Raw genomic sequence first — 57,671 nt, 5'->3', positions numbered from 1 at the left:
ATGCACTACCACCAAGAACAACAAATGCAATAATTGTAACTACCTTAATACTAGAGAACCAAAACTCTAATTCAGCATAACTTTTCGCTGAGATAGCGTTTGAAGCATATAAAATAACCCCGAATACGAGACACCATACCCAAACATCAACATTTGGAAACCATCTTTTCATCATTAAACCGATCGACGTTAATTCTAATCCTACTGTTACTGCCCATCCAAGCCAGTATAGCCAGCCGATCATAAATCCAGTTCCAGGTCCGATAAACTTCGTCGCATACTTTTGGAAAGAACCTGAAACTGGCATCGCTACCGTTAGCTCTCCAAGACAAAGCATTGTTAAATACATAATAAATCCGCCCACTAAATAAGAAAGAATTGCTCCCCCTGGTCCAGCTTGATTAATAGTGTATCCTGAACCCAGGAAAAACCCTGTCCCGATTACACCACCTAGTGCTATCATAAATAAATGTCTACTCTTCATCGTACGATGTAATTTATCATTCGTTGTTTGCTGCATTGTAATCCTCCCCTATAAACCCTCTATCTCTTTTTAAAATTTTCTGATAATAAAAATATACACGAAAGCGGTTACAATTTCTATATAAAATTAAAACTTTTCTGATAAAATATTATAAAAATTTAATTATTAAGAGATTCGGATTCTATTTTAAGGTAATTAAGGATTTATAAGGAAAAACTCTTACGTATTATTGTAAGAGTTAACGAAGTTCTAATCTTCTCGATAAAATTGATAAACTGTAATTTACGATGAAATACATACAAGCTGCTAATATAAATGTTGGAATCATATAATTTACGTTCTGTCCGCTAATAATTTGAGCATTATGCATAAGCTCCGGCAATGATATAACAACTGCCAGTGACGTATCCTTTAATAATGAAATAAATTGGCTGACAAGCGGCGGTACCATTCTTCTCAACGCTTGGGGTAAAATAATGTTCCAAATCGTTTGGACATATGTTAATCCTGACGAGCGCGCCGCTTCCATTTGTCCTTTTTCGATAGATAATAGACCACTTCGAACAATTTCAGATATCATCGCTGCTTCAAATATCGTTAAAGCAACAATTGCGGCTGTTATAATTTCTAATTTCAAACCTGCCTCTGGAAGTGCAAAATACGTAAAAAATATAATTAGAAGAAGGGGTAAATTTCGAATGACTTCAACGATAAAGCCTAGTATTTGTGAGACGACGGGTATTTTTGTATAGCGCAAAGTTCCTATTACACTACCGATAATAAAACTAAGTACAATCGCTACAAGAGCGACTTCTAGCGTTATAAGCAATCCTTTTAATAAAAAGAGTATATGATCTCCCGTAATAGCACCTTGAAAATCCATTTACACCGCCTCCTTTGCCAAGCGTCTTTCCAAATAACGCACTAGCATACTTAGCGGAATTGTTAATACTAAATAAAACATCCCGACAAATATATATACATCAAACGTAACGAACGTCTTCGTTGAAATTAAATCTCCTTGATACATTAAATCCGCCCCAGCAATAATTCCGAGTATAGAAGAGTTCTTCACTAAATTGAGAAATTGATTTCCTAAAGGAGGGATTACGATTTTCATCGCTTGAGGTAAAACAATATAATACATCGCTTGTACGTATGTTAGCCCTGAAGAGCGCGCCGCTTCCATTTGTCCTTTCGCGACTGATAAAATACCCGCACGAATTACTTCCGCAATAAAAGCAGCTGTATAAACTGTAAGCGCAACTGTCCCTGCTACAAAACCATTAAAAGTAATTCCTATTACAGGCAAAGCAAAATAGAAAATGAATGCAATTAATACGAGTGGAATATTTCTAACAAATTCTACATAGGCAGATCCGATCCAATTCAAAATACGGATAGGTGCAATACGCATCACCGCCATAATAACCCCTAAAACAAAACTCCCTATTAGCGCAATTACACTAGACATTACCGTATATTTAAATCCTTCTAAATACATATCAATGTTAGTTGTCAAAATAGAAAAATCAGGCAAGTACAATCACCTCTTTCTTTATAAGAAGAGGATGAGCATCCCTCATCCTCTCATTCTTACTATTTATCCCGATTGGTGTAGGCTAATAATTAGTAGGAGTAAACCCCTCCCCCACTGATTAAAGTTTCACTTTATTTTTCTTGTTTTTGACCGATCCATTTTTCATACAATTTATCGTATTCCCCATTAGCCTTCATATCTTTTAGTAAACTATTAATCTCTTTCGTTAAATCGTCCGCACCTTTTTGAACTGCAATTCCGTACGGTTCATCCGTAAAGATTTTCCCAACAACTTCATAATTTGCATCTTGCTTTGCCATTCCGTACAATATCGCATTATCTGTCGTTAAAACATCTCCTTTGCCTGCTTTTAACGCTGTAAATGCCTCACTATAATTTTCAAACTCCAATACAGTCGCTTCCGGTGCCTTTTGACGAATGTTATTTGTAGACGTCGAGCCTTTCACAGCCAATACTTTTACATCTTTTTTCACATCATCAATACTTTTAATATTGCTTCCTTTTTTCACAAGTAACGATTGCCCCGCTTTAAAATATACATCTGAAAAATCAACTTCTTTTTTACGTTCTTCCGTAATCGTCATTGTTGCGATAATCACGTCAATATCACCATTTTTCAGCATAGGAATACGTGTTTTAGAAGTTACTTCTTTCAGCTCTAATTTATTTTCATCTCCAAGAATCTTTTTCGCAAGCGCCTTTGCTACATCAATGTCAAATCCTTCTACCTTCCCGGTTGAAGGATTTTTCAATCCAAATAAATTCGTATCATTTTTCACCCCGACTACTAATTTCCCGCGCTTCTTAATTTGCTCAACAACTCCACCTTGCTTCGTATTTGTTTCTTTCGCCTCATCTTTTTTATTTCCACATCCAGCGACAACGAGCACGAATAGGCATGAAAATACAATTAAAGTAAACAACTTTTTCATTTTAAGCATGAAATTCCTCCTTTAATGATTTAACACCCGACTTAAAAACAAACGAGCTCTTTCTTGTTCAGGATTTGCAAAAAATTGTGCTGGTGTTGTATCTTCAATAATTTGGCCGTCATCCATAAATAAAATCCTATCTGCTACCTCACGTGCAAATCCCATCTCATGTGTGACAACTACCATCGTCATCCCTTCTTTAGCCAGCGCTTTCATAACATCAAGCACTTCACCAATCATCTCTGGATCAAGAGCAGACGTTGGCTCATCAAACAACATAATTTTCGGCTGCATCGCAAGCCCTCTTGCAATTGCTACCCTTTGCTGTTGTCCTCCCGATAGTTGATGTGGATATACACCGGCCTTCTCCGGGATTCCTACCTTTTCTAAATAAAACATCGCTGTTTTCTCAGCTTCCTCTTTTGATGCTTTATTTACTTTAATTGGCGCCAGTGTAATATTTTGAAGTACTGTTTTATGTGGATATAAATAAAAGTGTTGAAAGACCATCCCAATATTTCGGCGCAATTCATTCATATTTGTTTTCGCATTGTGTACTTCCGTATTTTGTACAATCAATTCTCCATCAGTAATTGACTCCAATTGATTTATACACCGAAGTAACGTACTTTTCCCTGACCCCGAAGGCCCAATAACTACTACCACTTCACCCTTTTGCACTTGCACATTAATATTTTTCAAAACTTGAAAGTTACCATAATATTTATTTACATTACGAAACTCAATCAACAAACTCCCCCCTTCCCCTAACAAAGCATGTACATTCTTTTTATATTCAAAAATAGGCAAAAAAATAACTTTCAGCCTCATTTTGCACATAAAAAAGAGCAAAGGGCTTCCCCTTTGCTCCTCTATTCCTATTCTATTAAGATACTTCTTCTTTTTTATCTTTCCCGTATTCATGCTCCCAGAAATCTGCATTTTTGATTCCTAAAGGCTGCGGATCGAATACTGGATCTTTTCCTTCTTTTTTCTGCTTTTCATAATCCTTTAATGCGATCAATGCTGGTTTTTGTAATAATAGAATCGCAATAATATTAACCCATGCCATAATTCCTACACCGATATCACCTAAAGCCCATGCTGTTTCGGCTGTTTTTACACAACCGTAGAATACAACTCCTAAGAATACAAACTTTAGTACGATAGACATCCAAGGACGGTCTTTATCCCGGTTTAAGTAAGCAATATTCGTTTCTGCAATGTAGTAATAAGCCATAATAGTTGTAAATGCGAAGAATAATAGAGAAATCGCTACGAAAGCGCTTCCGAATCCAGGGAAAACAGATTCTACTGCTGCCTGTGTATAACCAGGACCTGGCTGTGCACCATTTAATTTATTGACGATAAAGTTTTTTCCGCTTGCATCAAATACGTTATACATGCCTGTAATAATCATCATAAATGCTGTTGCTGAACAAACAAATAATGTATCAATGTAAACGGAAAATGCTTGCACTAATCCTTGTTTAGCTGGATGTGATACTTCAGCAGCTGCTGCGGCATGCGGTCCAGTTCCTTGCCCTGCTTCATTTGAATAAATACCACGTTTTACCCCCCAGGAAATCGCTAAACCAATAATCCCACCAAAAGCAGCTTCTAATGCAAATGCACTTTTTAAAATTAACATGAAAGCGTCTGGTAGTTTTTCAATATTCATAGCTACAATTACACAGGCTACTAAAATATAGCCAAGCGCCATAAACGGCACTACAACCTGCGCTACGTTAACAATTCGCTTAACTCCACCAAAAATAATAAGTGCTAATGCCGCTACTAATACCGCTCCGGATACAGAAGTATTAATGCCAAAAGCTGTTTCCAAACTTATAGCAATACTATTCGCCTGAACACCCGGTAACAGCATCCCCGTCGCAAGAATCGTTGCTGCGACGAACACTAATGCGTACCATTTAACCCCTAGTCCCTTTTCAATGTAATAAGCCGGACCACCGCGGAATTGTCCTTGATGCTTCGTCTTATATATTTGTGCAAGTGTCGATTCTACATAGGCAGAACCTGCTCCTAGAAAAGCTACCGCCCACATCCAAAAGACAGCTCCTGGACCACCAAATGCAACAGCCGTTGCAACACCCGCAATATTTCCTGTTCCAACGCGTCCTGATAATGAAAGTGCTAACGCTTGGAACGAAGAAACACCCGCATCCGATTTTTCCCCTTGAAATGTAAGCTTCACCATTTCTCCTACATGTCTTACTTGTAAAAACCTCGTTCGAATGGAAAAATATAGACCTACTCCTAAACATAAATAGACAAGTGCGGGACTCCAAACAATATTATTTATCCAACTTACGATAGCTTCCAATATTCCCCCTCCTCTTTATAAAGAATTTTCAGAATATATAAAAATTATAAATGTATACTGAATCTATGACAATATTATTTTAATAAAACAAACATATTTTTGTATAAAAAAACAAAGTATATATTTATTTTACATACTTTGTTTTGATATGAATGTATTATATATTCACAATCGCTTCTTTCTTTATAATTCTTTCATAAAGTTGTTCCGATAATTCTCTGAAATTATCAGACATATCTTTCCCTTTAAACTTCTTTTGAAGCGTACCGTATAGGCCTATATCACGTAAACGTAAAAATAACGGTAACGATTCATACCAACTATCCGCTAGCCTGTGCTCATATTCATAACCTTTTCGTAACACTTCTAACTGTTTACGAGCAAATTCTGTCTTCTCTTCTACAGTCCACGGTGTAAAAAGTACAGAGTAATAAAGAACCATTGCTAAATCATGTATAAAGTAATTATAAGCCGCATCATCAAAATCAAAGATTGTTAACTCTTTGCCATCATAATGAAAGTTGCCCGGATGAATATCACCATGCATAAGACCGAACGTCTCCTTTTCAATTGGAAGAGCTTTTATCTCATTCATTAATACAGTTGCAATCTCTTTCACTTTCTTATCTTCTAATTCGTTAACAATTGCACTCTCATCCTCTTCCCACGTATCACGGTCATCTGTTTTAGGATAATTCATTGTCAGACGATGCAGTTGTCCAATTGCTTTTCCCCATGCTTCAAAGAAAGTATCTCCCCAATAAGGCGATTCGTCTCCTTTCACTTGCTCACCTTTCGCATATACAAATAACGAAGCATAAAAAGAAGTACCATCCTCCGCTCCGATTTCTTCTACAAGGTTTTGAAATATTGAGTAGTAAGGACCAGCCGCTTTCGCTCCATGCTCTGCAACATACCGTAAAAAATCTAGTTCGGCCTCTACCTCTTTTTTAGAACGATGGGAAGAATGTGTTAAGCGTAATACGTAATCTTCATCATTTCTATCCTTCGCTTTAAAAATATAATTCTCGAAATCACCAAGTGGTTTTTTTTCCACTGTCACATGAAATGACTTTGCTGCTCTTGCTAAAATCTCTTTTGTAAAAACTCGTTCTACAGCTATTTCCATATGTATCCCTCCTATATATCTTCTTAATTCGACATAAATGTGAGAAGTACTGCTATGAAATTAAATAGTGCGTGGGCAACCATAGCTGATAAAATAGAATTTGTTTTCTCATATAACCATGCGAATGCTACTCCGCTTAAAAAATTCACCGGTAATGTGTTGTATGTTGGGATATGAACAACAGTAAATATTATTGAACTTAAAAGCATACCGCCCCATATGCCATATCTATCACGAAAAAACGTATAAAAAACACCTCGATATAAAATCTCTTCATAGATTGGTGATATAACCGCCGCTCCAATTACCGCGATGCAGAACGAATATATTGATTTATCATTTTGGACCGTCTCCGTTTTACTATTTTCAAAAGAAATCCCCAGTTTCTCCATTATCATTAATACACCAATACTAACTACAATCAAAGAAATAACCGCTACAAATGTCCACAATAAATCTTTCCATGAAAGCTTCCGAATTCCAATATCTTTCCACGACAGTTTATATCTTTTTATGCAAAAAAGATAAACTACAAAAATAAATATCACTGCCATTATAAGTCCCATTAATACTCCAGCATATAATGAGTTCCCTATTATTTTTAAAGCATAATCATAAAAAAGAGATTCAACTGTTACTGGAACAATCAGAAATACGAAAACAAATAAATATAAAATTTCTTTCCATCCCCACATATGCTTCAAGGTCATCTATACCATCCCCTATATTCTATTTTCTTTAGTATAAAAGATGACGTAACGTAACTTTCAAGCTACTTTTTTCAAATACTCCAAGCATAAATTTCTCACAAAAAGCAAAAATTAACAGAAGTAATTTTATTCTAAAAGAGGTGGAAATTATGACACAACAAGAAGAACAGCAAAAGAGCAAGAATCAAAAGCATATGTTTCCATCACTTTCGGAAAACATTAATTACATCGAAAACAAACTCTGCCATTCTGATGATATAAAAAAATTAGATGTTCCCTTTCAAAATGGAAAAGGAACAATCTTATATATCGAATCTTTAGCAGATCCAAATTTAATTCACCAATTAGCTCTTGAGCCACTATTAACTCGATCTGAGCTGTCACTAGATAAAGCTTTTTCTACATTGAATATGAAAAAAGAAACGAATCTAAATTATGGTGCGCAACTTTTATTACAAGGTAAATCTTTATATTTCCATGAGCATGTCGAAAACTTTTGTATTTTTGAAACAGCTTTATCTTTAAAGAGAGATATAACAGAGCCTGATAATGAAGGGATTGTGCGCGGTCCACATACTGGTTTTGTAGAAGATTTAGCAACTAATTTAGCCTCTATTCGTAAACTCATTAAGAGTCCGAATTTAGTTGTTAAGTATTTTACAATCGGTGAAGAGATGCACACGAAAGTGGCAATAACTTATATTCAAAATTTAGCTAATGATGACCTCGTCACAGAAGTGAAAAGAAGATTAGAAATGATTAAGACCGATGCACTAATGCCTCCAGGATACATACAAGAATTTATAGAGGATACGTCTTTCTCACCATTTCCGCAACAATTAAATACAGAGCGTCCAGATAGAACTGCTGCTAATTTAATGGAGGGACGAGTTGCTATTTTATCAGATGGAGATCCAACAGCACTTATCGTTCCGATTACATTATTTGCTTTTTATCAATCACCTGATGACTATAATAATCGCTGGATTGTCGGCTCTTTCGTACGAATGATTCGCTTAGTAAGTTTCTTAATCGCTTTTCTCTTACCAGCTATATATATCGCAACTGTCGCCTTTCATCCTGATGTATTACCACTCGAACTCGTTTATACAATTAAAGCTTCATTAGAAAAAGTACCACTCCCTCCGATTTTTGAGGCACTCTTAATGGAATTGATTTTCGAATTATTACGAGAAGCTGGTATTCGTCTGCCGAGCCGGGTTGGACAAACAATCGGTATTGTAGGAGGTTTAGTAATTGGTGATGCGATCGTAAAAGCTGGACTCGTTTCTTACACAATGATTATCGTTGTAGCTTTAACTGCAATCGCTTCTTTTCTCGTGCCATCAAACGATATGAGTTCAGCGGTTCGGATTCTTCGTTTTCCATTAATGATCCTTGCTGCCCTATTCGGATATGTAGGGATTTCATTTGGCCTAATTATAACTTTCGTTCACTTATGTCAGCTTCATTCTTTTCATACACCATATCTTTCTCCTCTTGCACCAATGCGTATAAAAGATATGAAAGATTCTTTTGTAAGACTTCCAATTTGGTCATTTTGGGAACGACCACATGATCCAAAACCGAAAAAAATGCAACGACAACATGTAACGAGAGAGGATGAGGATGGTGACAAACACGCAAAGTAAAATTGCGCTTGTTCAATTTACCTTTTTCGTTATTCAATGCCAAATCGGGGTAGGTATACTCTCTCTCTACCAAATCGGCTTCACCCTATCGCTAAAGGTGGCGGATGGATTTCTACACTTATAGCTGGGCTGGCAATTCAACTTATCATTTTACTTATGTGGTTTTTATTAAGAAGATTTCCTAATGCAGATATATATGAAATTGCTTCTATGATGTTTGGTAATAAATTGGGGAAACTATTAGGATTTTCTTATGTTTTTTATTTTACCCTTATCGGTATGACCGTTATGCTAAAAGCTTGTAACGTCATTAAAGTATGGGTTTTGCAAGCAACTCCTTGGTCTGCAATTCTCATATTATGTACAATAGCTTGTTGTTATGTCGCTTATAACACGTTTAAAGTCATCGTACGATTTTATGTCATGGCCTCTATTCTCATTATTCCAATGGCCCTTTTAATTGCCCTAGGACTCACGCGAGCTGATTTTTCTTATATTTTTCCAATTACAGAGGCTGGATGGTGGAATATTATTCAAGCATCCAAAGAAACAATTACAGCAATGTATGGGTTTGAAATTATTCTTATCGCTTACCCAAAAGTAAATGGAAATCCTGCAGCAAGACTAAAAGCCATTTCTATTGCTAATGGTTTTGTTACAATCTTTTATGCTTTTACCGTTTGGATCTGTTTTATCGTATTTAGCTCAAAGCAAGTTGAGATTATTCCAGAGCCTGTCGCTTACTTACTACGCTCCTTACACATCGGGATTATAGACCGGACTGATTTGATTTTCATTCCAATTTGGATGATAACTGTTGTAGCTTCTATTGCTAGTTATTACTACGCTGCTTCTATAGGTATTAGACATATATTCAATCTCGCTAATCATAAAAAGGCTGTTCCCATTGTTGCGCTCATTTCATTTAGTATTTCCTTATTTATTGATACACCTGAAGAATTAAAAGGACTTGCACAATTTACTGATAAATTCACCTATATTTTTATAGTAATCTTACCTTTTTTATTTCTTCTTTATTCCTTACTCAGAAATAAGAAAGAGGCACAATATGCACAAAAAAATAATTAAATTAAGTGCAATCTTATGTGTTAGTTCACTCCTTTCTGGCTGTTGAGATCAAGAACCATTAAGAGAGGCAAGATTAGCTTTATTTAATAAAGACAAACTAACTGGACATTTACCTCTGAAACAAGCTGTTTTATTCGTGTTATTAACCGGAAAAATGGGAACAAGGATTATGCAAAAGTGAAGTTTAAACCCGAAGTAGAAGTGAATATTTTGTATAGTGGTGTCTTAAAGTAAAAGGTTGTATGCCGCGCGGGCATACAACCTTTTATTTCGTATATCGATATACAATTGACTCATACGGTCTCAGCACGAGATTTTTTATCTCCTTGCTTGAGTCTCCATAATTGGATAATAATACTTCTTGTTTCATTCCATCCAATTGAACATTCACTGGTGCAGAATATGTTATTTCTTCTCCATAGAAGTTATTTATAACAAGTAATAATTCATTATTCACAGTGCGTGTATATGCCCAAATCTTAGGGTGATTCTTATCTAAAACATCATATTTCCCTTCTGTAATTACATCATATGTTTTTCGAAGTTCAATTAACTTTTTATAATGATAAAATACAGATTCTTTATCATTTAATGCGTTTTCCACATTAATTTCTTTATAATTTTCAGCTACGGAAATCCACGGTGTATTCGTTGTGAAACCGCTATTCACCTCTTCATTCCACTGCATCGGAGTACGTGAGTTATCACGAGATTTTTGTTTTAAAATCTCTATAATCTCTTCTTTTAATAAGCCTTCTTCCTGTTTTATATCATATATATTTAACGATTCTACATCACGATATTGCTCAATAGAACGGAAGTTAGGGTTCGTCATACCAATTTCTTCCCCTTGATAAATATAAGGCGTTCCTTGCAACATATGCATAGCTGTCGCTAACATTTTAGCAGATTCATTTCGGTACTTCCCATCATCCCCAAAGCGTGACACAATGCGCGGCTGGTCATGATTACACCAGAATAACGCATTCCATCCTCCGCCCTTTTGCATTTCAATTTGCCAATTAGACATAATTTCTTTTAATTTAATAAAATCAAAATCAGCTTTCGTCCACTTATCACCATTCGGATAATCTACTTTTAAATGGTGGAAACTAAACGTCATGCTTAGTTCATTACGACCAGGGTTTGAATATTTAATGCAATTATCAATTGTCGTAGATGACATTTCCCCAACTGTAATAACATCTTTTCCTTCAAACACATTTCGGTTCATCTCTTGTAAATATTCATGAACGCGTGGGCCATCCGTATAATATTTACGCCCATCACTTGTAGCCGTACTTCCTTCATCACTTAAAAACCTTTGATCCTTTGAAATTAAATTAATAACATCAAGGCGGAATCCTTTTACACCTTTATCTAGCCAAAAGCGCATCATATCGTACACTTCTTCACGAAGCCTTTCATTTTCCCAATTTAAATCCGCTTGCGTTTCATCAAATAGATGTAAAAAGTATTGCTCTGTCTTTTCATCATATTTCCAAGCAGATCCGCCAAATTTAGACTGCCAATTATTCTTTTCATCACGCCAAATATAATAATTACGATACGGACTATTTTTATCTTCCTTCGCTTCTTTAAACCACTTATGCTCTGTCGAACTATGGTTTACAACAATATCGAGCATAATCTCCATATTACGTGCTTTCGCTTCTTCTAAAAGCGCTTCAAACTCTTCCATCGTTCCGTAAGACGGGTCTATACGATAATAATCACTGACATCATAACCATTATCGTTTTGTGGCGACTGGTATATCGGTGTTAACCAAATATAATCTACTCCGAGTTCTTTCAAATAATCTAGTTTCTCTGTAACTCCTTTTATATCGCCCGTTCCTTTATTGTAGTAACTATTAAAGCTCTTCGGATAAATTTGATAGACTACACTTTTATGCCAATCCTTCATGCTTAACTTCCTCCTACTTCTGTTTTACTCGTTTCGCAAATAGCCATGTTAGCGTAAATGGAATTACCACTGCTATAATCATTCCTAAAATAAACATTGGAATCGATTTCGGAATGATAGAAATAAATGCTGGCAATCCGCCAATTCCGATAGCCGGTGCTAATACGCCATTTAATGTAATGAATATCGCCGCTATAGCAGAACCAATAATCGCTGCATAGAACGGGAATTTATTTCGTAAATTCACACCGAACATCGCTGGCTCTGTAATACCGAAGTACGCTGAAATTGCTGATGTCGATGCCATGCTTTTATCATTTTGATTTTTAGAAATCCAGAACATTGCCAGTGCCGCACTACCTTGTGCAATGTTAGAAAGAGCAATCATCGGCCAAATAAACGTACCGCCATGCTGCGCAATTAATTGTAAATCAATTGCAATAAACATATGATGCATACCTGTAATTACTAACGGTGCATATAATGCTCCAAATAATACTGCTCCAACTACTGGCACTGTTTCATATACCCCTACTAATCCAGCTGTTAATAAATCTCCAATATGACGTGTAACTGGACCAATAATTCCTAATGCTAATACACCTGTTACAACGATTGTTGTAATTGGTACAACTAATAATTGAATTGCGTTTGGTACATGTTTCTTTAAAAAGATTTCTACTTTACTTAATACGAATGCCGCTACTAAAATCGGTAAAATTTGACCTTGATATCCTACTTTCTCAATTTGGAATAACCCCAAAATATTGAAGTACTCAATTTTTTGACCATCTAATCCTGCTGCTGCTTTTCCATAATTCCAAGCATTTAATAAATCCGGATGCACAAGCATTAATCCCATAACAATTCCTAATATCGGACTACCACCAAAACGCTTCGTCGCTGACCAACCGACAAGTGCTGGTAAGAATACGAATGCAGTATTGGCCATCATATTAATTAAATCCCAAAGTCCACTTAAGTTCGGATAAACATCTAATAAATTTTTCCCATCAAAGAATAAGTCCTTCGCTCCTAACAGGTTATTAATCCCCATTAGTAAACCTGCCGTAATAATCGCTGGTAAAATTGGCATAAATACATCTGAAAATACTTTTACAAACTTTTGAACTGGATTTAATTTTTTATCCCCTGAATCTTTTACATCAGCTACTGTCGATTCTTTCATACCTGCAAGCGTTATCAATTCAGCGTAAATACGATCTACGTCTCCTGGGCCAATTACAATTTGAAATACCCCAGCGTTATGAAACGCTCCCTTCACTAATGAAACAGACTGCAATTTATCATTATCTATTTTACTTTCATCCTTTAAAGCTATACGGAGCCTCGTTACACAGTGCGCAGCTTGTTCAATATTGTCTTTCCCTCCAATATACTGCAGCACTTCTTCTGCTGTTTTACGATAGTCTTTCCCCATATTCCCGTCCCTCTTTTCTTTTTTTGATACCGTTTACAATTACATATTAACTCGTATATATAAGTTAGTCAACACTCGTATATACGAGTTGGTTATTTTTTTATAAAAAAAGAGATGAAACGTTATTCGTTCCATCTCTTTATTTTCTTCGCGCCACATCCGAAAAGTGAAAGATATCTAAACGGTGACGTGATTCCGTATATTCGAATTGACTCCCATCGTACAAATGCGTAAAGTTTTTTACAACGACAACATAGTCTGTTCCATTTAAATCTAAATACTTTCGGTCATTATCTGTACATGGCTGTACTTCAATTACCCTCTGTGAATAACTAATATGTAGTCCTAATTCTTTCTCAATGTATTTATAAATCGATTCCGTTGCAATTTCTCTCGTTAATCCTGGAATATATTCAGATACAAAATGGTTTATATCTAAAATTACTTTTTCTCCGTCAATATTTCGCACGCGTTTAATATGATCTATTTCTGTGTTTTCTTTCACGTTTAATAACTTTGCTACATCTTTCTTCGCTTTCATTTTCTCTATTTCCACGACATCTGTAATACAATGACGGCCTAAACGCTCGTTTTCTTCTTGAAAACTTATAATGCCTCCAAAGTTAAATTCAATATTTTTTCGCTTTAAAACAAAAACACCTTTTCCATGTATTTTTTGAACATATCCACGCTCTTGCAATAAATCTACAGCTTTTCTTACAGTACCTCGACTTGCCTCATACTGCTTCATTAATTCTGTTTCTGATGGAATTTTGCATCCTTCTTTTAATTGTTTATTATCAATAGACTTGCTGATTTCTGTATAAATTTGTTCATACTTACTCATCATCTACAATAACCCCTTGTCACCTTCTAATTCTATATGTATTATACCATGCTACACTCTTCTGCCAATCTCTCACTTATTTTCCAGTACAAGAAAAATATAGATAAATATTTAGTCTCTAAAACGTATTTTTATAATTTTTTTTATATTTTTCTTTTCATTCAAAAAAACATGTAGTATACTAACTTCAAAATCAGAGGAGAAAGGGAGCAAAGAACTATGCTTACTTATACAACTGTAGTTACATTTGCACAAAAACATCATCATCATACTTAACCCTTGAAACCTAGCGGAAAAATTACGCGTAGGTACAAGGGTTATTCCCATTGTACCTACGCTTTGGCAAAGAGCCATGTAGGTATTTTTTATCTACATGGCTCTTTTTTTATTGCATAAAAAGCTAGTAAAAAATGATGTTTAAGCAAAACTTACTACAAAGGAGTTAACAAAAATGGAAACGAAAAAATGGGGATTATGGATTTTAACAGCTTTTGTTATCGGGAATATGGTTGGCGGTGGCGTATTTATGCTTCCAGCAAACTTAGCACAAGTATCAGGTCCAATGGGCTCTACACTTGCTTGGTGTATTACAGGACTTGGTGTATTTATGATTGCACTCGTATTCGGAAATTTAGCAATTCGCAAGCCAGAATTAAAAGCCGGGCCACAAAGTTATGCTCAAGCAATGTTTCCTTCTCAAAAGGCAGGTAAAGTTGCAGGATATAGTATGGCTTGGGGATACTGGGCTGCTAACTGGGCTGCTACAGCATCTGTAATTATTTCCTTCGCAGGATATTTATCAACATTCTTTCCCGTTTTACAAAGTAAGCAAATTCTCTTTTCAATAAATGGATTTTCACTAGAACTAGGAAAAGGGTTAACTTTCCTAGTATGTAGCCTTATGTTATGGGGAATTCAATATATTCTTTCTCAAAATATTGATCGAGCTGGAAATATGAACCTTCTTGCTACCATTGCAAAAATTATCGGATTTACAATGTTTATTGTGATCACATTATTCATTTTTAATGCCTCTAATTTCGGAGACGGTCAAACATTTATGAATGAAGCAGGGCAATCCATTTCGTTAGGTGGACAAATCAATTCAGCTGCTATTGCAACACTTTGGGCCTTTATCGGCATTGAGTCAGCCGTTATGCTTTCTAACCGAGCAAAATCTCAGCGCGATGTTAAGAAAGCTACGATTTTCGGATTAATTATCGCTCTTCTTATTTACATGGCAATTACTTTACTGACAATGGGTGCTCTTCCACAAGATGCTTTAAAAGAGTCTCAAAAGCCATTAGTAGATGCATTAAATTTAGCGATTGGTACTAAAGGTGCTTATATAATGGCACTACTTGCGCTCGTATCTTTATTTGGATCTACTGTAGGCTGGATCGTTGTTAGCTCAGAAGTGCCTTACCAAGCAGCAAAAAACGGACTTTTCCCTAAGGTTTTCGGAAAAACGAATAAAAAAGGAAGTCCTTCAAAATCATTATTTATTACAAATGTGATGACACAAATTTTCTTGTTTTCAACAATTTCTGGTACTGTTTCAGAAGCATATAATTTCGCTATTGTTGTAGCGACATTAGCATATTTAATTCCGTACCTTGTTTCTACCTTGTACCAATTAAAATTAGTTATTACGGGAGAAACGTATGACATAATGCCTGGATCTCGAGTAAAAGATGGAATCATTACTGCATTAGCATTTTTATATTCCATTTGGGTGATTAAAACAGGCACTGCTGATTTAAAAACATTCTTCTTAGGAATTGGTTTGTTTGTAGTAGGTCTTATTCTTTATCCAGTTTTAATGAAAAATCCACAAAAAAACTAATAAAAAAGAGAAGCTTTCCGCTTCTCTTTTTTTATTAAAAATCGTTTATTAACTTTTCTTTTAGCTCTCCTACCGTTAAAGGTTTTGCATAATAAAACCCCTGTACATAATCACAACCCATTGATTTCAATAAACTTTCTTGTTCTACCGTTTCTACCCCTTCAGCAACTACTGCTAAATTTAAACTATGAGCAATTTCAGTAACGGATTTCACAATCGTTCTCTCTGGTTGTGCGTGATCATAATGAAACTCCCGAATAAAATTACGATCGATTTTTACAATATCAAGTGGGAGTTGTTTTAAATAATATAATGAAGAATAGCCTGTTCCGAAATCGTCTAAGGCGATTAAAACTCCCATACTTCTTAATTCTTGTAATGTAGCGATAATATAATCAAAATGGCGTACAGCTATACTTTCTGTTATTTCTAATATTAAACGATTCGGTGGAAATCCAGTTCGCTTTAATATACTACGAACAGATAAAATAAAACGCTTTTGCATCAATTGCTGTATTGATAAATTAACGGATAATCTCAGCCCTTCTTGATACTCTGGTAATGTTTTAAACAATCGACATGACTTTTCTAATACCCAGTCTCCTAGTTTTATAATAAGCCCACACTCTTCAGCTACAGGGATAAATTCACTTGGTGAAATAGGACCTTCTTCTGTCGTACAACGTACTAAAGCCTCAACACCAGTACATTTCTTTGTTTTCAAATCAATAATTGGCTGTAATACCACTTTTAATTCTTCGTCACGAATTGCTTTTTGCAAAGCAAACTCTATTTTCATTCTACGATTTATTTTCGCACGTAATTCATCTGTAAAGAAGCACGCTGCATTTCTTCCTTGCTCCTTTGCACTATACATGGCTAAATCCGAATTTTTCAATAAAGCTTCAACATCTTTTCCATCTTGTGGATATGAGCATAGTCCTAAGCTAGCAGAAATATATACTTCATGACCTTCAAGCATAAATGGTGCTTGGAAGCACGACAATACGGATGTCGCTAATTGCCTCATCTCATCTTGTGTATGATTTTTTGTTAGTAGAACAAATTCGTCTCCACCAAGCCTAGCTAGAACATCTTTCTCTCCTAGCACATAATGTAACCGTGAGGCCACCTCACTTAAAAGTAAATCTCCTATCATATGACCTAACGTATCATTTACTAATTTAAAACGATCTAAATCAAAGTAAATCATGCCAAACTCTTGCTTCTCTGCAATCATCTCATTTACAGTCGTTATTAACTGCAAACGATTTGGTAAACTCGTTAAAGCATCATGATAAGCAAGTTCCCTATAACGGCTTTCACTTAATCTTAAACGTTGTTCCGTCGCTTTCCTACTACTAATATCATTTCGAATTGCAATAAATTGATAAGGTTCTCCTGTTTCATTTAAAAATGGAACAATTGTTGTTTTAACCCAATAATATGTACCATCTTTTGCTTGATTTCGAATTTCACCTGTCCAGACTTTTCCACTCAAAATACGTTTCCATAAATTTTTAAAAAATGCTTTCGGATGGTATCCCGAATTCAAAATGCGATGATCTTTTCCGATTAACTCTTCTCTTTTATATTTTGAGATTTTACAAAATTTATCATTTACATATGTAATAAGACCATTTCGATCTGTAATAGCAACAATTGAAGACTCATCTAATGCTAATTTTAAATCTCGCAATGAAGAGTCATATAATGCATGACCTCTTTGTTCTAGCATGCGCACCTCTCCTTGCTTCCTATCTGGCTAAAACACAACTTGTTTCTCTTCATAGAAATAGAGATATTTCATTTTCTAACTAATATGCCTTTGCATTAATCACAATTTTTTTAAAATAGGCCGATTAAAATAACATAATATTATTTATAAGAAAAAGCAATATAGTGCTATTTTAATTATATTAGAGAGTTCTTTCCTCTCTGATTATCAGACCTTATTATACAATATTCTTCTTACATTCTATTCATTTATAAAGTAAAAATTTAACCCCTACCACTTTCCGTTCCCTACTACTTATTAGCTGCCTATCACCTAACCCTATGCTTTCATGAATCATTGAGGTATAAATCTAACTACCTACAAATAGCAGAATTAATATTAAAACATAAAAATATATTCATTTATAAATATTATGTGTGTGGATTTATATCGGTATTTATTTTTTAATTACAATAATAAAATATTAACATATTTCCAGCTTATTTTTGGAAGTTTTTTTAAATAAATACATTATTAAACTAAAAAAGAGGATATCCTCTTTTTTAGTCTAATAATGCGGGTACGATGTTTGCTGATAAGCTGGATATGGTGTTGGGTACGGTGCAGGATAAGTTACCGGATATGGCGCTGGATAATATCCACCACTAGCTGTACTTGTTAATGCTCCAGCCGTAAGCCCTCCTAATACTCCACCTGCAAAACTTCCTGGAAAAAATCCTCCTCCTCCCCACGAGCCGCCACCCCAGCCCCATCCACCACCGTGATGATGGTGGTGATCATAATGGTTGTGTCCTCCGTGATAATTATGTCCGCCATGATGAGGATGATGCCCTCCACCCCCATGGTGATTACGATAATATCCGCCATCATTTCCTATATAGTTCATTTTGCTTCCTCTCCTTTTCAATTTCCCTACTTTAATATGTGCTGTATGAATAGTAAGGATACTGTTGATAATCCGTATAATATGGAGTATCTGAATAATATGGATGGCCATATCTGCCATGTCCGAAGCCTCCAACTGGACGGCTGTAAACTTTATTCATCCCCTTTTCTATATAAAAACGTAACAATATACTGTATGTAGGACAAATGCGGAAAGCATGGGGAAAATGTCTATATTTTGTAAAAAAAACAAAACACTTTATAATAAGAATGTCGGATTACACCTTTTATATAAGAAGTCTATATTTCAGAAAGATTAGAGGAATTTTATAGAAATGAAGAAACCTATCGTTCAATTATTATTAATATTTACAGTCGTATCTATCGTTCTTTTCTTGATAAATACATCGTATATTTCGGTATATACATTTGTCGGTGCTCTGTGGTCCATCACAATCATAGGAATTTCATTCGTTATTTTTATCGAAAACAGGTCTCCTCAAAGCACCTTAGCATGGTTTTTAGTATTAGTACTTCTCCCTTTTGTAGGTGTGCTTTTATACTCCGTTTTCGGGCGTAGCCGTTGGAGAAGAAAAAAACATCTCCATCGTTCAGAAGAACAAAGAAAATTATTCCGTGAAATTTTAGAAGGAAGACGACTAGAATTATCACTCACAGTTCCATTAAGTGAGCGTTCTACACATTTAACAGAAGTCGTACAAAAATTCGGAGGCGGTCCTGCCGCAGATAGAACGACTACAAAACTTTTAACAAACGGAGATCAAACATTTTCAGAAATTCTACAAGCCATCGAGCATGCAAAACATCATATACATATTCAATACTATATTTATAAATCCGATGAAATCGGCACAAAAGTTCGAGATGCTTTAATAAAAAAAGCAAAATCTGGGGTTATTGTACGCTTCCTTTATGATGGACTCGGAAGTAACACGTTAAGAAGACGATTTTTACAGCCTATGAAAGAAGCTGGAATTGAAATTGTAGAATTTGACCCTATTTTTTCAGCTTGGTTACTTGAAACGGTCAATTATCGTAACCATCGTAAAATTGTTATTGTAGATGGAGAAATTGGGTTTACTGGAGGACTCAACGTCGGTGACGAATATCTCGGCCGTTCAAAAAAATTTCCCGTTTGGCGTGATAGTCATTTAAAAATAGAAGGAAAAGCATTATATAAATTACAAGCAATCTTTCTAGAAGATTGGCTTTATGCCTCTAGTGGTTTGAATACGTATTCTTGGGATCAATTTATGAATAGACAATACTTCCCTGGTAAAGAAATTTCGAATGCAGAAGGTGCTGTTCAAATTGTAGCAAGTGGACCAAGCTCCGATGATAAAAGTATTCGTAATACATTACTAGCTGTTATGGGCTCTGCCAAAAAATCTATTTGGATCGCTACACCATACTTTATTCCAGATCAAGAAACTTTAACATTATTACGCTTAAGTGCAATATCCGGCATAGATGTACGCATTTTATATCCAGGTAAAAGTGATAGCATTATTAGTGATCAAGCATCTCAATCCTATTTCACTCCACTTTTAAAAGCTGGTGCTTCCATTTACAGTTATAAAGATGGTTTTATGCATGCGAAAATTGTACTCGTTGATGATAAGATCGCAACAATTGGAACAGCAAATATGGATGTACGTAGCTTTGAATTAAATTATGAAATTATTAGTGTACTTTATGAATCAGAAACCGTTCATGATATTAAGCACGATTTTGAAGAAGACTTTAAGCATTCCACTGAAATTAAATGGAACTCGTTCCAAAAAAGAAGTATCAAAAAACGAATATTAGAGTCTTTCATGCGACTCATTTCTCCTTTACTATAAGCAATCAATATAATATTGATTGCTTTTTCTTTTACATTTCCCCTCTCTCCTTTTCTTTGCATACCATATTAAAACAAGTTATCATAAGGTGTATTACTTTATGAAAATAATGTTAGGTGGGAAATACATGTTAGAACAATTTCATATACATGCTGATTTAAAACAACAGCTTTCAGCAATTCACGAAAAGAACAAACAAGAAGCTGGCGAAAATGCACATTTAATTGGAAGTAAAATATATAAAGCATCTGATAACAGCATCATTGAAGATGCAATTACAGCACTTCTTCTTGGTAAAAATATTCTATTAAAAGGACCAACTGGTAGTGGTAAAACAGTACTAGCGGAAACTCTTTCTTCTTTATTCCAAAAACCAATGCATAGCATTAACTGTTCTGTTGACTTAGATGTAGAAGGTATTTTAGGATACAACACATTACAAACAAAAGACGGCGCATCTGAAGTTACATTCGTTAACGGCCCTCTTATGAAAGCTATGAAGAACGGTCATTTCCTATATATTGATGAAATCAATATGGCAAAACCTGAAACATTGCCACTTCTTCACGGTGCGTTAGATTACCGTAAAATGATTACAAATCCATTTACACAAGAAGTTGTATACGGTGATGACGAGTATCGTGTAATCGCTGCGATTAATGAAGGTTACGTTGGGACAAGTGAGCTAAACGAAGCATTAAAAAACCGTTTCGTTATTATTGAAGTTCCTTACATTCAAGGTGAGACATTAAAAGAACTATTATTAGCAGAATCAAAATTAAAAGATACTGCAACAATTGAAAAGTTCGTTGCATTTGCAAGCGACCTTATGCCTTTAGCTCGTGATGGACGTGTAAGTGAAGAAGCAGCGAGTATTCGTGGTATTATCGACGCATGTGATCTAGGTGTATATATTCCTATTATGCGTGCAATTGAACGTAGCATTATCGCAAAATTAAATGATGAAACAGAACAAATGACTGTCCGTGAATTAGCAGAAAGTTATTTCTTTGAGGGATAATTCATGAGACAAATTTTTAGTGACAAAAAAATTGATGCGTCGCTGTTTTTGCAAATGGAAAACTTAATGTATGCCCTTCTAAAAGAAGACGATGCCTATCTTGAGTATGGCTACAAAGCATACTACGACGAAATTGAAAAAAAGGTTGTCATTAGTCACTTTTGGGATGATCGAAAAGAAGAGGATACAGTAATCGGATTAAAAAGCGAAGTGTTTTTAAAAGCACTTGGCAATAAACATTACTCGGACATGACTTTAATTCGCTCTTACGCAATCGAATTACAAGAATCTCCTCTAAAAAAGTTTTTAACACAATTATTTGTTCTATTAGAAGATTTACGTGTCGAGGAAATCGTCAAAAGTTTACGTCCTGGCACAAAGCATATTTTTAAGCGCCGAAAAGAAATGTACCGCAATTACTTTGGCTCACAAAATGAAATAAATCGCGTTCGTAACTATCACGGTGATCGTCTATTTTGTCTATGCTATCTTTCATTAACGAGCGATAAATATGAAATGTTTAATAATGAATATTTTGAGCAAATTGAAACGATTTTACATGAAACATTCCAAACTCGTAATACGGAAGATATTATGTATATTGTTGAAAAAATTCGTTATCGCCTAGAAAGTCTTCTTGAAACTGATATGATTAACAACTATTTCGGACATGCTCCGCTTTATTTATCTGTTATTGCAGATGAAAAGAACTGCCGCGTCGAAGAATTAGCAAATGATGATACGCAGCTCATAGATGATGACGATAATAAAAACAAAATGGATGAAAGCTTCTCCACATGGCATCGTGAAAATAAAAATAACGAAAACGAGAACTTTTTACGCTTCGAATTAGAAAGCGGCACAAAAACAAACATGATGGGTGATACGGCTCGCGAATCAGAAGATGGTGATCAAGCACTTGGTTCTGTACAAGGTACTTCTCAAAAAAGTACGCAATCTAACTTCGATGGTGCTGATACAGAAGAAGCAAGAGCATCTCACGCTTCTAGTCAGAACGAAGGCGTATACGGCAAATATAATGTGGGAGCTTCTCATACATTTAAAGAAGCACGTAAACCAAACCCTGACGAGAAAAAAGATTATCAAGCCATCAAATCAGTTGTTAATAAAGATGTAAAAGAATTAAAGAAAATTATCGAAAAAACAATTGAAAATAAAACGAATGCAAATAGTGATAAATATTACGGAAGACTTCGTAAAAAATTCCTTCGTATTTATACAGAAAAACAACCACGCATGTTTTATAAAAAGGGACAAGAATCTCAAGAACTTGACGTTGCATTCCAACTATTAGTTGACTGCTCTGGCTCTATGTATAACAAAATGGAAGAAACGAAAAAGAGTGTTGTACTATTCCATGAAGCTTTAAAATCTTTAAAAATCCCGCACGCTATTAGCGGATTTTGGGAAGATGCTTCTAGTGCTAAACCTGAAGATAAACCGAACGTTATCCATGAGGTTGTGACGTATAAAAACTCAACGTTACCAAACGTCGGTCCAGAAATTATGCAGCTTCGTGAAGAAGAAGATAACCGTGACGGGTATATTATTCGTATCGTTTCTGAAAAGCTTGCGAAGAGACCAGAAAAGCATAAATTCTTACTTGTCTTTACAGATGGTGAACCTTCTGCACTAGACTATCAACAAGACGGAATTTTAGATACACATGAAGCTGTCAAACTCGCTCGTAAAAGTGGAATGGAAGTAATCGGCATATTCATCGAAGAAGGCGAAGCGAAAGAAGCAACGTATCAATTGATGAAAAACATTTATAACCATCACTTCTTAGTTGCAAATCATGCTGAAGATTTACGCCTGAAGATTAAACCATTATTGAAAAAGCTATTACTGAAGACGATTGAATAGAAAACAGGAGCCTGGTGGCTCCTGTTTTTTCGTTCACTTACTTTGTTTCTGGTTGAAACTTGTATGGAATGGCTACTTCTACTAATGATTCGAATCCTCCATCATAGTATGGGAATCGCTCATTCGCGATTTTTCTATCCACCCACTCAATTGCTGAAATTTCTCCTTCATCTTCTGCACCAAGTTCACCTGTTATCACTTTCGCTCTGAATGTAAAAAATAGTGCATGATTCCCCGATTCTTCAAAGAACTTCTCATTGATCGCAACAAGTCCTCCTGGCTCAACTGTTAATCCTGTCTCTTCTTTCACTTCTCTTACTAGTGCTTGCTCTAACGTTTCACCTTTTTCAACAGCACCACCTGGTAGTGACCAAACATTTTGTTCTACATTATGTACCATTAATATTTTATCTCTTTTTTCGTCATGTATTAGTGCATATACGACATCAACTCTTTGCATGTTGCTCTTTTCTCTCCTCTCAAAAAGAACGAAGAGCCAATTCCTAAGAATCGGCTCTTCCTATTAATTCATCACTAACTCAGCTGTGAGCTTTTTTTTTAACTTCGCCAACATATCAGTTGTCATTTTGTCTAAATCGTATTCTGCTTTAAAGCCCCACTCTTTCATTGCTGCTGTTGCATCAATAGAATTTGGCCAGCTATCAGCGATTGTTTGACGAGCTGGATCTACAGCGTAGTCCATTGTAAAGCTCGGAATGTGTTTACGAATTGATGCCGCGATTTGCTCTGGCTCAAAGCTCATTGCTGTAATGTTGAACGCATTTCTATGCACTAGTTTACTTGGATCAGCTTCCATTAATGAAATGATCGCTTGCAAAGCATCCGGCATATACATCATATCCATGTACGTTCCTTCAGCAATGTATGAGGTGTATGCACCTTTTTTAATCGCCTCATAATAAATTTCAACTGCATAATCAGTCGTTCCGCCACCTGGAGGAGCTACATAAGAAATTAAACCTGGGAAACGTACGCCGCGCGTATCAACGCCAAACTTTTGATGATAATAATCACATAGTAATTCTCCTGCTACTTTGTTTACCCCATACATCGTAGTAGGACGCTGAATTGTATCTTGTGGTGTATTATCTTTTGGCGTTGATGGACCGAATGCACCGATAGAACTTGGCGTGAAAAACTTACAGTTTAATTCACGTGCTGCTTCTAATGCATTTACAAGTCCGCCCATATTTAAATTCCAAGCAAATAACGGATTTTTTTCTGCTGTTGCTGAAAGTAAAGCCGCTAAATGAATAACTGTATCCACTTCATTACGCTTTGCAATATCATGTAATTTTTGTCCATCTGTTACATCTAACGTTTCAAATGGACCTGACTTTACTACATCGCTATCTGTTTCACGAATATCTGTTGCAATAACATTTGATGCACCGTATACATCACGAAGTTTCATTACAAGTTCAGAACCAATTTGCCCTAAAGAACCGGTTACTAGAATTTTTTTCATTTTCCCCACTCCTCATTTGCAAGCTATTCAAAAGATGCCGTTACTTAAATGATTCCCATTTCTTTCCCTACTTTTTCATACTTACGAATTGCTTCATCTAACATTTCTTTCGTATGGGCTGCTGTAGGCATATTACGAACGCGTCCTGTTCCTTTTGCTACAGTTGGGAACACGATAGATTTTGCGTATACGCCTTCTTCATTTAGACGTTTACTAAATTCTTGTGTTAATACTTCGTCACCAATAATACAAGGTGTAATTGGTGTTTCGCTTTCTCCAATGTTAAAGCCAAGTTCTTTTAACCCTTGTTTTAAATAGCGACCATTTTCCCATAAACGATCGTGCAACTCTGTGCTTTCCATTAAGATTTCAATTGATCTCATACAAGCAGCTGCATCAGCTGGTGTTAAAGCTGTCGAGAATAAGAATGGACGTGAACGTACTTTTAACCAGTCAATTAAGTTTTGTTTCCCTGCTACATATCCACCAATTACCCCAATTGCTTTTGATAATGTACCAATTTGGAAATCAACTTTATCAGAAAGGCCGAAATGTTTTACAGTGCCTGCACCTTTACCAAGTACACCTGAACCGTGTGCATCATCTACATATGTCATTAAATCCAGCTCTTCTGCAATTTCAACAATTTCTGGTAATTTCGCAATATCTCCATCCATTGAGAAGACACCATCTGTAATAACCATTAATTTATTGTAAAGACCTGATTCTTTTGCCTCGATTGCTTTTTTACGTAAATCTTCCATATCAGAATGCTTATAAACGATGATTTTCGCTCTTGATAGACGACTACCATCAATAATAGATGCGTGGTTTAATTCATCTGAAAGAATCGCATCATTTTTATCCATAACAGCTGAAATCGCTGCCATATTACAATTAAATCCTGATTGATAAGCAATCGCTGCTTCTGTATGTTTAAACTTTGCAATTGTTTCTTCCAATTTAATATGCAAATCTAAAGTACCGTTAATTGTACGAACAGCTCCTGCTCCAACGCCATACTTATGAATTGCACCAATTGCTGCTTCTTGTAAACGATTATCAGTCGCTAATCCAAGATAGTTGTTTGAAGATAAGTTAATATATTCTTTTCCGCCAATTGTAATGATTGGTCCATTTGGACTTTCAAGCGGATCAATTACGTTATAAAGCCCCTTTGATTTCAAATCCTCTAAATTTTCTTCTAAAAATTTTGCAAGTGTTTTACTAGACATCGTGAAGCCTCCCATCGTTCATGTAAGCGAATTATTGTCTTAATAGTTCTAATAATCCCTCTACTAGCTTAACACGTTTTCAGAATTTATTATAGAAAAATAGTTTAAAGAAACCGCTTACAATTTTAGATTATATATGATTCGTTACAAGAAATCTATCATTTACTTTTCATATTTGATAGAATAAAAAAAATATTTAGGAGGGTTTCAAACATGGCATTTACAGAATCTGATGTATATAATAACGAAGCATTTTTTGAGCAATATATGAAACGAAGATACCGAGAAAATAGCCCCAATGAATCTATTGAAAAACCAGTATTCTTTCAGCTCATTGGTAATGTACAAGGAAAACAAACTCTCGATTTAGGCTGTGGTGACGCTAAATTCGGTGTCGAGTTATTAGAGAATGGCTGCCAATCTTACACCGGTATTGAAGGCTCTCAACTTATGTATGAAAAGGCTAGAAAACAACTAGAAAATAAAAATGGCACCGTTCATTTTTTAAACCTCAAAGACTACACATACCCTCCTTCTACTTTTGATTTAGTAACATCTAGACTCGCTTTCCATTACATTGAACATCTTGATATTATTTTTCAAAATGTATACCAAACTTTAAAACCAAATGGAACTTTTACCTTTAGCGTTCAACACCCTGTTATTACATCTTCATTTGAAAGTTTGCGAACGAGTGGTAAAAGAACTAGCTGGCTCGTCGATGACTATTTTAAAACAGGGAAACGAGTTGAGCCGTGGATTGATCAAGAAGTTATTAAATATCATCGTACAACTGAACAATATTTCACGTTATTACAAAAAGCAGGATTTACAATTACAAACTTAAAAGAAGCTTCACCAAATCGAAACTGTTTTCAGAGTAAAGAAGAATACGAACGCCGCTTACGTATTCCCCTCTTTCTATTATTTTCTTGTAAAAAATAAAAAAACGATGAGTCATTCATCGTTTTTTCGTTATCTCATCGCCTGAACAGCTTCTTTAACTATACGTCTTCCTCTTCCATGCGGGATACAGAGTGGTGTCCCAAATAACGGATCAGTGCTTATTTGACACTCCATACGGAATACATCACGAACCAACTTCTGATCAACAACTTCTTCTGGTTTACCTTGCGCATATATTTGTTTATCTTGAATGGCTACAATGTTATCTGCATAACGACATGCCAAATTCAAATCGTGCAATACCATAACAATCGTTCTTTGCTCTGTTTCGTTTAATTCAAATAATAAATCCAACACTTCAATTTGGTGAGTCATATCTAAATATGTAGTCGGCTCATCCAATAAAATAATATCGGTATCTTGTGCCAGAGTCATTGCAATCCAAGCGCGTTGACGTTGCCCACCTGAAAGAGCATGAACATCACGCTCAGCAAATTCTGTCATACCTGTTGCTGCAAGTGCCTTCTGTACCATTTCCTCATCTTTTTCTGACCATTGCTTTAACCAAGTTTGATATGGATATCGCCCTTGCTTTACAAGTTGCAATACTGTAAGTCCTTCGGGCGCTTGTGGCCCTTGCGGTAAGATTGCCATTTGACGAGCAATTTGCTTCGTTTGCATACTTTGAATCGCTTGATTATCTAACAAAATGTCACCGGTTGTTGGCTTTAATAATCTAGCTAGTGAACGTAATAAAGTTGATTTTCCACAACCGTTAGAACCGATAAAGATTGTAATTTCCCCTTTTGGAATTTCTAAATTCAACTCATCAATAATAATTGTTTCGCCATAAGACAGTGTCAAGCGTTTCGTCTCCAATGCTTTTTGCATATTCATCTCCCTTTATGAATTCCCATTTTTATAAAGTAAATAAAATACTGCGCACCAATCGCTGATGTAAATACACCTGCTGGAATTTGTAGTAACGTAAAGAATGTATGTCCAATTAAATCCACGACAAGTACTCAATCTATAGCCACACTTAAACGCCTTGGCAGACGCACATTTTGAATAATAATCTGTTCATTAGCACCATTAAAATAATACTTACAAAAATACAAATACAAACTGCAATGATTCAAAAAAATAAACCAATCCATTTTGCTTCACTTTTTATAATATGCAGTGCTTTTCCTTCAATATAATGATACGTTTTTAGTGTATTTCAACTTAATTCTCGTTGTCAATGATAATGAGAATTACTTTCATTTCCTTCTATTAATAATTAATCGCTGCGAACTTACTACTCGGTTACATTAAAAAACGCTTTATTAAATAACATTCTCTAACTAGCCCCCTCTTCTTGGGGCTAGTTGTTTTTCTTTCACTGAAATGTCACATTATTTCATTTTGTATTTTTATTCCCAATATGTTATATTATAAAAGTAAATAAAATGTATTTTCTTTATATCAGAATAGATGTTTTAATCTAAATTTTCTGATTAATCACTATTTTATTTTCTTTTAGAATTCAAATACTACATTTGAAAACGCTTATTATATAGTTTTCAGGGAAAAATACAATAACGGTTGAAGAAAAAATGAATTATTTCAGAAATTTTCTTTCTATTTCCATATAATTCTATTGACTTCTAAATATTTTGTAAATTAAAATGATTACATAAATATCCGTTATACAGGATTAGGGGGAAACAAAAATGGATGCAGCTTTAAAATTAGACAAAGCTGGAGAGCAACAATCACCAAAAAAACATCCACCAGGATTATATTTGTTGTTCTTTACAGAGGCATGGGAAAGATTTAGTTATTACGGAATGCGTGGCTTATTAGTTCTTTATTTAACAACGAGCTTAGTAAGCGGCGGTTTAGGCTTTGATAAAGCAGCTGCTGTACAGATTTACGGTCTTTTCACAATGTTTGTATACTTCACACCGATTATCGGTGGTTGGTTAACTGACCATTTCATTACGAAACGACATGCCATTACTATTGGCGGTATCATTATGGCACTTGGTAACTTTGTACTATTTTCAATGAACACTAAAACTGGACTATTCTTAGGATTAGGATTATTAGTTATTGGTAACGGATTCTTCAAACCAAACATTTCGACTTTATTAGGTCAATTATATAGCGACAACGATTCTCGTCGTGATAGTGCTTTCACTATCTTCTACATGGGAATTAACTTAGGAGCTTTTGTTGCTCCATTCATTTGCGGTTATTTCGCAGATTATAAATATGGATTCTTAACAGCTTGTATCGGTATGATCATTGGTCAGATTGCATTTAATTTATTAGCACCTCGTTACTTAGGATCTATCGGAACAACTGTTGTCGGAAAACAATCTAAAGAAAAAAATGCAAAAGTAATTGAGAAAAAGCCTTTAACAACACAAGAGAAAAAACGTACAGTTGCAATTTTAATTTTAACTTGTTTCGTTGTATTCTTCTGGGCAGGATTTGAACAAGCAGGTAGTTCTTTAACACTTTATACAGATAAATTCGTAGATCGTACAATTGGTGGATTTACAATTCCAACACCTTGGTTCCAATCTGTAAACCCATTATTCATTATCTTATTAGCATTACCTGTTTCTGCATTATGGATTAAGCTTTCAAAAACAAAAAATGGTGATTTAAAAATCCCAACAAAAATGGCATTAGGTATGATTTTACTAGGGGTTGGATATTTAGTTCTAACTTTAGCTGTTTTAAAAACTGGTAGCGATGAAAGTCATATTACAATGAAAGCAAACTTACTGTTCATTGTTTTCACTTACATGTTCCATACAATTGGTGAATTATTCTTATCACCGATTGGATTATCTATGGTAAGTGCAATCGCTCCTGTTAAATTAGCTTCTTTATTAATGGGTGTATGGTTAGCTGGTACTGGATGTGCAAACTTATTAGCAGGACAATTAGCTGCTTTCACTCAATCTTTAGGATATTTAGAAGTATTCGCAAGTATCGGTATTATCGTAATCGTGCTAGGATTAGTACTTCTTATGTTCTCTAAGAAAATTGCACATATGATGGAATAACAAAAAGACGCTTCTAAAATTAGAAGCGTCTTTTCTATTACTTCTCTTCTAAAGCCGTCACATCCACGTGAACACTTTCTTCAGGATTAGATACATCATACACTTGAGCAATTCCCCTCTGCTCGTCACAGCTCTCAATCCATACTGGTACTCCCTCATATGTAACATCAATTCTACTTGAAGAAGATAATATCTGTTTCACACGTTTTACATCCATACTGTTATTCCTCCTTTTACTTATTGCACTCCTTTCTATCTTTTCATTTCCCTTTGGAATATATTCCGTAAAGTAACACTTTGATCGGTAGCCTTTTCCCCCACGTACTAATATTTACTCTCTCAAGCGTTACCATTATTATTTACTTCAAATAAAAAAAGACGTATATTTCACACGTCTTTCTTCCATAATATTCAAAAATTAAGAAAATAATGTTTTTACTACTTCACTTACTTTATCGTTATGAATTTGATAATACACTTCTAACCCGCGTCTCTCAAAGCGCACTACTTTATTTTGCTTTAATTTCGTTAAATGCTGTGAAACAGTTGATTGTGGGATTTCTAATACTTCTTGTAATTGTGTTACATTACATGTTCCACGTTGCATTAGTTCCATTACTAGACGTAGACGAAGTGGATGAGCTAATGCTCTTAACATCTGTACGTCTTCTTCTGAAATACGACAGTCAAATTGATTTTGGTTCATAAAGTTCCCCTCATTTTCGTTTTTATTTTCTTATTATTTATTTATATATCTGTTCTTATATTTCCTGTTACGACATAACTTTATCAACCTATAATGCTGAAAAATTTTTCCTCCTTTTATCAGCACACAGTTCTGGAAAAAATCCCTGCTGATTTTGAATATTATACTATATGATATAAAGAAAAAGCAAAACAAAGGGATAGTAGTACTTTGCTTGCAAATGTTGATTTATCAGCCTTTTTGTTATATTTTCACCTTACTGAAATGTACAGTAATGATATTGTAAAATACCGTCCATAATTGATAACCTATCGTAAAGTAATTTGACCATATTTAACCTCTTTGTTACGATAAAAAGGAAATTTAAGTAAGGAGGAGGATGTAATATTAAAAAGTGGTTTATTGTTATTTTCATTAGTATTGCAATTGGCTGGACTATTATCCATAACTTCCTATTAGACAAAAAAGAAGATATAAATTCAGAATCAAACATTCCCATTGGAACTGAAATTGGTAATATCGCCCCTAATTTCCTCCTAGAAACAACAAATGGTCAAGAAGTTCATCTTACAGACTATAGAGGAAAAAAAGTAATATTGAACTTTTGGGCAAGTTGGTGTGGTCCATGCAAAATAGAAATGCCTGATATGGAAAAGTTTTATCATGATACAAAGGATAAAGGGATTGAAATTGTCGCTGTAAATGCCACAGCTACTGAAAAAGATCCGAGTAATGTAAAACAATTTCTTAAAGAAAACAAATACACTTTCCCCGTCCTATTAGATCAGAAAGGACAAGCAGGTGCCGCATATCAAATCATCAGCATTCCAACATCTTTTATTATTGATACAAAAGGTGTCATTCAATATAAGCATGTAGGACCAATGACATATGAAAAAATGAAAGAATATGCAAATAATTTATAAAAGCGTACTCAAATCGATTTGAGTACGCTTTTTGTCTACTTTATGAACAAATTTTACTTTTAACACTATTATGGAATAATTATACTTTTTTACGTTGACAATAGTGTTGAAGGAGAATATACTAAGCATGTAAGTTGATTGTGAATAGTTTCACAAATAATGTGAATTTCTTCACATATAATAGATAGGAGTTGTCATTATTATGAGTACTTGGACACAAATTTATGACCCATTAAACAATATTTGGTTATCTGCACTAATCGCAGCACTTCCAATTTTCTGCTTCATCATTTGTTTAGTGGGATTCAAAATGAAAGGTTACATCGCTGGTCTTTACAGTGTAATTATTGCTATTATCCTTGCAATATTTGTTTATAAAATGCCTGCAACTGCAGCAGTAGCATCTGCCGGATTCGGGGTTTTATCTGGATTTTATCCAATTTGTACTATCGTTATCGCAGCTATCTTCCTTTACAAATTAACTGTTAAAACAGAACAATTCAATGTCATTCGTGATAGCATTTCAAGTATTACAAATGATCAACGTTTACAAGTATTATTAATCGCTTATTCTTTCGGTGCTTTCTTAGAAGGCGCAGCTGGTTTCGGTGTTCCAGTTGCTATTACAGCTGCATTACTTGTAGGTATGGGCTTTAATCCATTAAAAGCAGCAGGTATTTGCTTAGTAGCTAATATCGCTGGTGGTGCTATGGGTGCTATGGGTATTCCAGTTACAGTACCTGCACAATTAACTGGGCTAGATGCATTAACTGTCGGTCGTCAAGCAGTTTACATTTTGCCATTCATTAGCGTTATTTTACCGTTCTTACTTGTTTCAATGGTCGATGGAATTAAAGGTATTAAAGAAACTTGGCAAGGTATTCTTGTAAGTGGTGTTTCTTTCGCAATTACTCAGTTCCTTGTAACTTACTTCTTAGGCGCTGAACTTACTAATATTTTCGCAGCAGTCGTAAGTATGGTCGCTCTTGCATTATTCTTACGTGTTTGGCAACCAAAATCTTCTGCTAAAGAAGAAAAACAAGAAGAAAAAGAATCTCATACATTCAATCAAATTTTATATGCTTGGTCTCCATTCGTATTCTTAACTGCATTTGTAACAATCTTTAATTTAAAACCAATTAAAGCTTTATTTGCTCCGAATGGTCCATTGGCAAACTTAGTATTTAACATTCAATTCCCTGGTCTTCATAATCAAGTTATAAAAACTGCACCAATCACAAAAGCTGATACACCTTTCGCAGCTATTTTCAAACTAGATGTATTCTCTTCTACAACTACTGCGATTGTATTAGCAATTATCGTTTCACTTATCGTCTACCGTGTAAACGGCAAAATGATCAAAGAATTAATGATTGAAACAATAAAAGAATTAAAAGTTCCAGTATATACAATTTGTAGCGTTATCGCTTTAGCTTATGTAGAGAACTACTCTGGTATGTCATCTACACTTGGACTTGCATTCTCTTCTACTGGAAATGCATTCCCTATTCTTTCTCCAATCTTAGGATGGATTGGCGTATTCATTACAGGTTCAGTAGTATCTAGTGGTTCACTATTCGCACCACTTCAAGCAGTAACTGCAGACCAATTAAACATCGTTCCATCTACTCTCGTTTCATTAAACGTAGTTGGTGGTACAATAGCAAAAATGGTTTCACCACAATCCGTAGCAGTTGCTTGTGCGGCAGTTGGACTAGTTGGTAAAGAATCTGCTCTATTTAAAATAGTGATGAAATATAGTTTAATCTTCTTAGCTATTATTAGCTTACTTCAATTAAATTCTGTATTTAATATCTTTTAAAAATAAAACACCGATCCAAACGGATCGGTGTTTTTTACATTACATTTTTTTATTCTTTAATAAAGAAGCTCCAGCAATTTCAGGATGCGTCATTTCATATGGATCCAAAATAATATCCAATTCTTCAGCTGTCAGTACACCATGTTCTAAACATAACTCCCTAACAGATTTTCCTGTTTCAATTGCTTCACGTGCAATACGAGATGCTGCTTCATAGCCAATATGAGGATTAACCGCTGTAATAATCCCAACACTTTTCTCAACATATTGCTTCAGCAACTCTTCATTCGCTGTAATTCCTTTAATACAATATTCACGGAATACACGGAATCCGTTATTCATAATACTGATAGATTGAATTAAATTAAATACAAGTACAGGCTCCATTACGTTTAACTCTAATTGTCCTGCTTCTGACGCTAAGCAAATTGTATGATCGTTTCCGATTACTTGGAAAGCGACTTGGTTAATTACTTCTGCCATAACTGGATTTACTTTACCTGGCATAATAGATGAACCCGGCTGACGAGCTGGTAATTGAATCTCAGCCAATCCAACACGTGGACCAGATGCCATAATGCGAAGATCGTTTGCAATTTTAGACATATTCATCATACATACTTTTAGCGCTGCAGATACTTCTGTGTATGCATCTGTATTTTGCGTTGCATCAACTAAGTGCTCTGCACCAACAAGTGGGAATCCACTAAATGTTCGTAAATGTTTTACCACTTGTTCAATGTAAGTAGGATTTGCATTTAATCCTGTGCCAACAGCTGTCGCTCCCATATTCACTTCATATAAATGTTGACGAGACTGTTTAATTCTTTTTATATCACGCTCAAGCACTCGGCTATACGCTTCAAATTCTTGTCCCAGACGAATTGGAACTGCATCTTGCAAATGTGTACGTCCCATTTTAATTACGTGATCAAACTCTTTTGCCTTATCACGAAAAGCAGAATGAAGTTCTTCCATTGTAACAAGTAGTTCTTTTAGCATCATAAGAGTTGCAATATGAATCCCCGTTGGGAACGCATCATTTGTCGATTGTGCCATGTTCACATGAGTATTTGGGCTAATTTTCGTATACTCACCTTTTTCATATCCCATGCGCTCTAGCGCTCTGTTAGCAATGACTTCATTTGTATTCATATTAATTGAAGTCCCTGCCCCGCCCTGAATCGGATCTACGATAAACTGATCATGGAACTTTCCATCAACAATCTCTTGTGCAGCTTCTGCAATTTCTTGTCCGACATCTTTAGCTAAATATCCTGTGTCCATATTTGCGAGTGCCGCCGCTTTTTTCACAATTGCCATCGCTGTAATGAGTGACGGATGAATGCGATACCCTGTAATCGGAAAGTTCTCTACAGCACGTAACGTTTGTACGCCGTAATAAGCTACATTCGGTACTTCCTTTTCACCTAAAAAATCTTTTTCGATACGTATATCCTTCGTTGCTATCATTTTTCATCACCTATACTTTTCATTCTAAATCCTTATTTGAAAATTCCCCCTATAAAAATACTAGTATTATAAGAAGAATTCTTCATCATCCACCTTCACTATATAGCACCTTTTTTGAAAGCGCAAACATTTAATTTTCTATATATCCCTTTTATTAAAGGCTACATGATAGAAAGCCCATTCATTCCTCTATCTTCTTTATTTCCACTCGCTTAATTTGATGCATATCCTTTTCAAGAACTTTGAACTGAATGCCATGTTTCTCAATAATGTCCCCCTCAGCAACGATTTGCTTTTGCATCATAATCCAACCACCAATTGTATCAACATCATCCGCGACTAGATGTATACCAAATAAATCATTTACTTCGCTAATAAGTACTTTCCCCTCTACGATTTTACATACTTCACTTATATGTTCTATAGGTGGAGCCTCATCTTCATCGTATTCATCTCGGATTTCTCCAACAATTTCCTCTAAGATATCTTCTAGTGTGACAATCCCTGCTGTACCACCATATTCATCATATAATACAGCTAGTGGTATTCGCCTTCTTTGCATTTGTAATAATAAATCATGAATCGGGATATTTTCTAACACTTCAATAACCGGCCGTGTATACGGTGTAATTGAGCACTCTTCATCTCGATTCCCATCCATATAACGAATAAATAAGTCCTTTACATTAACCATCCCAATAATTTCATCTTTATCTTCACCAAGTACAGGATATCTCGTGTACTTTTCTTGTGCGATTACTTTAATATGTGTCTCAAATGGCTCATCCTCATATAGACCAACAACTTCAGTACGAGGTACCATAATTTCCTTTGCTACTCTATTATCGAATTCAAAGATGTTATTTACATATTTAAATTCTGTTTGATTAATCTCACCACTCTCATAACTTTCAGATAAGATTAATCTTAGTTCCTCTTCTGAATGCGCTACTTCATGTTCAGAAGCAGGATGTAAGCCAAATAAGCCTGTCACAAGTCGGGCAGAGCCATTTAAAGTCCATATAAATGGATACATAACCCGGTAAAAATAAATAAGCGGTTGTGCTAATAATAAACTAACTTGCTCTGCTTTTTGGATAGCGAACGTCTTTGGAGCAAGTTCACCAATGACAACATGTAAAAATGTAATAACTGCAAATGCAATAATAAATGAAATCGTACTTGCAATTGCGGAAGATAGATGCATTTTAAAAAACAGTGGTTCGAGTAAATGTTTAATCGTCGGCTCTCCTAACCACCCAAGCCCTAAAGCAGTAATCGTAATACCTAGCTGACATGCCGATAAATATTCATCTAAATTTGAAGTTACTTTTTTAGCTGCTAATGCTCCTCGTCTTTTTTCAATAACAAGTTGATCGATACGACTGCTACGTACCTTTATAATTGCAAATTCTATAGCAACAAAGAAACCTGTTAATGCTATAAGAATAGCTACCATCAATAATTTTAAAATATCCACGTATGTCCTTTAGCTTTCTTAGCTAAAGTTACACCTCCTTTAAAAAAGAAGTTTCACTTTAGTTTCTTCATTTACTTGAAAGCAACCCCATATAAAATTCACCAATTTTCAGCTTTCATACAGTTCTAATGGTAAACTGTCGGGGTCTTGGAAAAAGACGAATTTTTTTCCCGTTATTTCATCAACACGTATCAATTCTGTCTCAACCCCGCATTGATTTAAATGTGTAACAGCTTCTTCTATATCAGTAACAGCAAAGGCTAAATGTCTAAGTCCAGCGGCCTCTGGAAAGCTTTGACGCTTCGGTGGACTTTGGAATGAAAATAATTCAATTTGATACTCTTCTCCTACACATAAATCTAACTTATAAGAATTTCGTTCCTTTCTGTATACTTCATTTATCGCTTTAAAACCTAATATTCTCGTATAAAAATCCTTTGACACTTCATAATTCGAACAAATAATTGCAACGTGATGTACTCTACATATGTTCATGATTCTTTTATTCCTCTCTTTACTAAACATGCATATTCTCCCTTTAATTGAAAAACATATATATCAGAATATCTCTTTTAGGGGGCTTATTATGAAATTTATCACTTTTTTCGTCGGACTTATCGTTATTTTTTTCCTTGCCTATATTGCTAGTAACAATAAAAAACATATTAAATTCAAACCAATTTTCATCATGCTTATTATACAGTTAATTTTAACCTATTTATTATTAAATACAGAAATCGGCCTCGTACTTATTACGATAATTTCTAATTTATTTACAAAGTTACTCGACTACGCTGCATCCGGTATAAACTTTGTATTTGGCGGTCTTGCAAACAAAGGAGAAATGCCATTTTTCCTTAACGTGTTATTACCGATTGTCTTTATTTCCGTCTTAATTGGTATATTACAACATTTCAAAATACTGCCATTCTTTATTCATTGGATTGGTTTCTTTCTCAGTAAAATAAATGGTCTTGGGAAATTAGAATCTTACAATGCCATCGCTTCTGCTATTGTCGGTCAATCAGAAGTTTTTATTACGGTAAAAAAACAATTAGCTCAAATCCCAAAACATCGACTTTATACACTTTGCGCCTCTGCTATGTCCACAGTATCTATGTCCATTGTCGGTGCCTATATGACGATGATTGAACCAAAATATGTAGTAACCGCACTCGTTCTCAATTTATTTAGCGGTTTTATTATCGTACTCATTATTAACCCCTATGACGTTAACGATGATGAAGATATTTTGGAAATAAAAGGTGAAAAGCAAAGCTTTTTTGAAATGCTTGGAGAATACATCCTCGATGGTTTTCGCGTAGCAATTGTCGTCGGCGCTATGCTTATTGGATTCGTCGCATTAATGAGTTGCATTAATGACCTATTCCTCGTTATATTCGGCATTACTTTCCAACAACTAATAGGTTATGTATTCGCTCCAATCGCATTCCTTATCGGCGTACCAAGTTCTGAAATTGTCACAGCTGGTAGCATTATGGCAACAAAGCTTGTAACAAATGAATTCGTAGCAATGATGGATCTTAGCAAAATTTCCAGTACTCTCTCTATCCGTACAGTTGGTATTATTTCTGTCTTCCTCGTTTCTTTTGCCAACTTCTCTTCTATTGGAATTATCTCAGGTGCGGTAAAAGGGTTAAACGAAGAACAAGGAAATGTCGTTGCCCGATTTGGTCTAAAATTATTATACGGAGCTACTCTTGTTAGTATTTTATCTGCGATTATTGTAAGTATTATGCTGTAATTAGGTAAAATTTTATCATTTTCTTATTCTTATCTTTTGTATACAATAACGAATAGGTGTCTTATAAATAATCAAGACATCTATTTTTTATACATGTACAATCCCTTTTATTTAGCGTACAATATTTTTTTATGTGTTTTAATACGCTTCTAGATGTATACACTTTGATTGTTTTAAAGGAGAAAAAATGATGAAATCCGACATGAACAAAGAAACTCGAGCCACAAAAGGGCGTTCAAAGAAAAAACGCCTACTTTGGTTCATTCTTATTCCATTACTTATTGTAGCAATGGGAGCAGGAGGTTACTCCTTCCACATATATAGTAAAGCAAAATCCGTCTTAAGCAACGCCTATTCTGAATTGGGCCGAGGAGATAAATCCAGCAAACGTGAAAAAGCTGTTAAACCTATGACTGACAATATTTCTGTTCTTATCATGGGTGTAGATGAAAGTGATATCAGGGAAAAAGATTACGGAAAAGCAACTCGTACGGACGCTTTATTACTTGCAACAATTAATAAAAATGATAAATCCGTTAAGCTTGTCAGCATTCCACGTGACTCACGTGTTTACATTAAATCACGTGATAAATATGATAAAATTACACATGCACACGTATTTGGTGGTGTAGACAGTACAATTGATACAGTGGAAAATTTTTTAGATGTCCCAGTGGATTACTATGTAAAATTTAATTTCAAATCCTTTATCAATATTGTTGATTCCCTTGGAGGTATTACTGTCGACGTTCCAGTTGAGTTCACAGAACAAAATAGTAGCGACGAAGCAAATGCTATTCACCTCAAAAAAGGACGCCAACATTTAAATGGAGAAGAAGCACTTGCACTAGCTAGAACTCGTCATATTGATAGTGATTATATGCGTGGTCAACGACAACAACTTGTTTTGGAAGCTATTGCCGAAAAAGCACTATCGCTCAATTCCATTAATAAAATCGGAAGCTTATTAGATGCTGTCGATAACGACTTAAAAACAAATTTAGCTTTTGATGATATGATGGCTATTGCCAAAAATTCAATGGATTCAAAATTAAAAATGGATAAGCTACAAGTAGAAGGTACTGATAAATATATAGGTGGTATTTATTATTACGTTCCGAACGAAAAAAGCGTTCAGGATATATCGACAACACTACAAGAACATCTTGGTGTTACGAATAAAAATGAGCATAATAAATTATAATAAAAAGGCTGCTAGATTTTTCTAAGCAGCCTTTTTATTATAACTTTCAACATATTTCGCATGCATATTGTGACAAAAAGAGACAATTATTACAACAGTGTAACGTTTTTTATGAAAACATTACACACACAGTAAAAATAATAGTATACTAGTACATACATAATGTTATTTTCATCATTTTTATACAAAAAATGTAATACATATATTTATACATAAATTTCTGGGGGGAAATAAATGAAGCTAAGCAAAATACTAATCGGCTCCGCTATTGCTGGTGGCATATTACTTTGTGTAGGTGGCGTTGGTGGATATCAATATGTATCCAAACTAAATAATCAATTAGATACAACTGCACTACCAAACACTACATTTGAAGGTATTTCTCTTGATGGAAAAAATAAAGCAGATATACAAGAAATTGTTAATCAAAAGGTGAATGAATTAAATCAAAAATCTCTTAACTACACATTCCAAAACGATAAACAAACTTACACATGGAAAGATTTAGGAATCGATTATAAAGAGAAAGATATTGTCGACAAAATCTTTAAAGAACAAGAAGGAACCGTAATGAATCGTTACAAAATGCGCAAGCAAGCTGAAAATGGGGAAATAAAACGCGACTATAAATTAACACCACAATTAAATACAACAGCTTATGAAGCCTTTATAAAAGATAAATATAATGAAACATTAAAAAATCCTGTTAATGCAGAATTAAGTGTGGAAGGTTCAACAGTAAATATTAGTCAAAGTCAAAATGGGGAAAAAATTGATAAAGGAAAATTAACTGATTTAACGAAGCAAGCTATTACTACTGGTAAATCAGATGTTTTATTACCGGTTACACTAATAAAACCAGAACGGTCTACAGAAGATATACAGAAAATGGGGATTAAAGAAGTCATTGCTGAATATTCTACTCCAATGGCTGGCCGTAATGGAAGTCAATCTTTTAACGTAAATAAGTCAGCTAATACTTTAAGTGGAGCTATTGTAGCACCTGATGAAACATTTAGTTTTAACGGACGCGTTGGCGTAACTGATGCTGCACATGGGTATAAATCCGCAGCTGTATACTTGCAAGGTAAAGTTATACAAAGTGCTGGCGGGGGAGTTTGCCAAGTAAGTAGCACATTATATAGCGCAGCTTTAAGAGCTGACTTAGGAATTGTAGCTCGAAGCAACCATTCTATGCCTGTACATTACTTACCACTTGGCCAAGATGCAGCAGTGGCAGATTATGGACCTGATTTAAAATTTAAAAACAATACTGGGAATTATATTTACATTCAAGCCTTTTCAAATGGAGGTAGTATTACTGCACGCATTTTCGGTACAGCTACTGGGAAAGATGTGGACGTTTCTTCTAAAGTGATTAGTGAGACTGGCGATAAAATTACGGCTGTGACATATAAAAAAGTAACACAAAACGGTGAAGTAATCTCAAATGGACAAATTTCAAAAAGCGTATATAAAAAGACGTGATTACTCACGCCTTTTTCTTTTGCAATAATAGTATAAAACTTTCAAGATGATCTTTCGTTTCTTCTAAAGACCACATACGATTCCCTTGCTTCGCAGCTAGTACGCAGGCTTCTTCCCACGCGTTCTTTTTCTTCATATATAATAATTCGTCTCGTAATTTCGAAACAATTTCTTCTTCTTCTTGTTCTAAAAACTCTTCCATCACACTTACTATTTCATTCTCATGGATGCTTAACGTACAATACGATTTGAGAAAGTATTGTAATGTCGTATACATGTTTACTCCCCCCTTCTTATTTGTCAGATGGATAAGAAGTAACAATCTTAAATCCTAATTCCCCTGACTTATCTCTCGCTAAAACAGTTACAGTCTTTACTAGTTTGTCTTTTACACTCATATTTTTCTTTATTACCGTTTTTCCAACCGGGAATGAATGAGTTGTATTCAATACAAGACGAGCTTCTTTAGAGTTTTTTAACCAGTCCTGAATTTCTTTATCATGTTGTTTTAAACTATCTTTCACAGCCTTTGTCGCTGTTTCCTTATCATAGTATGTACTTGCCGCTGAAACTTTATCTGTCTTCAAACGATTCTTCAAATCCTCTTCTGATTTGCCTACATGCCTTTCAATCGTATGACCATTTTTAGGTGGCCCTTCCATTTCATCTAAAATATTATCACTAATTTTCTCTACTGACGTAGCTTGATTCCCTGTTTGTTTCTCTGTTTTTTGTTCTTTTCCTGCACATCCACTTAAGATCAGCATGAATGCCAATAAACTACTCAAGAAAAGACTGCTTATTCGTTTCATCATATCACCTCTTCCATGATTATTATCGTAACTTCATTAAAAGTCAATTTCGCATAGAAAAAACATGCAAATTTTAAATATCTACACTTATTTCTATACATACTAAACCACATCTTTACTACACAATTGTACTTTTTTACAATTTCTCATTCATTTTCTAAACTCACTGGCCTAATTTCATCAAATCCAACGTTTTTGCACTTTTTTAAAATATACCCCACTAAATTTAAAATTATTTCCCGAAAAAATCTACCCTATACACACTCGATAATTCCTTTATTCAAAGGATTTATTCAAACTTTATAAAACCAATAAATATACCCCTCATTTTATATACCCAATACCCTTATAAGGTATAGTAGTGGTGTTTTATCAACAAATATCTATATTATGTAAAATTCCACTTGCCTATACTATAGAAATATGGTGTAATGCAAAAAAAGATAAAGGATCTTATAACTATGGCAGAAACGATTCAAAACTTCTTAATGGAATATTACTCAATTGCAATACCACTTAGTCTCTTAATCAATGTTGTTATTAGCTTATTAGGGGTTATTCCAAGCATCTTTTTGACCGCTATTAACATACAGCTTTTCGGTTTAACTAACGGAACTATTATTTCAATCGTTGGCGAAGCGTTAGGAGCTATTATCTCGTTTTATATTTATCGCTTAGGCCTTCAAAAATTCACTCACAATAAAGTAAATAAGTACCCACAAGTAGAACGCCTCCTTCATGTAGAAGGTAAAGAAGCCTTCCTACTCGTTCTATCGTTTCGGTTGATACCTTTCATTCCATCAAGCATCGTCACTTTATTTGCAGCTCTAGGGAATATGTCATTACTCTCCTTCAGTATCGCCAGTACAATAGGGAAAATACCGGCCTTATTGATCGAAGTATATTCGGCATACCAAGTTATGAATGGAACAAATGAAGCGAAGTGGATTGTAACAATCGCAGGTTGTATCGGATTATTTTATTTGTGGAAAAAATGGAGAAAAAAATAAAGAAGGAGCATAGGCTCCTTCTTTATTTTTTGAAGTATATTCTATTAATACATATCTCTTACGAATAGAAGTATCTTAGTTTACACCAACAGCACTAAATGATTGCTTAACTGCTGTTACTTCAGCAGAATTCGCACCATATAAATCAGCTGCAGCTTGTACTAAGCCCGCACGAGCTTGACTAAATGTAGTAGATTGCGTGAAATACTGTGTATTTGCACGGTAGTAAATTGCACCTAATTTATCTTTTCCGATACCATTTACAGTTACACCGTAATGTGTACCACCATTTGCTAATAAATAAGCTTCTTTATTAATAATACCGCTGTTTGTATGAACTCCACCGTTATCACTAGTGCCAGTATAACGCTTAGAATAATGATCTGGATCACCATATTTCGTTGGATCGCTCATAGAGCGAAGTGCATCTCCTGCTTTACCAGGCGTGTAAATATCTTCACCAATCTCCCAATCTGGGTTACGGTTATCATAAAACTCTACTAATGTACCAAAAATATCAGAAACTGCTTCATTTAACGCTCCTGATTCATTTTGATAAATTAAATTTGAGCTATTTTCCGTAACAGCATGTGTTAATTCATGACCAATAACATCAATTCCACCAGATAATGAAGTAAATGTTACACCATCTCCATCACCATACACCATTTGCGAACCATTCCAGAAGGCGTTATTATAGTTACTTCCATAATGAACCGTTGATTTCAATGGTGCACCGGCATCATTAATAGAGTTACGATTAAACGTATTTTTATAATAATCATACGTGATACCCGCATAGTAATGTGCATCTACTGCCGCTGCATCATATTTTGCATTGAAAACATTATCTGCATCTGCCCATAACGTTCCTGGTAATGTTGAACGGTTTTTCGCATCATATGTGAAAATCGTTGCTCCACGTGTATTATCTTGTAAGTAGTAAGATGACCCAGATAACGTTGTATTAAGCGACTTCGTATCACCTAACACTCCAATACCTGTTCCCACTTTATTCGTTCCTGTTACAGGCTTTACAACCGCTTTCGCATCCTGTTTAGGAGCATCTTGTTTAACTGGTGACTTATCATCATTGGTCACATGATCAATTGTATTGTATTTATTTAACACTTTTCCGCTTTCTGCCTCAATGAAATAGTAGTAGTTTCCTGGACTTGGATCTAAGAAGTTTAAATTCACCACGTATGCATATGTTGTTTCTTCACCGTTTTGATATACATATAAGTCCGCTTTTGGTTCTACCTCATATTTAGGTGTTACTCCTAAATCTTGCTGTGCGATTTCAATTGCTTTTGCGCCTTCAATCTTATTCTTATTTTTTAACTTATCCTTTTTGTCTAAATCAGGCGCAACTGTTCCAGACAATACTTTTAAAGAACCATCTTTACTTACGTGAGCTACTTGAGTAGATCCCCATACAGGTACTCCCTCATAAACTTGTTGCATACGTACTACTGTTGAATCAGTTACAGAGTCTTTTTTCACTTGTTTCACTTTGAAAGAATCTTGGGCACTCTTTTCCCCTAGCTTATAATCACCTTTTGCCGCATTTAAGTAATCAAACACGACAGATTCCGCTTTCTTTCCAGTCGCTCCAGTTAGATCACCAGAAATAAACTCAGGTGACTGCACCGTCTCATTGTACTTCTTCGTAGAGAGCACATTTTTAGAATCCGCAAACGCAGAGCCTGTCCCTCCAAACGTTGTAACTGCCATTCCTGCCGCTAAAACTAATGCTAAACTCTTCTTTTTCATATAACCTTCCCCCTAATAAAAAATTTTTAAAAAAGAGTAATTTTATATTAGCATTATGTTTTCACTATTAATATACTAAAAATTCAATTAATTATTTTCTCAAGTTTTGTAGAATTTTAGGGAGCAAATATTGAGAAACCCCTTTCCGTTTGGAAAGGGGTTTTTATTAAGAGTTCACCATTTCAACTACTTTTTCTCCTTGACCATAAATATCAGATGTCCAAGCATATTGCGGTTCCAATACCACTAATACAGCTACCAAAGCCAAAGCACCAATAATTATTTTCTTCATATTATTTTCCTCCCTTTTCTTCTAATAAATTAATTGCTAATTTATAATAGGTATTACTTTCTCGAAATTCTAATAGTTCTTCATGATATCCTGCAAGTTCTAAATACACCATTTTTAATTCTTTTTTATTCTCTTCACCTCTAAAAAATGGGATTGCCTCAACTTCTAAAAATTTTTTATAAATATCTTTAGTTTCAAAGTATTTATGCTTAAGCATTAAAAGTATATATAGCATACTTTTGTACTTTTCATCCCTCTTCGCAACATCTATCCCTTTACTGATCCAGTCTTTTGCTTCTTCAAATTCTTTTAATTCGATACATTGTAAAGCAATCTCATACACTGCATCAATATAATTTAAATCCTCTTCTTTCTTATACTGTAAACATTGCAAATAATAATCTTTAGCCTTTGCATAATCTTTTAAGTTATAGTACAAGTATCCTAAGTTATTTAAAGCAATAGCAGTTATACTTTCTTTATCAGCAAAAGAATTTGCCTCTCTCAAAATATTGTTATAGATAGCTAGCGCTTCATTATATTGCTTTTTTTGTATATAACTCAGCGCGATGAGCAATTGGCAATTGGCAATTTATCACATGACGAAACTTATATTCATTCTTAAATCCTTCCATTGCTACATTAGCAAAATGTAAAGTCATATGTTCAATTTCTAACTCATTATAAACAAGTGCTAAGTTGAAATATATCCCATTTTCATGGTACCCCTGTTCCTTCGCCATTACTTCTGTTTGAGCTAAATACTCCAATGCCGTTTTATATTTATGTTGTAAAAAATAATATAACCCTTTGCTATACGTATATAATAATTTCTGAAATGGTGAATACTTTTTGTACATCTTCTTCAATCTCTCTAACTCTTCTTCAATTGCAGGAAAATCCCTTTTCATAATTAAATAACGCGTATAAAGCAGTTTATAATAATTTATAATTTCAAAATCTAAAACATGCTTCATTTCACCTTGTAACTCTTCATATATGCGTTCTACCTGTTGCCTGTCCAAATGAATTAGTGCATTCAACCACTCATCCAACTTCACTTTCACATCTTCTTCTACATCTCTCAAATCCGTCACGGCAATTTCTAGTCTCGTGCAGAGCAATTGTAGAATCTCTTCTGATGCTTCTATCTTTCCATTTTCGATCTTACTTAAGTATGAGACAGAACAAATGCCCTGACATAATTCTTCTTGTGTCATTTTTTGCTGTAGCCGTTTATAAAAAACTTGCTTGCCTATTTTTTCTAATGTTTGTTGCATTGTCCTCCTCCATTCTCATTACCCCCATTACTCTAATAATACATAAAATCTAGAGAAATATAAATTGATAAATGTAAATTTTCTAAAAAATATGCATTATTTCATTTTTTTCTCTCTTGACTTCAAACCCATACTACTTCTTTGCTACGAAAGGTGGAAAATTGGTATACTATAACCAAATTACGGAGGTGTTTTCGCAATGAATCATTATAAAGACGATAGTTACGCCTTACATACAGATTTATATCAAATCAACATGGCTTATACATATTGGAAAGATGGTATTCATAATCGCCGTTCTGTTTTTGATTTATACTTTCGAAAGCTTCCATTTGAAAACGGCTATGCTGTTTTTGCTGGTCTTGAGAAAATTGTAGAGTACATAGAAAATTTTAGCTTTACCGAAAGTGATCTCGCTTATTTAGCAGAGCTACAATTTGAAGAAGACTTCCTTCATTATTTACAAAATATGAAATTCACTGGAACGGTTCGTAGTATGCAAGAAGGTGAAGTTGTTTTTAATAACGAACCTTTATTACGGGTTGATGCACCGCTCGGCGAGGCACAAATCATTGAAACCGCCCTCTTAAACATTGTAAATTACCAAACATTGATTGCTACAAAAGCCGCACGTATGAAGCACGCTGCAAATAATGATGAACTTTTAGAGTTTGGTACAAGGCGCGCTCATGAGTTCGATGCTGCTCTTTGGGGGACACGCGCTGCCTTTATTGGCGGGTTTTCTTCTACAAGTAACGTTCGGGCAGGAAAACGCTTCGGCATTCCTGTAGCTGGCACACATGCCCACTCTTTCGTTCAAGCATATCGCGATGAATATGTTGCGTTTAAAAAATATGCTGAAACACATAAAAAATGTGTATTTCTTGTCGATACATACGACACATTGAAATCCGGTGTTCCAAATGCGATTCGTGTTGCAAAAGAGTTCGGAGATCGTATCGATTTTTATGGTATTCGCCTTGATAGTGGTGATATGGCTTATTTATCAAAAGAAGCAAGAAAACTACTTGATGCAGCTGGATTTACAAACACAAAAATTATCGCTTCTAGTGATTTAGATGAATATACGATTATGCACTTGAAATCTCAAGGGTCGAAAATTGATGTATGGGGTGTTGGTACAAAGCTAATCACCTCCTTTGAACAGCCAGCATTAGGCGCTGTCTACAAACTAGTTGCCATTGAAGATGCTGACGGAAAATTAAATGATACGATTAAGATTTCATCTAATCCTGAAAAAATTACAACTCCAGGACTTAAACGAATTTATCGTATTATCAATCGGGTTAACGATCATGCAGAGGGCGATTATATTGCTTTAGATTCTGAAGAACCTGGAAAAGAAGAACGTTTAAAAATGTTTCATCCTGTTCATACATATATAAGTAAATTCGTGACCAACTTTGAAGCACGCGAATTGCATCAAGACATTTTTGTTAACGGTAAAAGAGCGTATGAACTACCAAACATATTAGATATTCAAAGATATAATGAAAACAGTCTCGCACTATTTTGGGAAGAATATATGCGAACTTTAAATCCCGAAGAGTACCCTGTAGATTTAAGCCAAGAATGTTGGGATCATAAAATGGATTACATTCAAACTGTTCGAGAAAAGGTTGCGAAAAATATACAAAAATAAACAGAGAAGTTTCCCCCTTCTGTGTTTTCTTAACGCCATATAAAATATATTAAAATAATACTTATTATTGTTTTATCAAGATTCATTTTCAACAAAATAGCTAAGACTAAAAATAAGAGAGGGCGTAATCGCGCCCTCTCTTATTTTTATAAATCTTTCACTCTCAGTACACGCATTGCATTTAAAACTGCAAGTAATGTAACCCCAACATCTGAGAAGACCGCTTCCCACATTGTTGCAATACCAAATGCGCCAAGTAATAACACTACCCCTTTTATCCCTAATGCAAATATAATATTTTGCCATACAATACTACGTGTACGTTTTGCAATTTTTACAGCTGTTGCGATTTTTGAAGGTTCATCAGTCATAATAACGATATCAGCAGCTTCAATCGCCGCATCTGATCCTAAACCACCCATCGCAATACCAACGTCCGCTCGTGCTAATACTGGTGTATCGTTAATACCATCACCAACGAAAGCAACCTTTTCTTTCCCGTGTTTTGCTGCATCAATTTTTTCGATTTCTTCTACTTTTTGTTGTGGTAATAATTCTGCATGAACTTCATCTAATCCTAATTCTTTCCCAACAGCTTCACCAACTGATTTTGCATCACCAGTTAACATAACCGTCTTCTTAATACCTAATTCTTTTAACTTTTGAATGGCTTGTTTTGAATCCTCTTTTACCTCATCAGAGATAACAATATAACCTGCATATTTACCATCTACAGCAACATGAACTAGTGTACCTACTGTATCTGGTTGCTTAAATGTAATGTTTTCTTTTCTCATTAATTTGGCATTACCTGCGAAAACTTCTTTTCCCTGTACTTTTACAACCGTACCATGACCAGAAATTTCACTATAGTCTTCAATGCTATTTTCATCGATTGATTTTCCATATGCAGTTCGAATAGATTGTGCAATCGGATGGTTTGAATACACTTCAGCAAACGCTGCATACTCTAAAAGTTCTTCACTTGTAGTACCTTCACTCGGCTCCATTTTTGTAACTTTAAAGACACCTTTTGTTAATGTTCCTGTTTTATCAAAAATGATATATTTCACATCATTCAATGCCTCTAAATAATTACTTCCTTTTACCAAAATACCACTTTTAGATGCCCCACCAATACCTCCAAAGAAGCCAAGAGGAATGGATACAACTAGCGCACATGGACACGAGATAACTAAGAATACTAGCGCTCTATAAATCCAATCTGAGAACGTAGCACCTTCTAAAATAAGCGGTGGAATAAATGCCATAATCGCCGCTGTTATAACTACAACCGGAGTGTAATAACGTGCAAACTTCGTAATAAAGTTTTCTGTTGGTGCCTTTTTGCTACTTGCATTTTGTACTAAGTCTAAAATTTTCGATACGGTAGATTCACCGAACTCTTTTGTAACTTCAATTGTTAATACACCATTTTGGTTTACAAAACCACTTAATACATCATTACCAACTTCTACTTCACGCGGTACAGATTCACCTGTTAACGCTGAAGTATCCATCATTGATGTTCCCTCGACTACTTTTCCATCTAACGGTACTTTTTCACCTGGTTTCACGATAATATAATCGCCGATTTGTACATCTTCTGGTGATACTTGTTTCGTTTCATTTCCAACTTTCACATTTGCATAATCAGGACGAATATCCATTAATGAAGTAATTGATTTTCGAGAGCGATTTACTGCAATACTTTGGAACAATTCCCCTACTTGATAGAATAACATTACCGCAACTGCTTCTGGATATTGCTGAATTGCAAAGGCTCCTAAAGTTGCAATTGCCATTAAAAAGTTTTCATCAAACAATTGGCCGCGCGTTATGTTTCTTACCGCTCTCCAAACAATATCTCCACCAATTAATAAATACGCAAGGACGAATAATGGAATTGTTATCATTTGCGGTAATCCGGCTAACGCAGCAATCCCTGTCAAAATTCCACCGACTACTAATCGTCCTATCATCTTTTTCACATTTCCATCACCATGATCATGACCGTGATCGTGTCCTTTTTCCTCTTCACGAACAACTTTTACATCTGGTTCTAACTTTTGAACGACATTTTTTATATCCTGTACAGTCGATTCAAGTTCTCGTTTATTTGCAAATTCTACTCTTAATTTCTTTGACACGAAATCAACAGTTGCTTCTGAAACTGTTGGCATTTCTTTTACCTTCGTTTCAATCTTCATTGCACAATTCGCACAGTCTAAACCTTCTAATATAAATACTTCTTTTGCCGCTTTTGTTTTTTGCTCTTCTTGCACTTTAATGTGCGGCTCTAATTTTGTAACAAGTTGCTTCGCTTCCGTAACAACTTGATTTTCTTTATTTTGCGGTGTTTCTAAAAGCATCGTCTTTGTTGCGAAGTTTACAGAACAAGACGTTACTCCTTCTATATTCCCAACACCCTTTTCAATTTTCATTGCACAATTTGCACAATCTAAACCTTCTAGCATAAGTTTCTTTTTCACTAATGCTTCTGCCATCGTTCTCCCCCCTCACGTTTTTATTCTTCCTCGTTTACGTGTTCAAACGCTTGCTCGAAGATATGAATTACGTGCTGGTCAGCTAATGAATAATAAACAACCTTTCCCTCTTTACGGTTCTTCACAAGCTTCGCTTGTTTTAATACACGAAGTTGATGCGAAATTGAGGATTGTGTCATTCCTAATAAATAAGCTAAATCACAAACGCACATTTCAGCTTCAAATAGCGCATGTAATATTCTCGTACGTGTACGGTCACCTAATACTTTAAACAATTCTGCTACTTTACTTAAACTTTCATCCGTCGGAATTGTTTCTTTTACTTGATCAATAACCTCTTCATGAATTACCGTTTGAGAACAAATTTCTTGTTGTGCTTCCACTTTATTTCCAGCCATCATAGCTCACCTCTTCAATTGAACATATGAACAATCATTCATATATCTTATACTTTCATTATATGAGCGCCTATTCATATGTGTCAATAAAATCTGCTATATTTTTTTGAACATTTCGTTCACATTTCAAAATAGGCATATAAATATTCTCCGCATTTGCTGTATTCTTCATACAAAAAGAGATATCCCATAAGCCGAGCTTTCAGCCAGAGTACATCCCTCTCTATTTACAGCAATACCATAACAAAAGATATGATATCAACGATTCGACAAGGAATATCGATTTACCGACAAAGATTGATAATAGTAGCAACCTATATAATAAAGAAAACTGTCCAAAATATCTTTTTGGACAGTTTTCTTTTATTCATTTCTTAACTTTCACTGCATCTACAATTAAAGAAGCAAAGCCTAACTTTCCATCCTGATTCCTATGGTCAAAGCGTTTCGAGCGATAAATAAAACCATCTTGCTCATTCCAATCACTGTAATGCAATTCCCCATTCTCAGCACAGTACTCTAAAAGCTTCACTTGAAAACCTGCCGATTCAAACATGGATGTGATTGTTTTATAATTATGTACAATTTTATGGCTTGCAGCCGGATGATCTACTGGGCCCGGTCCCCCTACTTGTACACCTCGCTGATATTCTTCATCAGGAAAAAACGCATCTGGAACCGCACAACGAATATAACCATCATCTTGTAAAAACTCATAGCATATTTTAGCTGCTTCTATGCCTTCCTCATACGATAAATGTTCCCATACATGTTCAGCTAAAATTGCTAATAAAGAATTCGGCTGAAATTTATTAATCCACATCTCTCTTTTTAATAAATTTAATTCTTCTTCATTCGTATGTAACCACCCTGGGTTATTATTATATCCCTCTGCTCCAACGACAACTTTCGTCTCCATCTTGACACCCCTTTTTCATATTCCGACATAAAAATTCGACAAATTAACATTGGTATCCTTTATTTCCCCAAAAAGAAAAAGCCTTGCGCGCTCCCTAGACGCACAAGGCTTACTATCTTATATCCCTTTAATTAGCTTTTTCTAAACTATCTTGCGAACTTCCATCTTCTTTTAGATGACTGTGTTTTTTCGAATATACAAAGTATACAACTACTCCAAGTGCTAACCAAACACCGAAGTATATCCATGTCGTTAACGGTAAATTTACCATTAAGAATAGACAACATGCAACTGAAATAATCGGTAAGATCGGTACAAACGGTACCATAAATCCACGTTGTAATTTCGGATGCGTTTTGCGAAGAATGATAACAGTTACACCAACCATCGCGAATGTTAATAATGCTCCAATATTCGCTAAATTCGACAATTCTTTTAAATCGATAAATCCAGCAATTAAAGCACTACCAATTCCCGTTAACCAAACTGAAAATGTTGGCGCTTCTGTCTTCTTGTTAATTTTCGCGAAAGATTTTGGTAATAAACCGTCACGACTCATAGCGAAGAATACGCGTGTCGTAGCGTAGATGTATGCGAAAATTACAGCCATAATACCAATTACAGCTCCAATAGCAATTACACCAGCCACTTTATCTTGTCCTACAACTTCTAGTACATAAGCCATAGCTTCAGGTACATCTAATTCCTTGTAAGAAACCATACCTGTCATAACGAGACAAACTACAACATAAATGATTGTACAAATGACTAATGAAGCAATAATCCCAATCGGTAAATCACGTTGCGGATTTTTTACTTCTTCAGCAGAAGTTGCTAATGCATCAAATCCTAAGAAAGCGAAGAATACTGCTGCTCCTCCGGCAAAGACTCCACTTAAGCCGTACGGTGCAAATGGTATCCAGTTTTCTGGTTTCACGTAGAATACACCAACTGCAATGAATAAAACAACAATACCAATTTTAATTAATACCATTATATTATTCACACGCTTACTTTCTTTTGTACCTCGTGATAATAACCAAGTTATAACCAATGTAACGATAACTGCGGGTAAGTTCACTATACCACCTTGCGCCGGAATCGTTAACAATGCTTTTGGAATTTCAAGTCCCAATCCACTTATTAAGTTATGGAAGTAACCTGTCCATCCACCAGCTACTGCGGCAGTCGTTACAACGTATACTGACAATAATGTCCATCCCATTAAATGAGCTACAAACTCGCCAATTGTCGCATAGGAATATGTGTACACACTACCTGAAACAGGAAGTGTAGATGCAACCTCTGCATAACATAAAGCTGCAAATCCACAAACAATTGCTGCAATCATGAATGAAAAAATAACCGCCGGACCAGCATCTCTTGCTGCTACTAATCCCGTTAATACTAGAACTCCTGTACCAATTATCGCACCAATCCCTAGCATTGTTAGGTCAAATGCCCCTAGCGTTTTCGTCAAAGTTTTACTTTTACTTTCCCCTAACAATTGCGTAACGGATTTCTTTTTAAATAGGTTGGCCACGATGTATGCCCCCTTTTACTAAGAAGAGCTAAGAGGTATTATCTCTTAGCTCTTATCATGTTGTATTATATATTGTTCGATTTTGTTTTGTATAATGCTTCTATTAGCAAGATACTGTTTCTGCTTCTAATAATTCTTTAGCACCTTTGTACTCTACACCATGAGCTTCTGCAACTGCTTCGAATGTTACAAAGCCATCTAATGTATTAATACCTTTTAGTAATGCAGAGTTGCCTAGGCAAGCTTCTTTGTAGCCTTTGTTAGCAATTTGTACTGCATATGGTACTGTTACGTTTGTTAATGCAAGAGTTGATGTACGTGGAACCGCACCTGGCATGTTTGCAACTGCATAATGAACAACGCCGTGTTTTTCGTAAGTTGGGTTATCATGAGTTGTAATACGGTCAGTTGTTTCGAAAATACCACCTTGGTCAATCGCGATATCTACAACAACAGAACCTGGTTCCATTGATTTAATCATTTCTTCTGTTACAAGTTTTGGCGCTTTTGCACCTGGGATTAATACTGCACCGATTACAAGATCAGACTCTTTTACAGCTTCTGCAATATTGTAAGGATTAGACATTAAAGTTTTTACTTGGTTTCCGAAAATGTCATCTAATTGACGAAGACGTTCTGCACTTAAGTCGATGATTGTTACATCCGCACCTAGTCCAACTGCAATTTTAGCAGCATTTGTACCAGCTTGTCCACCACCGATAATTGTTACTTTACCACGTTTAACCCCTGGAACACCTGCAAGTAAGATACCTTTACCGCCTTTGTTCTTCTCAAGGAATTGCGCACCGATTTGTGCAGCCATACGACCAGCTACTTCACTCATTGGTGCAAGTAATGGTAGAGAACGGTTTTCTAATTGTACTGTTTCGTATGCGATAGCAACGACTTTCTTTTCGATTAACGCTTTTGTTAATTCTGGTTCTGGAGCTAAGTGTAAGTATGTGAATAAGATTAAACCTTCGCTGAAGTGTTTGTATTCGCTTTCAATTGGTTCCTTAACTTTCATAACCATATCCATGTTCCAAGCTTCTTCAGCTGTATCAACAATTTTTGCTCCCGCTTCAACATACTCTGCATCTGTGAAACCAGATCCTAAACCTGCACCCTTTTGAATGAATACTTCGTGATTGTTACGAATTAAATGTACAACACCTGCTGGTGTCATTGCCACACGGTTTTCGTTGTTTTTAATTTCTGCTGGTACCCCAATACGCATAATGAAATGCCCCCTTATAATTAACAGAAAAAAGGAATTCTTTTTTCTTTTTTTAATAATTAATAACTTATGTCCTTATTCTAGCATAACTTAAAAGTTATGAAAACGCTAACATATCATTTTTTTAAAGTTTATATATTTAGAATAGTGTAAATATATAAAACATTGATTCTATTGGGTCTTTCGTACCATTTCATTATCTATCACTCTATTTTTATTATACCTACTTAAAATGCATAGTAATTATTTATTATTTGACAATAATTTAACGATGTAAAAAAACTAAGCAATGACGTATACATATACACTTATTACTTTGTACAATACTTTAGAAATATATTCTTTTCACAAAAAAACAGCTACTAGCATTTAGCCAGCAGCTGGATAACTTATAAATAACTTTGAAAATAAATCTTCTGTCGTTTCTGTAATTTTATCAAACAGATCACTTTCTTCCGCTTCTTGTTCTTTTAACATCTTAATTGTTTCACGTGCGTCTTCAGGATAATCGGTAATGATACCATCTACGTTTAACTTATAATATGCCTTTAAACTTTCCATATTGTTCACTGTCCATACGTAAATTGGCTTATTTAACTTCCTTGCTTCTTTTACTAATTTCTTATTTAGCATATATTCTTCTGCTACATAAAAATCAGCCTTCACATTCTTTAAGTTAGCTCTACTTGCATAAAGTATATATCCTACTTTTATATCTGGATTTGCACGCTTAAACTCTTTAATAAGCGGGTAATGTAACGTTTGAATTACACACTGCTTCTCAAAGTCATTATCTTTAATCGTTTTTAATACTTTGTTTACAAAATCTTTCTCGCCCCCATGAAGCTTCACTTCAATATTGAGTTTAATTTTTCCCTTTGCCAGCTTAATGATCTCATCAAGTGTACTTATTTGCCCTGAAAATCCGTCTTGACTAAGAGTAAGCTGCCTTAACTCATCCATCGTTAAATCTGACACATGCACATTCGCATTGGCAAGACGTTTTAACTTCAAATCATGTATAACCGCTAGTTCACCGTCTTTTGTTTGTAATACATCTATTTCAGCGTAGTCTGCTTTTGCATCAATTGCACCCTGCACAGCTTCTTTCGTATTTTCTACACCTTTTGATATATATCCACGGTGCGCCATAATAATCGGTTCTTTATACGAATTTGAAATAAACGTTACAATGAAGGCAACAACCATTCCAGCAGTAATAATCCCCACAATATATACGCCAATAAATTTCCAACGATGTTTTTGGAAGAAACATTTATCTGCTTTCGTTTTTGAATAATCTAATCCTTCTTCTAGTAAAACATCTTCAACCGGAACCTTTTGCAAATACAATCGCGTAATCGCCATAATATAAAATGGCGTCACGATAAAACTAAATAAATACAATGTACTCGTTAAAAATACAGACATTGTTGATTCAGCTAATAATGCAAATGTTCCTTTCGGATTTGTAAATTCATAAACACCCCATAGACACAATAAATATATTCCTAAAAATACAACATACACAATTCCTATTGAAATGAAAAAACCTACTAAAAAGAATAGTACTTTAAAAAAGCTTTCTTTTACTAACGTTGCACTTTTACGTGCTGCCATGCGAAATGGCTTTTGCTCTAAAACAACAATAGGTAAAACAAAAATCCAGCGAAGGTTTAAATACGCAACTACAGCAAAGAACGTGTAATAACCAACTTGTCCCATCGTTGTCTTAAACAGTTCTCCTGTAATGAAGTTAGGAATTTGAATTTGAGGGATTAATGCCGTTTCATATCCCATATTTAAAAGAGGTAACAATACGACAGCATATAAAATAAATCCCGGTAAGCAATATGTGAAAAGAGTTGGCAAATACGTTACCGTTTTATATAAAATCGGCCGTAATTTCACCTTTTGTCTTTTATGAGCGAAGTACGAAATAATAATAAGCACTGCAAACTCTGTAAAAATAAGAAACAATGCTAGTATGGATAAAATTACAATCGCCAAAATTCCGTATGGTGTTTTCAAAAATGCTAATAACTCATCATTTGTCGCATTTGCATAACCACCAAAGTACAATAACTTATTAAAAATAATACCGAAGAGTGGGATAAACACAATCGCTGCTAACAATTTATAAACGAGTTGGAATGTTAACACATTCCAAAAAGCAAATTTTACTGTTTGAAAGGAATGTCTCATTACCCCTGGTATAGATAGTCTTTTACGGTGTTGCATATATTCCTCCACATTCTAAAATGATATTTGAGATGGATTCCACATTTCCAGTTCCAATCCATCTTTTTAATAATAATATATTCCGCTTAACATGAACACTCTTATACATACAATGAAAAAAAGTGATGGCCACTTCCCATCACTTTTTTTCATTCCCTCTATTTTTTCTCTAGCCCTTGCCCGAATGCTTTTAAAAAGCTAAAACCAAATGTAATTGCTCTATTGATATCTGGATCTTTTAATACCTTAAAGAAATCCATTACCTTTGTTTTTTTTCCACTATTTAATTCATCCGTTGCAAATTGTAATCCAGTGACTAAACTAGATGCTATTTGTTTCGTTATTTCTGGGTCCACTGAAGACAACGCTTCTCCGGCTCCCATCATATTATTTAATGCGTTTTTTACTGGTTCACGATTTAATTGTTCAACAGCTATTTTTGAAACATCTTCTTTTGCAGCAAGTAAACTAATCGCCGCATCTAAAATCCCCGCTTTTTGTAGCTGCACTAACAACTGCATCGTCTCTTCTACTGCCTCACGGTTATGAGCTAACTCTGTTAACAATTCATCTGCTAACTGTTGTTTCTGCTCTTCTTCTGTTACAACTTTCTTTTGAATTAACGTAATTTCTTTCGCCACTATCTCCGCCCCCTAATTTTGATCCACAAGTGATACGTATTGTTTTCTTTGCCACTTTTGCTGAATTTCAACACCATTTTGCGGATGACGTTTTTTGTCTCTTGGGTTTGAAGATGGTAATGGACGATTTCCTTTTTCACGTAATACGCGCAGTTTCACCATCGTTTGTTTATAAGCTGGTGTACATGTATAAATGTCTGTCGCTGTTCCTGTTAAAATATTAATAGCCTCTTCATTTACTGTCGCATGCATTGGTAAATATAACTCATTTCCAGTTACGCGGTCTGTAACAAGCGCTTGTACTTTAATCTTTCCGAACGGCGATGCTAATTCTACAAGACCACCATCTTTCACATTGCGCTCTTTAGCAAGTTCAGGCGAAATCTCAACAAATACTTCAGACACTTTAGATAAAATTCCAGCCGACTT

At 35.0% G+C, this 57,671-nt stretch carries 50 protein-coding genes and 2 pseudogenes (2 of these 52 cut by a window edge); 15 read left to right on the top strand and 37 right to left on the bottom strand.

From position 1 onward, the window contains the following. The 8 genes from VK90_RS04515 to VK90_RS04480 all read right to left on the bottom strand — a co-directional run. A protein-coding gene (locus VK90_RS04515; protein ID WP_025149807.1) for an amino acid permease crosses the window boundary here: on the bottom strand, window positions 1-520 show its 5' portion. The gene continues 905 nt to the left of window position 1, outside the view; only the first 520 of its 1,425 coding nucleotides appear in the window; it begins with the start codon at window positions 518-520; its stop codon lies off the left edge, out of view. A 202-nt stretch (window positions 521-722) separates the two neighbouring features. After that, complete coding sequence (locus VK90_RS04510) at window positions 723-1,367, bottom strand: amino acid ABC transporter permease (protein WP_048370740.1); 645 nt, start codon at window positions 1,365-1,367, stop codon at window positions 723-725. Then, on the bottom strand, window positions 1,368-2,024 hold the full coding sequence (locus VK90_RS04505; RefSeq protein WP_048370738.1) for an amino acid ABC transporter permease: 657 nt from the start codon (window positions 2,022-2,024) through the stop codon (window positions 1,368-1,370). It lies immediately after the preceding gene. 131 nt (window positions 2,025-2,155) lie between these two features. Then, window positions 2,156-2,986, bottom strand: a complete 831-nt coding sequence (gene glnH, locus VK90_RS04500) for a glutamine ABC transporter substrate-binding protein GlnH (RefSeq protein WP_048370736.1) — start codon at window positions 2,984-2,986, stop codon at window positions 2,156-2,158. Window positions 2,987-2,998: 12 nt separating this feature from the next. After that, window positions 2,999-3,817, bottom strand: coding sequence for an amino acid ABC transporter ATP-binding protein (locus tag VK90_RS04495; RefSeq protein WP_327916440.1), 819 nt, complete (start codon window positions 3,815-3,817; stop codon window positions 2,999-3,001). A gap of 46 nt (window positions 3,818-3,863) precedes the next feature. Continuing rightward, window positions 3,864-5,324: an alanine/glycine:cation symporter family protein gene (locus tag VK90_RS04490; protein ID WP_048370733.1), complete on the bottom strand. Its 1,461-nt coding sequence runs from the start codon at window positions 5,322-5,324 to the stop codon at window positions 3,864-3,866. A gap of 157 nt (window positions 5,325-5,481) precedes the next feature. Continuing rightward, window positions 5,482-6,453: a phosphotransferase enzyme family protein gene (locus VK90_RS04485; protein ID WP_048370731.1), complete on the bottom strand. Its 972-nt coding sequence runs from the start codon at window positions 6,451-6,453 to the stop codon at window positions 5,482-5,484. A gap of 23 nt (window positions 6,454-6,476) precedes the next feature. Next, entirely contained in the window at window positions 6,477-7,163 is a 687-nt protein-coding gene (locus tag VK90_RS04480) for a CPBP family intramembrane glutamic endopeptidase (RefSeq protein WP_048370729.1), read from the bottom strand. Between the two features lie 149 nt (window positions 7,164-7,312). Here VK90_RS04480 and gerKA point away from each other — a divergent pair, with 149 nt between their 5' ends. Both gerKA and VK90_RS04470 read left to right on the top strand, forming a co-directional pair. Next, a complete protein-coding gene (gene gerKA, locus VK90_RS04475; protein WP_048370727.1) occupies window positions 7,313-8,815 on the top strand; it encodes a spore germination protein GerKA in 1,503 nt (500 codons plus the stop codon). Further along, window positions 8,796-9,904: pseudogene (locus VK90_RS04470) on the top strand (GerAB/ArcD/ProY family transporter). Before gerKA ends, VK90_RS04470 begins: the two are co-directional and overlap by 20 nt. Window positions 9,905-10,169: 265 nt before the next feature. On the opposite strand, the gene treC reads toward VK90_RS04470, so the two are convergent. The 3 genes from treC to treR form a co-directional block, all read right to left on the bottom strand. Beyond that, the gene (gene treC, locus VK90_RS04465; RefSeq protein ID WP_048370725.1) at window positions 10,170-11,831 is read right to left on the bottom strand and encodes an alpha,alpha-phosphotrehalase; all 1,662 of its coding nucleotides are present in this window, start codon (window positions 11,829-11,831) and stop codon (window positions 10,170-10,172) included. A 13-nt stretch (window positions 11,832-11,844) separates the two neighbouring features. Beyond that, window positions 11,845-13,272, bottom strand: coding sequence for a PTS system trehalose-specific EIIBC component (gene treP, locus VK90_RS04460; protein ID WP_048370723.1), 1,428 nt, complete (start codon window positions 13,270-13,272; stop codon window positions 11,845-11,847). Between the two features lie 139 nt (window positions 13,273-13,411). Then, on the bottom strand, window positions 13,412-14,122 hold the full coding sequence (gene treR / locus VK90_RS04455) for a trehalose operon repressor (RefSeq protein ID WP_048370721.1): 711 nt from the start codon (window positions 14,120-14,122) through the stop codon (window positions 13,412-13,414). Between the two features lie 448 nt (window positions 14,123-14,570). Between treR and VK90_RS04450 the strand changes: the two genes are divergently transcribed. Then, window positions 14,571-15,965 (top strand): amino acid permease, encoded by a 1,395-nt coding sequence (locus VK90_RS04450; protein ID WP_048370720.1) that lies wholly within the window; start codon window positions 14,571-14,573, stop codon window positions 15,963-15,965. A gap of 34 nt (window positions 15,966-15,999) precedes the next feature. Here the strand turns inward: VK90_RS04450 and VK90_RS04445 are convergent, their stop codons facing one another. The 3 genes from VK90_RS04445 to VK90_RS31045 all read right to left on the bottom strand — a co-directional run bounded on the left by VK90_RS04445 (window position 16,000) and on the right by VK90_RS31045 (window position 18,749). Next, a complete protein-coding gene (locus VK90_RS04445) occupies window positions 16,000-17,703 on the bottom strand; it encodes a putative bifunctional diguanylate cyclase/phosphodiesterase (RefSeq protein WP_048370718.1) in 1,704 nt (567 codons plus the stop codon). 547 nt (window positions 17,704-18,250) lie between these two features. After that, window positions 18,251-18,589 (bottom strand): hypothetical protein, encoded by a 339-nt coding sequence (locus VK90_RS04440; protein WP_048370842.1) that lies wholly within the window; start codon window positions 18,587-18,589, stop codon window positions 18,251-18,253. Between the two features lie 31 nt (window positions 18,590-18,620). Further along, window positions 18,621-18,749 (bottom strand): hypothetical protein, encoded by a 129-nt coding sequence (locus VK90_RS31045; RefSeq protein WP_269431811.1) that lies wholly within the window; start codon window positions 18,747-18,749, stop codon window positions 18,621-18,623. Between the two features lie 174 nt (window positions 18,750-18,923). Here VK90_RS31045 and VK90_RS04435 point away from each other — a divergent pair, with 174 nt between their 5' ends. The 3 genes from VK90_RS04435 to VK90_RS04425 all read left to right on the top strand — a co-directional run bounded on the left by VK90_RS04435 (window position 18,924) and on the right by VK90_RS04425 (window position 23,361). Next, window positions 18,924-20,453, top strand: coding sequence for a cardiolipin synthase (locus tag VK90_RS04435; RefSeq protein ID WP_048370716.1), 1,530 nt, complete (start codon window positions 18,924-18,926; stop codon window positions 20,451-20,453). A gap of 127 nt (window positions 20,454-20,580) precedes the next feature. Further along, on the top strand, window positions 20,581-21,474 hold the full coding sequence (locus tag VK90_RS04430; protein WP_048370714.1) for an ATP-binding protein: 894 nt from the start codon (window positions 20,581-20,583) through the stop codon (window positions 21,472-21,474). 3 nt (window positions 21,475-21,477) lie between these two features. Then, window positions 21,478-23,361: a vWA domain-containing protein gene (locus VK90_RS04425; protein WP_002174840.1), complete on the top strand. Its 1,884-nt coding sequence runs from the start codon at window positions 21,478-21,480 to the stop codon at window positions 23,359-23,361. 37 nt (window positions 23,362-23,398) lie between these two features. Here VK90_RS04425 and VK90_RS04420 read toward each other — a convergent pair whose 3' ends face one another. From VK90_RS04420 to VK90_RS04410, 3 genes are all read right to left on the bottom strand, one after another. Then, window positions 23,399-23,821, bottom strand: a complete 423-nt coding sequence (locus tag VK90_RS04420) for an NUDIX hydrolase (protein ID WP_048370712.1) — start codon at window positions 23,819-23,821, stop codon at window positions 23,399-23,401. 63 nt (window positions 23,822-23,884) lie between these two features. Beyond that, on the bottom strand, window positions 23,885-24,850 hold the full coding sequence (locus VK90_RS04415) for an L-threonine 3-dehydrogenase (protein ID WP_002174838.1): 966 nt from the start codon (window positions 24,848-24,850) through the stop codon (window positions 23,885-23,887). A gap of 44 nt (window positions 24,851-24,894) precedes the next feature. Further along, entirely contained in the window at window positions 24,895-26,085 is a 1,191-nt protein-coding gene (locus tag VK90_RS04410; protein ID WP_002174837.1) for a glycine C-acetyltransferase, read from the bottom strand. Window positions 26,086-26,298: 213 nt separating this feature from the next. Here VK90_RS04410 and VK90_RS04405 point away from each other — a divergent pair, with 213 nt between their 5' ends. Beyond that, window positions 26,299-27,030 (top strand): class I SAM-dependent methyltransferase, encoded by a 732-nt coding sequence (locus VK90_RS04405; RefSeq protein WP_048370710.1) that lies wholly within the window; start codon window positions 26,299-26,301, stop codon window positions 27,028-27,030. Between the two features lie 30 nt (window positions 27,031-27,060). Here the strand turns inward: VK90_RS04405 and VK90_RS04400 are convergent, their stop codons facing one another. Both VK90_RS04400 and VK90_RS30495 read right to left on the bottom strand, forming a co-directional pair. After that, a complete protein-coding gene (locus VK90_RS04400) occupies window positions 27,061-27,882 on the bottom strand; it encodes an ABC transporter ATP-binding protein (RefSeq protein ID WP_048370707.1) in 822 nt (273 codons plus the stop codon). A 2-nt stretch (window positions 27,883-27,884) separates the two neighbouring features. Continuing rightward, window positions 27,885-28,007, bottom strand: coding sequence for a hypothetical protein (locus VK90_RS30495; RefSeq protein WP_269431809.1), 123 nt, complete (start codon window positions 28,005-28,007; stop codon window positions 27,885-27,887). Between the two features lie 702 nt (window positions 28,008-28,709). Here VK90_RS30495 and VK90_RS04395 point away from each other — a divergent pair. Continuing rightward, window positions 28,710-30,059, top strand: a complete 1,350-nt coding sequence (locus VK90_RS04395) for a peptide MFS transporter (RefSeq protein ID WP_048370705.1) — start codon at window positions 28,710-28,712, stop codon at window positions 30,057-30,059. Window positions 30,060-30,096: 37 nt separating this feature from the next. Here VK90_RS04395 and VK90_RS04390 read toward each other — a convergent pair whose 3' ends face one another. Together VK90_RS04390 and VK90_RS04385 are read right to left on the bottom strand one after the other, a co-directional pair. Beyond that, the gene (locus tag VK90_RS04390) at window positions 30,097-30,276 is read right to left on the bottom strand and encodes an acid-soluble spore protein H (RefSeq protein WP_025149782.1); all 180 of its coding nucleotides are present in this window, start codon (window positions 30,274-30,276) and stop codon (window positions 30,097-30,099) included. A 201-nt stretch (window positions 30,277-30,477) separates the two neighbouring features. After that, complete coding sequence (locus tag VK90_RS04385; RefSeq protein ID WP_001075217.1) at window positions 30,478-30,765, bottom strand: ArsR/SmtB family transcription factor; 288 nt, start codon at window positions 30,763-30,765, stop codon at window positions 30,478-30,480. Window positions 30,766-31,151: 386 nt separating this feature from the next. Here VK90_RS04385 and VK90_RS04380 point away from each other — a divergent pair, with 386 nt between their 5' ends. Both VK90_RS04380 and VK90_RS04375 read left to right on the top strand, forming a co-directional pair. Then, complete coding sequence (locus tag VK90_RS04380) at window positions 31,152-31,691, top strand: TlpA disulfide reductase family protein (protein WP_331457078.1); 540 nt, start codon at window positions 31,152-31,154, stop codon at window positions 31,689-31,691. 202 nt (window positions 31,692-31,893) lie between these two features. After that, on the top strand, window positions 31,894-33,513 hold the full coding sequence (locus VK90_RS04375) for a lactate permease LctP family transporter (protein ID WP_048370699.1): 1,620 nt from the start codon (window positions 31,894-31,896) through the stop codon (window positions 33,511-33,513). A 39-nt stretch (window positions 33,514-33,552) separates the two neighbouring features. Here VK90_RS04375 and aspA read toward each other — a convergent pair whose 3' ends face one another. The 3 genes from aspA to gloA2 all read right to left on the bottom strand — a co-directional run bounded on the left by aspA (window position 33,553) and on the right by gloA2 (window position 36,961). Then, window positions 33,553-34,986 (bottom strand): aspartate ammonia-lyase, encoded by a 1,434-nt coding sequence (gene aspA, locus VK90_RS04370; RefSeq protein ID WP_048370697.1) that lies wholly within the window; start codon window positions 34,984-34,986, stop codon window positions 33,553-33,555. 181 nt (window positions 34,987-35,167) lie between these two features. Further along, window positions 35,168-36,466 (bottom strand): hemolysin family protein, encoded by a 1,299-nt coding sequence (locus VK90_RS04365; RefSeq protein ID WP_048370695.1) that lies wholly within the window; start codon window positions 36,464-36,466, stop codon window positions 35,168-35,170. 108 nt (window positions 36,467-36,574) lie between these two features. Further along, on the bottom strand, window positions 36,575-36,961 hold the full coding sequence (gene gloA2, locus VK90_RS04360; protein WP_048370840.1) for an SMU1112c/YaeR family gloxylase I-like metalloprotein: 387 nt from the start codon (window positions 36,959-36,961) through the stop codon (window positions 36,575-36,577). 91 nt (window positions 36,962-37,052) lie between these two features. On the opposite strand from gloA2, the gene VK90_RS04355 reads away from it, so the two are divergent. The 3 genes from VK90_RS04355 (at window position 37,053) to VK90_RS04345 (ending at window position 40,923) form a co-directional block, all read left to right on the top strand. Further along, window positions 37,053-38,231, top strand: coding sequence for a NupC/NupG family nucleoside CNT transporter (locus VK90_RS04355; RefSeq protein WP_048370693.1), 1,179 nt, complete (start codon window positions 37,053-37,055; stop codon window positions 38,229-38,231). 187 nt (window positions 38,232-38,418) lie between these two features. Next, window positions 38,419-39,435, top strand: coding sequence for an LCP family glycopolymer transferase (locus VK90_RS04350; RefSeq protein ID WP_048370691.1), 1,017 nt, complete (start codon window positions 38,419-38,421; stop codon window positions 39,433-39,435). A 234-nt stretch (window positions 39,436-39,669) separates the two neighbouring features. Continuing rightward, complete coding sequence (locus VK90_RS04345; RefSeq protein ID WP_048370689.1) at window positions 39,670-40,923, top strand: VanW family protein; 1,254 nt, start codon at window positions 39,670-39,672, stop codon at window positions 40,921-40,923. 4 nt (window positions 40,924-40,927) lie between these two features. Here VK90_RS04345 and VK90_RS04340 read toward each other — a convergent pair whose 3' ends face one another. After that, entirely contained in the window at window positions 40,928-41,200 is a 273-nt protein-coding gene (locus tag VK90_RS04340; RefSeq protein WP_025149774.1) for a hypothetical protein, read from the bottom strand. Between the two features lie 16 nt (window positions 41,201-41,216). Continuing rightward, window positions 41,217-41,735, bottom strand: coding sequence for an RNase A-like domain-containing lipoprotein (locus VK90_RS04335; RefSeq protein ID WP_048370687.1), 519 nt, complete (start codon window positions 41,733-41,735; stop codon window positions 41,217-41,219). Window positions 41,736-42,196: 461 nt separating this feature from the next. Here VK90_RS04335 and VK90_RS04330 point away from each other — a divergent pair, with 461 nt between their 5' ends. Next, window positions 42,197-42,745: a TVP38/TMEM64 family protein gene (locus VK90_RS04330; protein WP_048370684.1), complete on the top strand. Its 549-nt coding sequence runs from the start codon at window positions 42,197-42,199 to the stop codon at window positions 42,743-42,745. A gap of 75 nt (window positions 42,746-42,820) precedes the next feature. Here the strand turns inward: VK90_RS04330 and VK90_RS04325 are convergent, their stop codons facing one another. The 3 genes and pseudogenes from VK90_RS04325 to VK90_RS04320 all read right to left on the bottom strand — a co-directional run bounded on the left by VK90_RS04325 (window position 42,821) and on the right by VK90_RS04320 (window position 46,093). Continuing rightward, on the bottom strand, window positions 42,821-44,521 hold the full coding sequence (locus VK90_RS04325) for a M4 family metallopeptidase (RefSeq protein WP_048370682.1): 1,701 nt from the start codon (window positions 44,519-44,521) through the stop codon (window positions 42,821-42,823). Window positions 44,522-44,687: 166 nt separating this feature from the next. Next, on the bottom strand, window positions 44,688-44,813 hold the full coding sequence (locus VK90_RS29745; RefSeq protein WP_156185347.1) for an NprX family peptide pheromone: 126 nt from the start codon (window positions 44,811-44,813) through the stop codon (window positions 44,688-44,690). Between the two features lies 1 nt (window position 44,814). Continuing rightward, window positions 44,815-46,093, bottom strand: a pseudogene (locus VK90_RS04320) (tetratricopeptide repeat protein). A gap of 199 nt (window positions 46,094-46,292) precedes the next feature. Between VK90_RS04320 and VK90_RS04315 the strand changes: the two are divergent. Further along, window positions 46,293-47,756: a nicotinate phosphoribosyltransferase gene (locus VK90_RS04315; protein ID WP_048370681.1), complete on the top strand. Its 1,464-nt coding sequence runs from the start codon at window positions 46,293-46,295 to the stop codon at window positions 47,754-47,756. Window positions 47,757-47,902: 146 nt separating this feature from the next. On the opposite strand, the gene VK90_RS04310 is transcribed toward VK90_RS04315, so the two are convergent. The 8 genes from VK90_RS04310 to fdhF form a co-directional block, all read right to left on the bottom strand. Then, entirely contained in the window at window positions 47,903-50,263 is a 2,361-nt protein-coding gene (locus VK90_RS04310; RefSeq protein WP_048370680.1) for a heavy metal translocating P-type ATPase, read from the bottom strand. Between the two features lie 20 nt (window positions 50,264-50,283). Beyond that, window positions 50,284-50,661, bottom strand: a complete 378-nt coding sequence (locus VK90_RS04305; RefSeq protein WP_002174816.1) for an ArsR/SmtB family transcription factor — start codon at window positions 50,659-50,661, stop codon at window positions 50,284-50,286. Between the two features lie 367 nt (window positions 50,662-51,028). Then, window positions 51,029-51,580: a class I SAM-dependent methyltransferase gene (locus VK90_RS04300; protein WP_048370677.1), complete on the bottom strand. Its 552-nt coding sequence runs from the start codon at window positions 51,578-51,580 to the stop codon at window positions 51,029-51,031. A 127-nt stretch (window positions 51,581-51,707) separates the two neighbouring features. Further along, the gene (locus VK90_RS04295) at window positions 51,708-53,123 is read right to left on the bottom strand and encodes an amino acid permease (RefSeq protein WP_048370675.1); all 1,416 of its coding nucleotides are present in this window, start codon (window positions 53,121-53,123) and stop codon (window positions 51,708-51,710) included. Between the two features lie 103 nt (window positions 53,124-53,226). Continuing rightward, window positions 53,227-54,360, bottom strand: a complete 1,134-nt coding sequence (ald, locus tag VK90_RS04290; RefSeq protein WP_048370673.1) for an alanine dehydrogenase — start codon at window positions 54,358-54,360, stop codon at window positions 53,227-53,229. 369 nt (window positions 54,361-54,729) lie between these two features. Continuing rightward, window positions 54,730-56,601: a glycerophosphoryl diester phosphodiesterase membrane domain-containing protein gene (locus VK90_RS04285; RefSeq protein WP_048370671.1), complete on the bottom strand. Its 1,872-nt coding sequence runs from the start codon at window positions 56,599-56,601 to the stop codon at window positions 54,730-54,732. A gap of 158 nt (window positions 56,602-56,759) precedes the next feature. Beyond that, complete coding sequence (locus VK90_RS04280; RefSeq protein WP_025149763.1) at window positions 56,760-57,242, bottom strand: DUF1641 domain-containing protein; 483 nt, start codon at window positions 57,240-57,242, stop codon at window positions 56,760-56,762. 12 nt (window positions 57,243-57,254) lie between these two features. Further along, window positions 57,255-57,671 carry the 3' portion of a formate dehydrogenase subunit alpha gene (gene fdhF / locus VK90_RS04275; protein ID WP_048370669.1) on the bottom strand. It continues 2,526 nt past the right edge of the window, so 417 of the gene's 2,943 nt are visible here — the last part of the coding sequence; its start codon lies off the right edge, out of view — the gene reads right to left on this strand; the stop codon is at window positions 57,255-57,257.

It is taken from the genome of Bacillus sp. LK2 (assembly GCF_001043575.1).
Lineage (GTDB): Bacteria > Bacillota > Bacilli > Bacillales > Bacillaceae_G > Bacillus_A > Bacillus_A paramycoides.
The sequence above is the reverse complement of the archived record's forward strand: the minus strand, read 5'-3'. Positions and strand labels throughout refer to the sequence as shown.

What these genes read in the sequence shown, in the direction of transcription:
- VK90_RS04510 (WP_048370740.1), bottom strand. Translation starts at nt 1,367, where the DNA reads ATGGATTTTCAAGGTGCTATTACGGGAGATCATATACTCTTTTTATTA.
- glnH (WP_048370736.1), bottom strand. Translation starts at nt 2,986, where the DNA reads ATGCTTAAAATGAAAAAGTTGTTTACTTTAATTGTATTTTCATGCCTA.
- VK90_RS04495 (WP_327916440.1), bottom strand. Translation starts at nt 3,817, where the DNA reads ATGTGCAAAATGAGGCTGAAAGTTATTTTTTTGCCTATTTTTGAATAT.
- VK90_RS04485 (WP_048370731.1), bottom strand. Translation starts at nt 6,453, where the DNA reads ATGGAAATAGCTGTAGAACGAGTTTTTACAAAAGAGATTTTAGCAAGA.
- VK90_RS04480 (WP_048370729.1), bottom strand. Translation starts at nt 7,163, where the DNA reads ATGACCTTGAAGCATATGTGGGGATGGAAAGAAATTTTATATTTATTT.
- gerKA (WP_048370727.1), top strand. Translation starts at nt 7,313, where the DNA reads ATGACACAACAAGAAGAACAGCAAAAGAGCAAGAATCAAAAGCATATG.
- treC (WP_048370725.1), bottom strand. Translation starts at nt 11,831, where the DNA reads ATGAAGGATTGGCATAAAAGTGTAGTCTATCAAATTTATCCGAAGAGC.
- treP (WP_048370723.1), bottom strand. Translation starts at nt 13,272, where the DNA reads ATGGGGAAAGACTATCGTAAAACAGCAGAAGAAGTGCTGCAGTATATT.
- treR (WP_048370721.1), bottom strand. Translation starts at nt 14,122, where the DNA reads ATGATGAGTAAGTATGAACAAATTTATACAGAAATCAGCAAGTCTATT.
- VK90_RS04450 (WP_048370720.1), top strand. Translation starts at nt 14,571, where the DNA reads ATGGAAACGAAAAAATGGGGATTATGGATTTTAACAGCTTTTGTTATC.
- VK90_RS04445 (WP_048370718.1), bottom strand. Translation starts at nt 17,703, where the DNA reads ATGCTAGAACAAAGAGGTCATGCATTATATGACTCTTCATTGCGAGAT.
- VK90_RS04440 (WP_048370842.1), bottom strand. Translation starts at nt 18,589, where the DNA reads ATGAACTATATAGGAAATGATGGCGGATATTATCGTAATCACCATGGG.
- VK90_RS31045 (WP_269431811.1), bottom strand. Translation starts at nt 18,749, where the DNA reads ATGAATAAAGTTTACAGCCGTCCAGTTGGAGGCTTCGGACATGGCAGA.
- VK90_RS04435 (WP_048370716.1), top strand. Translation starts at nt 18,924, where the DNA reads ATGAAGAAACCTATCGTTCAATTATTATTAATATTTACAGTCGTATCT.
- VK90_RS04430 (WP_048370714.1), top strand. Translation starts at nt 20,581, where the DNA reads ATGTTAGAACAATTTCATATACATGCTGATTTAAAACAACAGCTTTCA.
- VK90_RS04425 (WP_002174840.1), top strand. Translation starts at nt 21,478, where the DNA reads ATGAGACAAATTTTTAGTGACAAAAAAATTGATGCGTCGCTGTTTTTG.
- VK90_RS04420 (WP_048370712.1), bottom strand. Translation starts at nt 23,821, where the DNA reads ATGCAAAGAGTTGATGTCGTATATGCACTAATACATGACGAAAAAAGA.
- VK90_RS04415 (WP_002174838.1), bottom strand. Translation starts at nt 24,850, where the DNA reads ATGAAAAAAATTCTAGTAACCGGTTCTTTAGGGCAAATTGGTTCTGAA.
- VK90_RS04410 (WP_002174837.1), bottom strand. Translation starts at nt 26,085, where the DNA reads ATGTCTAGTAAAACACTTGCAAAATTTTTAGAAGAAAATTTAGAGGAT.
- VK90_RS04405 (WP_048370710.1), top strand. Translation starts at nt 26,299, where the DNA reads ATGGCATTTACAGAATCTGATGTATATAATAACGAAGCATTTTTTGAG.
- VK90_RS04400 (WP_048370707.1), bottom strand. Translation starts at nt 27,882, where the DNA reads ATGCAAAAAGCATTGGAGACGAAACGCTTGACACTGTCTTATGGCGAA.
- VK90_RS04395 (WP_048370705.1), top strand. Translation starts at nt 28,710, where the DNA reads ATGGATGCAGCTTTAAAATTAGACAAAGCTGGAGAGCAACAATCACCA.
- VK90_RS04390 (WP_025149782.1), bottom strand. Translation starts at nt 30,276, where the DNA reads ATGGATGTAAAACGTGTGAAACAGATATTATCTTCTTCAAGTAGAATT.
- VK90_RS04385 (WP_001075217.1), bottom strand. Translation starts at nt 30,765, where the DNA reads ATGAACCAAAATCAATTTGACTGTCGTATTTCAGAAGAAGACGTACAG.
- VK90_RS04375 (WP_048370699.1), top strand. Translation starts at nt 31,894, where the DNA reads ATGAGTACTTGGACACAAATTTATGACCCATTAAACAATATTTGGTTA.
- aspA (WP_048370697.1), bottom strand. Translation starts at nt 34,986, where the DNA reads ATGATAGCAACGAAGGATATACGTATCGAAAAAGATTTTTTAGGTGAA.
- gloA2 (WP_048370840.1), bottom strand. Translation starts at nt 36,961, where the DNA reads ATGAACATATGTAGAGTACATCACGTTGCAATTATTTGTTCGAATTAT.
- VK90_RS04355 (WP_048370693.1), top strand. Translation starts at nt 37,053, where the DNA reads ATGAAATTTATCACTTTTTTCGTCGGACTTATCGTTATTTTTTTCCTT.
- VK90_RS04350 (WP_048370691.1), top strand. Translation starts at nt 38,419, where the DNA reads ATGATGAAATCCGACATGAACAAAGAAACTCGAGCCACAAAAGGGCGT.
- VK90_RS04345 (WP_048370689.1), top strand. Translation starts at nt 39,670, where the DNA reads ATGAAGCTAAGCAAAATACTAATCGGCTCCGCTATTGCTGGTGGCATA.
- VK90_RS04340 (WP_025149774.1), bottom strand. Translation starts at nt 41,200, where the DNA reads ATGTATACGACATTACAATACTTTCTCAAATCGTATTGTACGTTAAGC.
- VK90_RS04335 (WP_048370687.1), bottom strand. Translation starts at nt 41,735, where the DNA reads ATGAAACGAATAAGCAGTCTTTTCTTGAGTAGTTTATTGGCATTCATG.
- VK90_RS04330 (WP_048370684.1), top strand. Translation starts at nt 42,197, where the DNA reads ATGGCAGAAACGATTCAAAACTTCTTAATGGAATATTACTCAATTGCA.
- VK90_RS04325 (WP_048370682.1), bottom strand. Translation starts at nt 44,521, where the DNA reads ATGAAAAAGAAGAGTTTAGCATTAGTTTTAGCGGCAGGAATGGCAGTT.
- VK90_RS29745 (WP_156185347.1), bottom strand. Translation starts at nt 44,813, where the DNA reads ATGAAGAAAATAATTATTGGTGCTTTGGCTTTGGTAGCTGTATTAGTG.
- VK90_RS04315 (WP_048370681.1), top strand. Translation starts at nt 46,293, where the DNA reads ATGAATCATTATAAAGACGATAGTTACGCCTTACATACAGATTTATAT.
- VK90_RS04310 (WP_048370680.1), bottom strand. Translation starts at nt 50,263, where the DNA reads ATGGCAGAAGCATTAGTGAAAAAGAAACTTATGCTAGAAGGTTTAGAT.
- VK90_RS04305 (WP_002174816.1), bottom strand. Translation starts at nt 50,661, where the DNA reads ATGGCTGGAAATAAAGTGGAAGCACAACAAGAAATTTGTTCTCAAACG.
- VK90_RS04300 (WP_048370677.1), bottom strand. Translation starts at nt 51,580, where the DNA reads ATGGAGACGAAAGTTGTCGTTGGAGCAGAGGGATATAATAATAACCCA.
- ald (WP_048370673.1), bottom strand. Translation starts at nt 54,360, where the DNA reads ATGCGTATTGGGGTACCAGCAGAAATTAAAAACAACGAAAACCGTGTG.
- VK90_RS04285 (WP_048370671.1), bottom strand. Translation starts at nt 56,601, where the DNA reads ATGCAACACCGTAAAAGACTATCTATACCAGGGGTAATGAGACATTCC.